A 56,083-nucleotide genomic window follows, 5' to 3' on the forward strand; every position below is an offset into this window, starting at 1 on the left:
CGGCCTTGTACAGGAAGCCGCCTTCGGCAAACGTGATCGCCGCGGCGTTTTCCATCGCGCCATACAGGAAGTCCGGCACCAGGAGCTGGTCGTATTTCTCGAACTGGTAAGGAATGCCGAAGTAGTTCTCGAAGAAGCCGATGCCGCTCTTGGTGTAGCGGAACCAGTCGGCTGGGGTGACTTGCGCCGCCACCGACTGGCGCGCGAACAGGCGCATCGGGTACTTGCCGCTCTTGTCTTCCCACACCTTGTAAGGGCCCGCGTGCAGCGAGAAGTTGTAGGGGCTGAGCTTCTTCGTTTTCGGGAAGGTCCAGCGCTTGCCGCCGGCCGCGTCCATCACACCCGACTCGCGGGTGGTCGTGACCACCTGCCAGTCGCTCGGGGCATTGACGGTGACGGTGTAGGTGGCCTTCAGGTCGGGCTGGTCGAACACCGCGAACATCTGGTGCGCGGCGGCCGGCTCGAAGTGGGAATAGGTGTAGACGCGGCCGTCGACCGGGTCGACCATGCGGTGCAGGCCTTCGCCATTGGTGCTGTGCAGGCGCTCGTAGCTGACGGTGACGCTGTTGCGGCCCTTGACCAGGTCTTGCGGCGCCAGCGTGATGAACCACTTGTTGTACTGCGGCGTGACCTGCTTGCCGTTGACGGTGAGCGACTTGACGGTAGCCTTGTCCAGGTCGAGCGTGACGGCCGAAGCGGTGTCGGTCAGGTCGAAGGTGACGGTGGTGGTGCCGGCGAAGCTTTCCTTGCCGGTGAGGGTGAAGTCCAGCACGTAGTCCACGTTCGACACGCGCGCGGAACGCGCCATGGCATCGACCTGCGACAGGTAGGCATTCTCGGCGCGGGCCGGGGCCGGTGCTGCGCTGGCGGTGTTGAAGGCAAGGGCGGAAGCGATGGCGAGCGCCATCGTGCGTGGTGCGAAGTTGTTCACTACAGTCTCCTGGACAGCGCAGGCTAGGTGCGCATTAAAAATAATCGCGCAAGAATAGCATGGGAGGGCTGTCGTTTACACCACATGCATATCCGTTTGCAGGATGCTTGCGTGGTGAATGGAGAGTTTGGCAGCGTTTGCCGGACTTGGGGCCCGGCGCAGGCCGGGACCCAAGTCGGAAATGCAGCGCGAGCTTACGCCAGCGCCGGATAGTCGATGTAGCCCTCCGGCCCCGACCCATAGAACAGCTCCGGCTTGGCCGCATTGAGCGGCGCATCGGCCTTGAAGCGCTTGGGCAGATCCGGATTGGCGATGAACCACACGCCGAACGCCACCGCATCGGCTTCACCGGAAGCGATCAGGGCCTGCGCGCTTTCCTTGGTCAGCTTTTCGTTGGCGATGTACACGCCGCCGAATTCCTTCTTGAGCTGTGCGCGCAGGCTGTCGTCGCCGATCGCTTCGCGTGCGCAGATGAAGGCGATGCCGCGCTTGCCGAGCTCGCGCGCGACGTAGCCGAAGGTGCCGGCCGGGTTGGAGTCGCCCATGTCGTGCGCGTCGCGGCGCGGGGCCAGGTGCATGCCGACCCGGTCGGCGCCCCAGACCTCGATGCAGGCGTCGGTCACTTCCAGCATCAGGCGTGCGCGGTTCTCGACCGAGCCGCCGTACTGGTCGGTACGCTGGTTGGTGGAGTCCTGCAGGAACTGGTCGAGCAGGTAGCCGTTGGCGCCATGGATTTCCACGCCGTCGAAGCCGGCCAGCTTGGCGTTCTCGGCGCCCTTGCGGTAGGCCGCGACGATGCCCGGGATCTCGGACAGCTCGAGCGCGCGCGGGGCAGGGTAGTCGCGCATCGGGCGCAGCAGGCTGACATGGCCCTTCGCGGCGATCGCGGAGGGCGCCACCGGCAGCTGGCCATCGAGGAAATGCGGGTCCGAGATGCGGCCCACGTGCCACAGCTGCAGGAAGATGCGCCCGCCCGCCTGGTGCACGGCGTCGGTGACGATCTTCCAGCCTGCGACCTGCTCGTCGGACCAGATGCCCGGGGTGTCGGCGTAGCCCACGCCCATCGGCGTGACGGCGGTGGCTTCCGACAGGATCAGGCCGGCGGAAGCGCGCTGCACATAGTATTCGGCCATCATCGCGTTCGGCACGCGGTCGCCGCCGATGGCGCGGGCGCGCGTCAGGGGCGCCATGATGATGCGGTTCGGCAGTTCGAGTGCGCCAACGCGCAGTGGATCAAACATGGTCGTCATTGAAATACTCCTACAATCCGTCATTCAGTTGGCCGAGGAAGGCCTGGATGGTTTCCTCGTTACGCTGGAAGAAGATGAACTGGCCGACGCGCCGCGTGCTCACCAGCCCGGCGCGCTGCAGCGTCGCCAGGTGGGCCGATACCGTCGATTGCGACAGGCCCGTCTGCTTGTCGATCAGCTTGCAGCACACGCCGAAGTCGAGCGGATGCTCCTGCTCGGCGAAATGCCGGTGCGGATCCTTGAGCCACTGCAGGATCTGGCGCCGTACCGGGTTGGCCAGGGCCTTGTGGATCGCGTCGATGTCCATGATTTCTTCCTTGTATCGGGTTCTTTCGATCCGAATATCGTCATCTTACGATATTCGCGAAATCCTTGCTGGCCACCGGCCGTTTTGCGGAGCAGGGCATGGCCGTGCCCGGTGATATACTCGGCGCCCTTCGACACAGGGGCGCATACGCCGCGAAAGGGTAACGCATGAGCTGGTTCTATCTCTTCATTGCCGGGCTGCTGGAAGTGGCCTGGGCGGTCGGCCTCAAGTACACCGAGGGCTTCACCCGGCTGATGCCGTCGCTGTGGACCTTGCTGGCCATGCTGGGCAGTATCGGCATGCTCGGGCTGGCCCTGCGCCAGCTGCCGCTGGGCACCGCCTATGCGGTCTGGACCGGCATCGGCACCGTCGGCGTCGCCATCTTCGGCATCGTGATGCTGAACGAACCGGCCGGCGCCATGCGCCTCGGGGCCATTGCCCTGATCGTCACCGGCATCGTCATGCTCAAGTTCCTGTCGCCGGGCTGATCTCCAGCCCCTGCGCTCATTCGCGCCCGAACGACGGGTTCGGGCGGGTCAGGTAATACCACTCGGAGTTGGCGTTCGCCTTGGCATCCGGGAACAGGATGCGCCCGTCGAATTCCGCCGTGACCCGGGTGCCGTCGGCGCGCAGGCCGATCTCGTCGCCCTCGGCGACCGGGTCGAAACTGGCCCACTGGCGGGTGAAGCGGTCGCCGGCATCGAGCTTGTCGTGCACCACGACCATCGACAGCGCTTCCATGTCCTCGAACGGCACCGGCTCCGGATCCGGGGCCTCGATCAGTTTCAGGTGCGCGAGCGTGTTCATGATGGCCCGGAAGGCCACCTCCGGCGCCGCGGGGTCGTCGTGCTGGCCGCATTCGAGCGTCAATGCATAGCCGCCGGTGGTGCGCATGTATTCGGTGGTGCCTACGCCGTAGCGCAGCACGGTCTCGAGTTCGGCCGCATTGCCGCGGCTGCGGCGCTTGACGCCGTCGCCATAGGCCGCCAGCCAGCCATCGACAAAACGCTTCACGCCCAGGCGGCGCGCCCATGCCCGTTCTTTTCCTGCGTGCCTGAACGGCTGCAGCGGCCCGTCGTTGTCGAGCGGCCCGACCATCACGAATGGCTGGCCCCCGGTTGCATTGAACGAGTGCAGGTCGAGCAGCACGTCGTGCCGGGCCAGCAGGGGGCAGAGCCAGTTGGCGACGTGGTCTTCGAAGTCCTGCGGGTCCTCTTTCGGGAACAGGTTGCGGTTCAGGTTGCGGTCGCCGTTGCGGGTGTTCTGCTGATAGGCCTTCGGATTCACCACCGGCACAAAAGTGAGGCTGCCGGCCGCGATCTGCAGGCGGCCGCTGTCGATGTCGTCCATGACGCGCAGGATGGCCTGGGTGCCGCAGGTCTCGTTGCCATGGGTCGCGCCCATGATGATCACGCGCGGGCCGGGGCGCAGGCCGGTGTAGTTGACGGATTTGAACTGGTAGGTGCTGGAGGAAGTCATTGCGGTGGCATGCTCGGGATGTGGCAGGTGCCGGTATTCTAGCGGACAAAGCTGGCATGCGGCGGGGCGCCATGGCATGATCCGGCACTCTTGAATCCACTCCCACCCATGCACAGCGCCACTTCCACCCTTCGCGTCCACGGTCTCGACACCCTGCGCGCGCTCGCCGTCACCCTGGTCGTGCTGCACCACTACGTGCTGTTCGTCAGCGACGCCCCCACCTTCGGCTGGGTGGGCGAGATCGGCTGGGTCGGGGTCGACCTGTTCTTCGCGCTGTCGGGCTATTTGATCGGCAACCAGATCTTCGCGGCGATGAAGAGTCCGGGCGGCTTCTCGCTTCGCCGCTTCTACGCGCGCCGCCTGCTGCGCACGCTGCCGAACTACTGGGTGGTGCTGGCGCTGTACTTCCTGTGGCCGGGGTTTCGCGGCGCCGCGCCGCTGCTGCCGCTGTGGGAGTACCTGGCCTTCGTCCAGAATTTTGCGTTGGAGCCGGGCAGCGCGTTCTCGCACAGCTGGTCGCTGGCGATCGAGGAGCAGTTCTACATGCTGCTGCCGGCGCTGGCCCTGCTTGGGGCGGCCTGCAAGGGCTCGCTGCGGCTGGCCTGGGTGGCGATCGGGCTGGCCTTCATCGCAGGAATGCTCGTCCGCGCCGGCCTGTGGCAGGAGATGGCGGGCCAAGACCATAAGCTTTACTTCTATTTCAAGTACATTTATTACTCGAGCTTCTGCCGCTTCGACGAGTTGCTGGCTGGCGTGGCGCTGGCGCTGCTGCGCAATCATCATCCGGGAGCCTGGAGCGGACTGACGCGCCATGGCAACCGGATGGCGCTGGCCGGGCTGGCGGTGTGCGCGGCAGCGTTTGTGGGCTTCCTGGACGACCGCTACGGCCAGTTCGTGACCGTGTTCGGCTTTCCGCTGCTGGCGCTGGGGTTTTCGCTGCTGATCGTCGCCAGCGTGGCGAAAGGTTCGCTATTGCGCCGCCTGCGCGTGCCGGGGGCGGGGCCGCTGGCGCTGTGGTCCTACGCCATCTACCTGCTGCACAAGCAGGTCTGCGTGCTGGGGGCGAAGTGGATGGCCGGGCAGGGGTTCGGTGCGGAGCACCCGGCGACCATCGTGGCAATGCTTGCCTTGTCGGTGCTGACGGGATGGCTGCTGTACAAGCTGGTGGAAACGCCGTTCATGCTGCTGCGCGAGCGCTATGTGCCGAGCAATGCGGCAAAAGCGGTTTCGCGGCAACCCACGGTCTAGTTGAACGCGTGGGCAAGGACTTGCCCACCCTACGAGCAGTCGTCTACTTGTAGGGTGGGCAGATTCTGCCTACGCGTTTAACAAGTGGCTAATTCGTCGCGGCTCAATTCAAGCCCCTGCCTCGATCACCCCGAAGGCCGCCGGTGCGTCGGCCAGGAACGCCAGCAGGGCATTGGCCTGCACCTGCGGCTCGAACCGTGCGGTGTCCAGGATCGCCTGCCGCAAGCCCGGCACCGTCTCCACCGTATGCGGACTCCGGTAAGCCGCCGCCAGCAGCTGGGCCAGGTCCAGCGGCGCACCATGGCCGCGCCTCAGGCGCTGCTCGATGATCGCCAGCAGCGCGCGCTGCATGCGCGGGGTGGGATTCAGGATTTCGCCGAACACGAGCGGGGTGTTGGCAATCGCCTCGCACAGCGTGCGCTCGATCGCATCGGGCTTCATGTCCGACGGGATGTCGAAATAGGCCTTGTTCCAGCGCGTGCGGGCATAAGCGTGGCCCGGCGGGAAAGCGTCGACCGTCTCCAGGCCCAGCGCGCGGCTGGCGCGGGAAAGCAAGTCGGATACGGTATCGATCAGCGGCATGATGGGAAGCAGTGCGAATACGTCATGCCGGCAGTGTAGCGCAAGCGCCCAGGCTGCGTGCAAGGCAGCCTGGGCGCCGGGATTTACGCGAAGCGTCCGGCGCGGAAGTCGTCGAAGGCCTGGTGCAGCTGCTCCGTGGTGTTCATCACGAAGGGCCCGTGCTGGGCGATCGGCTCGTTCAGCGGCCGGCCGGCCAGCAGGATCAGGCGCGTCGCCTCAAGCGCCTTGATGCGCACGCCGTCGGCGCCCGCGGCATTGTCCAGGATCGCCATGCGCGTCTTGCCGACTGCCTTGCCGTCGACGACAACCTCGCCGCGGTAGACATAGAAGAAGGCGTTATGCCCCTGCGGGATCGGTTGCTCGAAGGTGACGCCGGCCGGGATCTCCAGGTCGAGGTAGAGCGGCTGCGTCGCATCGCGCTGCACGGCGCCTGCCACGCCCCGGGTTTCGCCCGCGATCACCTGCACCGTCACGCCATCGTCGCCGGTAAAGCGCGGGATCTGGTCGGCCGGGATGTCGCGGTACCACGGCGCCGTCATCTTGTCCCTGGCCGGCAGGTTGAGCCAGAGCTGGAAGCCTTCCATCAGGCCTTCGCTCTGTTCCGGCATCTCGGAGTGGATCACGCCGCGGCCCGCGGTCATCCACTGCACGCCGCCGTCGGTCACCAGGCCTTCGTTGCCGGCGCTGTCGCGGTGGCGCATGCTGCCGTTGAGCATATAGGTGACGGTCTCGAACCCGCGGTGCGGGTGCTCCGGGAAGCCGGCGATGTAGTCGCCCGCCTTGTCGCTGCCGAAGGCGTCGAGCATCAGGAAGGGATCGAGGCGGCGCTGCAGCACGCCGGTCAGCACGCGGTTGATCTTCACGCCCGCGCCGTCCATCACGAACTGGCCGTTGACCAGTCGTTCGACGCCGCGCGACCTGGCGATCGTGGCGACAGTGGTTTGCTCGGTCATGCTGTTCTCCTGTGATTGATCCGTGGTCTGCACCGCCCCGGGGCGGTCCTTATGCCAGCGCCGCTTCGACGGCTTCGTTGGCCGCCTGCTGGCCTTTGGCCGCCGCTTCCGGCCCCATGCTCATGCCTGCCGAATAGATAAAGGTGTGGTCGCTCAGGCCCAGGAAGTTCAGCAGCATGCGGATGTGCGGCACCTGCGGGTCGGCGTCGACCGGATACATGCCGCCGCGGGCGGTGGCGACATACACCTTCTTCCCCTTGAGCAGGCCTTCCGGACCGGTCTCGGTGTAGCGGAAGGTCACGCCCGAACGGGCGATCGCATCGAACCAGCCCTTGAGCTGGGCCGGCATGCCGAAGTTGTACATCGGGGCGCCGATCACGATCACGTTGGCGGCCTGCGCTTCCGCGATCAGGGCGTCGTCCAGGGCCACGCGGGCCGCCTGCTCGGTCGAGCGCTGGTCGGCCGGGGTGAACAGGGCGCCGACGGCCGCGCCATCCAGCAGCGGGTGCGGCTGGGCGCCGAAGTCGCGCCGCACCACGGTCGCATCCGGGTGGGCGGCGACGAGCTTGTCGACGACGAGATTGGTCACGCGGGTGGATTCCGAATCGTTGCCGCGTACGCTGGAGGTGATCTGCAGGATGTTCATGGTGGTCCCTTTGTTTGAAAAGTGAAGCGATGGGACTACTCTAACGGTTCCATAAACGATCCGGAAGGCAGTAGAATGGATAACATTATCCTGCTGATGGAACAATCATGGATGTCGAACCGAATGACCTGCTGCTGTTCGCCCGCATCGTCGAAGCGGGCAGCTTCAGCCGCGCCGCCGAGCGCGTGCAGCAGCCCAAATCGACCGTCTCGCGCCGCATCGCGCTGCTCGAGCAAAAGCTGGGAGAGCGCCTGCTACAGCGCACCACGCGCAAGCTGATGGTGACCGAATTCGGCGCCATCCTGCTCGAACACGCCCGCAAGGTGCTCGAGGAAGTGGAGGCGGCCGGCGCCCTGGCCCAGCACCGGCAGGGCCAGCCCAGCGGCAAGCTGCGCATGTCGGTGCCGGGCGACTTCGCCAACAGCGGGCTGCACGAGGTGATCGCGCGCTATATCGCGCGCTATCCGGCGGTCTCGGTGGAGATGGACTTGTCGCCGCGCCGGGTTGACCTGATCGCCGAGAATTTCGACATCGCGATCCGCATGGGCGATCTGCCGGACGATGCCTCGCTTAACGCGCGGCCGATCAATGTCGAGTATTTCGGCCTGTTCGCCGCCCCGTCCTACCTGGCGCGCCACGGCCTGCCCGAGCACCCCGACGACCTGGCCCGGCACGACCTGCTTTGCCTGCTCAGCCGCTACGGCGGCGCCGCGCCCTGGGTGCTCTCGCGCGGGAAAGTGCGGCTCGAGCGCCAGTGCGACGCCAGGCTGACCGCCAATTCGCCCGAACTGCTGGCGCGCATCGCCGCGCGCGGCGCCGGCATCGCCGCCAGCTCCCAGACCTTTGCCGGCCCCTTCGTGCAGACGGGCGAGCTGGTACGGGTGCTGCCGGAATGGGACTTGCCGGTGGCCAGCGGCTGGGCCGTGTTCCCGGGACGCCGGCTGATGCCGGCCAAGACGCGGGCCTTCCTCGACCTGATGGAAGAGGAGTGCCGCAGCCGCGGACACCGCCCGGAGGGTGCTTAACGCGGGTGCTGGCCCATGAGCTCGCCCAGGCGCACCGAGCGCTCCGGCGCCCATTCGCCGTTGAAGGCGATCGCGCCCTTCTTGAACAGCATCACGACGGTCGAGCCGAGCAGGAAGCGGCCCATCTCTTCGCCTTTCGTCAAGCTGACCTGGCCCGGTTCGTAATGCCATTCGCAGATGCGGGTCATGCGCGGCGGGTTCACCACGCCGTGCCAGGCGGTGGCCATGCTGCCGACGATGGTCGCGCCCACCAGGGTCATCACGAAGGGGCCATGTTCGTCGGAGTCGAACACGCAGACCACGCGCTCGTTGCGGGCGAACAGGCCCGGCACGCCGCGCGCCGTGGTCGGGTTCACCGAGAACAGCTTGCCCGGCACATAGATCATGCGCGTAAGGCGGCCGTCGCAAGGCATGTGGATGCGGTGGTAGTCCTTCGGGCTCAGGTAGAGGTTGGCGAAGTGGCCGTGCTGGAAGTGGGCCGCCAGCGTTTCGTCGCCGCCGACCAGTTCCGCCGACGTAAACTTGTGGCCCTTGGCCTGGAAGATGTGGTGGTCGTCGATGTCGCCGAACTGGCTGATGGCGCCGTCCACCGGGCAGACGAAGTCGGCCTGCGCCAGCGGGCGCGCGTCCGGGCGCAGGGGGCGGGTGAAGAATTCGTTGAAGCTGCTGTAGCTCGCGATGTCCGGATTCGCGGCCTCGTCCATGTTCACGCCATACTTGCCCACGAACCAGCGGATCAGGCGGGTCGTCATGGCGCCGCCCCTGGCGCCGGCGACGCGGCCGGCGAAATTGGTCAGCGCCGTCTTCGGCATCACATACTGGGGCAAGACTTTTAAGCGGGACACTTTGATGGGCCTCTGAATATTGGTTCGATGCTGAATTATAACGGCGATAACGTAGGGGAATAACATGTTTCTCGCCGCATAAGAATTCACCAAGCTGCGCGGGCGTGCGCCGTCCCGAAACGATCCCGCCACGGCATGCGCAGTGCATTGGCGCTCCATGCATACACGATTTTCAGCGACAATGGGAATTGCTTCTGGGACAATGTCCGCCCCTGTACCCGAGAAGCACAACCATGACCCGTATTGACACGATCCGCCTGGGCGCGCTTGCCGCCGCCGTCAGCCTTTGCCTGCCCGTCCTGGCGCAGGAAGCGAAAACGACGCCGCCCAAGGCCGCGCCGGTCAAGGCGGAGGAGGGCAAGAAGATCGAGCGGGTGGAAGTCAAGGGCACGGCCGACAGCTACGACCCCCGCCGCGACGACACCGCCACCAAGATCGTCGTCACCAGCGAAGAGATCACCAAATACGGCGACACCAGCGCCCTGGACGTGCTCAAGCGCGTGCCCGGCATTACCGTCAACAGCGCCAACGGCCGCGGCGGCGAGATCCGCATGCGGGGGCTGGGCAGCGGCTATACGCAGATCCTGGTGAACGGCGAACGCGCGCCGGCCGGCTTTTCGATGGAGTCGCTGGCGCCCGATTCGATCGAGCGCATCGAAGTGCTGCGCGCGGCCAGCGCCGAGTTCTCGACGCAGTCGGTGGCCGGCACCATCAACATCATCCTCAAGCGCACCGTCAAGAACCGCCTGCGCGAACTCAAGCTCGCCATGCAGGGCTCGAAGAACGGCTTCGGGCCCAACGCCAACCTGCAGATGTCGGACCGCGACGGCAGCTTCTCGTATTCGTTCACGGCCAATGCGATGCAGGACCGCTTCGACTTCGACGCGGCGGGCGTCGAGACCACCGTTGCCCCGGACGGCAGGGTCACCGAACTGCAAACCCTGGGACTGCCGCAGAAGGGCCGCTTCAGCGGCCTGAACCTGAACCCGCGCCTGAACTGGACCCTGGGCGAAGACAACAACCTGACCTGGCAGACCTGGGTCAACGCCAACCGCTTCCGCAACCGCTTCCGCGAGATCACCACCACCGTGATCGGCGCGCCGCCGCCGTTCCCGGACGAATTCAACGCCGTCGACAACGCAGGCAACCAGCTGCGTTCGGACCTGTCGTGGGCGCGCAAGTTCGCTTCCGGCGCCAAGCTGGACCTGAAGCTGGGCGTGTCGGTGGGCGAGGTCGAGAGCGTGATGCTGCGCTCGGCGACCAATGGAACCAACCCGATCCTGGACAAGCATATCCGCGCCGAAGGCGAGGACCGCGGCGTCAACTCCACCGGCAAATATGCCCAGACCCTCGGTAAAGGCCACGCCTTCACGGCGGGCTGGGACGGCGGCGTGGACACCCGCGACGATGCGCGCATCGAGCGTGATGCGCTGCGCAGCGCGCCGCCGCTGCCCGAGGAAAGCTCGGAAGCGCGGGTCGAGCGCCTGGCCCTGTTCGCGCAGGACGAATGGAACATCACGCCCGCCTGGTCGATGTACCTGGGCGCGCGCTGGGAAGGCATCCGCACGGCGGTCGAGGGCAATGCGTTCGGGTCCGTGCGCGCCAGCTCCAGCGTGTGGAGCCCGATCATGCAAACCCTGTACAAGATTCCCGGTAAAAAGGGCGACCAGCTGCGCCTGGCGCTGACCCGCACCTACAAGGCGCCCGGCGTGGGCAACCTGAGCCCGCGCCGCCAGACCAGCGAGAACAACAGCTCGACCCAGCCCGACTACCAGGGCAACCCCAACCTCAAGCCCGAACTGGCCTTCGGCATCGACGCGGCCTGGGAGCATTACTGGGCCGAAGGCGCGCTCCTGTCAGTCAGCGCCTCCTCGCGGCGGATCAGCGACTTCACCCGCTTCCTGACCTATTTCGACGGCCAGCGCTGGATCACCACGCCGTCCAACCAGGACAGCGCCGTCACCCGTTCGCTGGAAGTGGAGACCAAGTTCCCGCTGAAAGCGGTGATGAAGGACGCGCCGGCGGTGGACCTGCGCGCCAGCATCAGCCGCAACTGGTCGCGCGTCGAATCGGTGCCGGGCCCGGACAACCGCCTCGACCAGCAGACGCCCCTGAGCCTGACCCTGGGCGTGGACTACAAGGCCGGCGCCCTGAGCACGGGCGGCAGCTTCGCCTACCGCAGCGGCGGCCCGGTACGGGTGTCGCTGAACCAGCGCGCTTACTTCCGCCCGCGGCGCGACCTGGACCTGTACGCGCTGTGGAAGTTCGACGCACAACGGCAGCTGCGCCTGGCCCTGTCCAACGTGATGGGGCAGGACTTCCTGGCCGAGAACACGTACATGGACGACGTCGTCGGCGCCCAGACCCGCAGCTTCCTGTATCCGGGGCCGGTGCGCGTGCGCGCGACCTACGAGCTGAAGTTCTAATTTACGGCGGTGCAGGCAGGGATTTGGCCCGCGCGCCGCCTTCTCTTTTATCTAGAACCTCAAATTGCTATGTCATAGCAATAAAATATACCGTATCCGGTTTACATATTACTCAGTACTGGCATATAGTCATTCGCACAAGCCGAATAACTATTTCTGGAGACTGGTATATGACACCCTTGCGCCCGCGCTGCCTCGTTCTGATTCTCGCCGGGCTGTCTGCCCCGGCGTTCGCCCAGCAATCCGCCAGCGACGGCGCCGTGCCGCAAGTGGAGGTCAAGGGAAGCAGCGAGACCTACGACCCGCGCCGCGACGACACGGCTGCGCGCATCGTCGTCGGCCGCGAGGAGATCGTCCGCTATGGCGACACCAGCGTGCTCGACGTGTTCAAGCGCATTCCCGGCGTGACCGTCACTACCGGCACCGGGCGCGCTACCCAGGTGCGGATGCGCGGCCTGGGTGCGGGCTACACCCAGATCCTGGTGGACGGGGAGCGCACGCCCGCCGGCTTCACCCTCGACAACCTCTCGCCCGACACCATCGAGCGCATCGAAGTGCTGCGCGTGGCGAGCGCCGAATTCTCGACCGCGGCGGTGGCCGGCACCATCAACATCGTGCTGCGCAAGAAGATCACCAAGCGCGAGCGCGGCGCCAAGCTGGGCTACCTGCTCTCGAGCGACTTCCGCGGGCCGACCTTCAGCACCCAGCTGGCAGAGCGCGGCGAGAAGTCGTCCTGGTCGTTCACCGCCAGCGGCAACCACGATTCCCTGGCGCGCGAATGGAGCGGCCTTGAAGAAAACACCCGGCCGGACGGCATCGTGGACATGCGCCGCACGACCTTCGCGCCGGAGCGCGGCCACATGAACCGGCTCAATCTCGGCCCGAGCCTGAACTGGACCCTGGACAACGGCGACAAGCTGGCCTGGGAAACGGTCTTCAATAGCAGCAGCTTCCGCAACAACCCGCAGCCCCGCGTCACGACCCTGATCGGCCGCCCGCCGCCGACCCCCGACCTGCAGCTCTTCGGCGAATTCGACGACCGCATGATCAAGTCCGACCTGCGCTGGAGCCGCGAGCTGGCCACCGGCGCGAAGCTCGATGCGAAGCTGGGCCTGGAATGGTCCTCGCGCAAAATGTTCATCCGGCGCCTGGGACGGGACGGCGCGGGCCTGCCGGAGTCGGATGGTTCCACGCTGCTCGATACCCACACCAGGGGCGCGAATTCGACCGGCAAGGCGACGCGCAGCCTGGCAGGCGGCCATGCGCTGTCGCTCGGCTGGGACGTCGGCGTGAACACGAGTTCCGATGTGCGCATCGAGCGCGACCGCATCCGCCTGCTGGCGCCCGGACTGCCGCTCGGCACGTCCCTGGACGAGCATTTCCGCGCCACCGCCACCCGCGCGGCCTTCTACGTGCAGGACGAGTGGACCGTCACGCCGCAATGGTCGGTCTACCTCGGCAGCCGCTGGGAAGGCGGGCGCACGCGCGTCTCGGGCACCGGCTTCGAGTCCACCCGCATCAAGGCCGCGGTCCTGAGCCCGATCCTGCAGACCCTGTACAAGTTCGCCGCTGCCGATGGCAAGAAAAGCGGCGACCAGCTGCGCCTGGCCCTGAGCCGCACCTACAAGGCGCCCGGCCTGTACAGCCTCGTGCCGCGCCGTTCGGCCTGGGAAAACAACAGCGCCACCGAGGCCGACTTTGTCGGCAATCCGAACCTGAAGCCGGAGATGGCCTGGGGTTTTGATGCGGCCTGGGAGCATTACTGGGCCGAGGGCGCGATGGTCTCGGTGAGCGGCTCGGTCAGGCGCATCGACGACTACATCAGCAACCGGATCTATTTCGACGGCCTGCGCTGGATCTTCTTGCCGGTGAACGACGACCGCGCGATGCTGCGCAGCCTGGAAGTCGAGACCAAGTTCCCGCTCAAGGCCTTGTACCCGGGAGCGCCGGCCATCGACCTGCGCGCGAGCGTGAGCCGCAACTGGTCCCGGGTCGAGTCGGTGCCGGGCCCGAACAACCGCATGGAGCAGCAGGCGCCGCTCACCGCCAATGCGGGCCTGGACTACAAGTCCGGCGCGCTGGCGCTGGGGGCGAGCGTCGCGCACCGCCGGGGCGGGCCGATCCGCACCGCGGTGAACCGCGGCTTCTACAACTACGCCCGTACCGACCTGGACGCCTATGCGCTGTGGACGGTCAACCCGAAGCTGCAGTGGCGCGTGGCCCTGTCCAACCTGCTCGGCGAGGACGGCGGCTTCGAGGTGTCGTATGCCGACCCGGTGCGCGGCCTGGAAAAGCGCAGCTGGGCCTATCCGGGCGGCGTCAAGCTGCGCACCACGCTGGAAATGAAGTTCTGAGCCTTACGCCGGGCGATCGACCGGCGCTTCCTTTTCCTGCGGGATGTCCTGCGCGCCGGCGTGGACGTGGTGCTTGCGGAAGTAATGCCAGGCAACAAAGATCGCCATCGCCTGCAGCGCGGCGCACAGCAGGAAGTGGGTGCCGAGGCGCCAGTCGTTCCGGGGCAGGTCGCTGACGCCGGCCAGGATCGCGGTGCCGATCAGCGGGGTGACGATCACGCCGATGCTGCTGATCGATTGCAAGGACCCCATGAGCTCACCCTGCTGGTTGGCAGGCGTGGTCTTGGAGATGATCGCCTGCAGCGCCGGCCCGGCGGCGAAGGCCAGCACATTGCACAGGATGATCGCGTACATCATCCAGCCCTGGGTGGCCAGGCCATAGCCGAGGAAGGCCAGCGACCCGGAGGCGATGCCCAGCAGCGACAGGCGCACTTCGCCGAAGCGCCGGATCAGCACCGCCAGCAGGCCCGCCTGCACCACCGCCGACACCAGCCCCACGCAGAACATGGCGATGCCATTGTCGCGCGGGGTCCAGCCGAAGCGGAAGGTGGTGTAGAGGACCCAGGTCGATTGCAGCATCATCTGGCCGAAGGTCACCAGCGAGAACACGACGACCAGGCCGCGGATGTCCTGGCGCCGCAGCAGGCGCAGCAGGGCCGCGAGCGGGTTCAGGCGCGACCAGGCGAAGGGCGCGCGCTCGCCTGGCGGCAGCGATTCGGGCACGAAGAAGTAGCCGTAGACCAGGTTGGCCGCGCCCAGCAGGGCCGCGACGTAGAAGGGCAGGTGCAGGTTGCTGTCGCCCAGCAGGCCGCCCAGCATGGGGCCGCAGATGAATCCCAGGCCGAAGGCGGCGCCGATCTTGCCGAAGCTCTTGGCGCGGTTTTCCTTGGTCGAGATATCCGAGGCATAGGCCGCGGCCACCGACATGCTGGCCGAGGACATGCCGCCGATGATGCGGCCGACGAACAGCCAGGCCAGGCTGGGCGCCCAGGCCGTGATCAGGAAGTTCAGGCACATGCCGCCCATCGAATACAGCAGCACGGGGCGGCGCCCGACCCGGTCGCTGAGTGCGCCCAGCGCCGGCATGAACAGGAACTGCAGCACGCCGAAGGTCGCCGCCAGCACCCCGAACCACAGCGCATGATCTTCCTTGGCGGTGACGAACTGCCCGACCAGCAACGGCATGACCGGGACGATCAGTCCGATGCCGAGCATGTCGATGAAGATGCAGACCAGGACGAAATTGAGCTTGCCGTTGCTGGACGTCTGAAGCGCGGTGGTGCTGGTCATGCGAGCCTCGGGCTGGGGTCAGGCCCCAATCTTAGCATCGGCGTTGACATTCAGGAATCTTTTACATGCTCCGCTGCCACACCCCATTCGGCGGCGAAGGCGCTGCGGAAGGATTCCAGCAGGCCCAGGCGTTCCCGGCCGAGCGCGCGCCCGGCCTCGGTCTGCATCTTGCCGGGCAGGGTCGCCAGCTTGGCCGGGATATGGTCGAGAGAATAGGCGCGGTCGTCCAGCGCGCGGCCAGCGGCCAGCGGGTCGGCTGGATGGGCCAGGGCGCTGCCCATGCGCCCGGCCGTATAGAACATGCGCGCCAGGCCCACGGCCCCGAGGGCGTCGAGCCGGTCGGCATCCTGCACGATCCTGGCCTCCAGCGACTCGGCGGGGATATTCGCCGAAAAGCTGTGCGCCTCGATCGCATGCGCCACCGCGTCCAGCCGCTCGGGCGGGAAGTTCAGAAAGGCGAGCTGGTGGCGCGCCAGCCTTGCCGAGCGGCGCGAGGCCTGGTCGCGCTCCGGATCGTCCTTCGGTAGATTGACCAGGTCGTGCAGGTAGCAGGCCGCCATCACGACCAGGGCGTCCGCCTCCGGATGGCGTTCGAGCAGCACTTGCGCCGTGCGCCAGACGCGCTCGAGGTGGTTGGCGTCGTGGGCGCCGTCGCCTCCGCTGCCGCCGGCGGCCAGGGCGGCCAGGCGCGGGCGCCAGGTGGCCAGGTCGGTGTGCGGTTCAGGTGGCGTGGTCGAGGCTGGGTGCATGCGGTTCTTCGGTAGGCAAGGCGAGGGCGGCGCGCTGCGACAGGGCGTCGGCGCGGGTGTTCTTGTGGCGCGGGATCCAGCGCAGGGTGGCGCCCGGCAGGCGGGCGAGCAGGGCGCGCGCTTGCGCGCGGTAATCGGCCAGGCTCGGGGCGCCGGCGCAGTCGGGGCTGTTCAGGTCGTCGATCACCACCTGGCTGTCGCCATGGATCGCCGGCGCGACCGCGCCATGCGCCACCGCCGCGTCCAGCAGCGCGATCAGCGCCAGGTATTCGGCTTCGCTGCTGTTGCCATGGCCGCAAGCATGCGACAGTTCTGCCAGCACGCCGCCGGGACCTTCGAGCACGGCGCCGATGCTGCAGCGGCCGGGATTGGGGTGGGCGGAGCCGTCGAACCAGGCGCGCCAGGCCGGGGCGGCGGCGGGCCCGTGGCGGCGCGATGCGGAGGCGGCGGCGCGGGCCCTACGCACCGCCGCCTGCACCAGGCTGCGCTCGCGCAGATCGGCGCGCGTCCTTAGCAAATGCGCAAGGCCGGCCGTGCCGGCGCGCAGGGTCAGGGTGGTGCGCAGTGCTTCGGGGTGGGGAATGCCGGTGCGCTCGGCCAGCTTGCGGCTGGCGGCCAGTTCGCCCTTGGAGGCGGCGGCAAGAAGGCTGGTGAAGTCGGCATCGGGGTCGGTCATGGGCAGGAGCATAGCAAAAGGCGCTGTCACCGCAAACTGTAGAAATTGAACTGCCGAGTTCTAGACCGGTCCAACGATGATCGGATCGATTCTCGGGTGCGGCATGAACGGAGCCGGTTTTAGCAGTTTGCTGAGGAAACTGCCTGCCCTGACGCGACGCCAGCGAGGGCAGTTGCTGGACGCCTTGCGCCCGGCAATCGGATTCGATCGCGTCTGCGCGACCATTGCCCGAGCAAAACCAGGGCCCTGTTGTCCACACTGCAAAACCGAGCGCCCTTACCGGCATGGATTCGACCGGGGCCTCCAGCGTTATCGCTGCCGGGCTTGCCGCAAAACCTTCAGTGCGCTGAGCGGTACGCCCTTGTCGCGCCTGCGTCATCGCGCCAAGTGGCTCGATTACCTTGAAAAGATGCTGGATACGAAGAGCGTACGCGCGGCAGCGAAGGCGGTGGACGTGCACCGCAACACCAGCTTTCGCTGGCGCCACCGGTTTCTATCGCTGACCAAGCATGACCGGGTCGAGCGCCTGGCCGGCATCGCGGAAGCCGACGAGATGTTTCTCCTGGAGTCGCAAAAGGGTTCGCGCACCCTCGATCGGCCTGCCCGGCGGCGCGGCGGCGTCGCCTCCACCCGCGGCATCACCCATGAACACGTCTGCATCCTGGTGGCGCGTGACCGCACCGGGCAAACCCTCGATTTCGTGACCGGCCGCGCGGCAGTCACCAAAGTGCAACTGCACCACCACCTCGGCCCCAGGCTCGACAAGGACGTGCTGCTCGTGACCGACGGGCATCCGGCCTATGGGGCTTTTGCGCGCGAGGCGGGCATTGCCCACGCTTTCGTGAACCTGCGTCTTGGCGAGCGGGTGCGTGGCATCGTCCATGTGCAGAACGTCAATGGCTACCACCAGCGCTTGCGCCAATGGCTGGCCCGCTTTTATGGCGTTGCCTCTCGCTACTTGCCCAACTACCTGGGCTGGCGTTGGGCGCTCGACGGGGAACGCATTACTTCACCGGAGAGGCTGCTGCGAGCAGCGCTGGGCATCTTCCACATGTAACGGGTACAGCGCCTAGCAAAAAGGCGCCCGAGGGCGCCTTTTTCCATTCCGGACCCGCAGCAGCGCGGATTAACGGCGGTACGGATTGTTGGGATTGTCGTCCCGGCGGTTACGCACGCCGTCGCCGTCGCGATCGCGGTCGTACTCGTTGCGGATGCCGTCGTTGTCGAGGTCGCGGTCGTAGCGGTTCGGCACGCCGTCCCGGTCGGTGTCGCGGTAGCCGCGGCGGTCATGGCGGTAGCCGTCGCGGTAGCCGTCGCGGCCGTCGCGCCAGCCGTCGCGGCCATCGCGGTAGCCACCCGCATACACCGGCTGGTAGCCGTGGCGCTCGAAGCGGTCGGGCACGCCGTCGCGGTCGCGGTCACGGCCGCCATGCTGGCTCCAGCGCGCAGGTTCCATGTACCAGCGGCCCTGGCGTTCGCGCCAGGTCGGCGGCGCATACACATAGCCCGGACGGGCGACGATGTAATGGCCCGGCACCCAGTGGTGGCGGTGACCGCGCCATTCCCAGTAGCCAGGCGCCCAGACGTGGCCGTGGCGTGCGACGGGAATGCGTTCGTACATCGGTGCCGGCGGGGCCGAGCCGATATACAGTTGGAAATCGGTTTGCGCCAGGGCCGGCAGCGGCGCGAAGGCGGCGCCAATGGCGATCAGGGCTGCAAGGGTAAGAGTGCGTTTCATGTCGGTCTCCAGATCCAAAATGGATGACCCACTATATCGCCGGCGGTGATGGAAAGGGAGGCTTGAAGCAGATGCTTACATCTGAAACAGATGTGGGTGGCAATTACCGGGGACGCTGATACAAATGGCTGGGCTGGAAGGCGCCCGCTGTCGCCTTCAAGCGACAGCGGGCAGGCCTGCGGCACTCATCCACGGCTCCCTGCGGCCTGTTTTTCTTCGTCAGTGAGGCGTTTGGCGGTCACGGTGACCACGGCCGCTTTGTCGCCGCTGGCGACGAGGGCGGTATCGGCGCTGTAGTTGCGGGCCTGGGCTTGCGGGATGCTGTCGAGCAGATAGCTGCCGGAGACGGCCAGGCAGATCGCGGCGACAAAGACGGCTTCCATATGCTTCATGACGTTCATGGTATTTCTCCTTCGGGTGGGTTGTCGACGGCTTGTCGATGTGTGCACTGTAGGCCAGGCCTTTTCGTGGCGCGAGCCGATTGCGACGAGACGCGGAAAACGCGGAACAAGCGGTCGAAAAGCCCGCGCGAACGCGCGCGCCAGGCGCGCAATGGCCGGGCTTTCAGCCACCCCCCGCTAGGCCTGGTCGATGCAGCCCATCGGTGTGGCTGCGCCAGCGAGCGGACCCTCGATGACAGCCACTTTCAGCCAACTAGCCGGACAGATCGCCAGTACCCGCACCGCCTGGCGCCGCGCGCGCAACCTGCGTGCCGGCGCCCGTTCGGCCGCGCCGCGCGTGCGGCTGAACCTGTGGCTGGTGTCAGCCGGCGCAGCGGTGCTGCTGTGCGGTTTCGTGCTGGCGCAGGCGGCGCGCTCGCTTGCGCACACGGCCGGCGGCGCCGCGCCGGAAGGGGCCTCGGCGCTGGCCGGGTACCAGCCGTTGCTGGGGGGTGTCACCATCCGGGTGCCGAACGAGCCCGGTATCGCGATCACCCACCATGGCGGCGCAGCCGTGGTGGTCGCCTCCGGCATGCAGGCGCAGGCGCCGAGCCGGATCGACCTGTGCACCCAGCTGGCCGACCGTGGCCGGCCGCAACTGCTGCCGCTGCGGATCGGCTATCCCTTCAGCGAAGCGCTGGGCGCAGGCGCTTCCGCGCGCAACTACCTGCTTGCCGCGCCGGGATCGACCATGCCGCGCGTGACGCTGCGCGGCGATACGCGCGGCGCCTTGCGCCTGGACTGGCAGGCGGGTGCGGGCAAGGCGGCCTGGATCAGCGACGCCGGCGAGGGCAGGGCGGTGCGCGCGGCGAGCGGCCAGGGCCAGCTCGGCCAGGCCGGCTGGCTGGTGTGGAAAGAGGGCGCGCTGCGCTTCACGCGCCGTCCGGGCCGGGCGTGCGCGCAGGCGGGCGAGCTGCTCGTGCAGCGCTATGCGCCTGGCGCGTCCGGGACGGCGCTGGTGCAGGCCTTCGGGGCGGATGCCGCCTTGCCCGCCCTGCGCCTGGCCCCGGGCGACTATCGGGTGCCGGCCGCGGCGCCGCGTGCGCTGGAAGATGCGCTGCTGTTCGCACGCCTGCGGGAGCAGGGACTCATCCGTCTCGGCCCTACGGGCCTGGCCGAACTGGCGCCGCGCGACCTGGCCGCCTGGCAGGGCGCACAGCTTGAAGCGCGCGCGCCGCTGCCGGGCTGGGAAGGCTTGCGGCTGGACGACGCGGGGCGCAGGCTGCTCGAGCGCCTGTACTACCGCGCCGACGGCGCCTTCGTGCGCGAGCAGGTGCGGGTCTTCAACAGCGAGCGCCGCCTGCTGGCCTGGCGGGTCCGCCCCGGCCAGAGCGCCCAGTGGCAGGCCAGCGTCGGCGGCACTCCGGTGGCGCAGCTCGATGCGCTGCCGGTGGCCGCCATGCGCCTGTTCGCCCGCCCGCCGGAAGGCTGGGCGCCGTGGCGGAGGGTAGCGGCATGGGACGATGGCGGCGCCGGCGGCACGGCCGTGCTGGCGCTGGACGCTGCCGGCCCGGTCGAGCTGCTGCTGGCCGGCCGGGTGCGCGGGGTGGCGGGCGCCACGGCCACCATCCGCGGCGAATGCGATGGCCGCGCCTGCGCCGACCGCGCGGCGGTGCAGCGTGTGAACCTGGCGCCGCAACCGGGCGCGCGCCGCATCGTGCTGGAAGTCGAGCCGCTCGACCTGGCAGCGCTCTCGGGCAATGCCGACGCGGCCTACCGCCACCTGCGCGCCGTCGGCGGCGAACTGGTGTGGCGCGCCTTGCCGGTCGGCGATACCGCCGCACGCGCCGCCACGGCCGAGGTGCGGCTGGCCGACCGCCATGGCGCAGCGCTGTTTGCCGACGGCCTGGCCAGCAGCGCAGCGCAGGCGGCAGGACTGGGCACGCTGCTGGGCGTGCACCGCGAGCATGCCGCCAGCGTGTCCGGCATGCTGGCGCGCATTCCCGGTCCGGCGCACACGGCCCGCCTCACGCTCGACCTGCGCCTGCAGGCGGCCAGCCAGGCGGCGCTGGACTGCATTGGCCTGCGCCAGGGGCGTTGGGACGGCCGGCAGTGTGCCGGCGCGGCCGCAGCCCCGGTCGGACGCCAGGCCGGGCTGGTCCTGCTCGATGCCGGTAATGGCGACGTGCTGGCCGCCGCCGGCGCCGGCGCCGGCAGCGTCACGGCCGCGCGCTGGCCGGAAGTGCGCGACTTCGACCGCGCCGACCCGGCGCGCAGCCCGCTGCGCCTGCCGGCTTTCCAGCACGACGGCGGCGCGCACCGGGCGCCCGGCTCGACCTTCAAGGTGGTCAGCGCGCTCGGGCTGGAACAGGCGGCGCGCCAGGACAGGCGCATCGAGCGCCTGCTCGGCGGCATGCCGCTGTCCGATATCGACCGCCTGGCACGCGACGAGGGCTACGGATTCAGCACCGGGGCGCCGAGCTACCCGCAAGGCGGCGGCGCGCGCATCACCAATTTCCGCGAGCAGCTGGCAGGCAGCCGCGCGGTGCAAGGGCAGCTTGGGCTGGCGCAGGCCATGACCCACAGCGTCAATACCTGGTTCGCCTGGACCGCCGAGCTGGGCGACCGCAGCCTGGGCGACGGGGCGCAGGGCGGGGCGCCCGGCGTGCGCGAGCTCGAGCCGGGTGCGCTCGATGCCGTGCGCCCTGTGGCCGGCATGGCGCGCAAGCTCGGCTTCGGCGAACCGCTGCGCCTGGACGGCGGCCTGCTGCCGCCGGATTTTCGCTGGTCAAGCTGGGACGCCCTGCAGGGCAGCGCCTCGATGCTGGACCCGATCCAGACCCGCCACGAAGTGCGCCAGATGGCCATCGGGCTGCGCATGCAGGCCACGCCGCTGCAGATGGCGCTGGTGGCCGCCGCGGTCGGGCAGGGCCGGCTGGTAGCGCCACGCCTGCTGTTGGAGCTCGACGGGCGCGAAGCCGACAACCGGCCCGGAGCGGAGCTGGGGGTGCGGCTGGATCGCATCCGCGCCGGCATGAAGGGCGTGGTCGACGGCGGCACGGCGGCCGGCGCCTTCCGTGGCAAGGAGTTCGACGGGCTGCGGCGCGGCCTGTTCGGCAAGACCGGCACCGCGCCCACCGGCGAGGACGGCAGGGCGACGGTGTGGTTCATGGGCTGGATCGAGCCCGGCACGCTGCCCGGCCAGACCCGGCGCCTGGCCTTTGCGGCTTTTGTCAGCGAATCGAACCTGACCGGCGGCGCCCATGCCGCCCCGATCGTTGCAGCGCTCCTGCGTGCGATGCAGGCCCGGTCCCCCGAACAGAAGCCGGATTAGCCTTTTGCTGCGCGCCTCGGATATATGTTTGTATGGCATCATCTGTTGACAATCCGCCCCCTTGCGGATCGCCATTGAGGATGAGGAAAGCATGCGTTTGCCGGGAACCCGGTACCAGGAACACGGTTGGGAGCAGGTCCGCAAGTTGCTCGGGCAGTGCTCGCTGGCGGCCTTCGCCCGCCTCGATCCTGCGCTGCTGTGCGAGCCCGGCGCCGATGACGCCCTGGCGCTGTATGTCGAAACGGTCGCTGCCTTGCTGGGCAGGAGCGGCAGCCGCGGCGCGGCGCCCGGCAACAGCTACGGCGACAGCGCGCGCGAACTGGCCTTGACGCTGGTCTACGAACTGCAGGCCCGTCCGGCCGACTGGGCCGCCTTGTGCGCGGCGGTGCGCGCCGAGCATGTGCGCATCGGCGCCTTCTGGTCCGCGCCCGGCGGCGAGGCGCTGCTGCGCAAGAAATTCAACGACCTGTACGCCGTCCTGCGCGACAAGGTCGACAGCGACAACTACCAGGCCGCCTGCGGCCGTCCCTGCAGCCCCAACCGCATGTACGCCTACCGGATGCTCGACACCGCCTACGGCGAGCTGGCGCGCCTGTTCGCAGCTTGGCGCGAGCACCGTGAGCAGGTCGGCGCCATCCTCGGCCGCGCGCTCGACGCCGAACCGATCGAAGCGCGCCAGCTGCGTTCCATTGCCGGCTGCCGTCCGGAGTGGATCATGCGCTGGAGCGAAACCCTCGAAGGTTTCACGGGGGCGCCGGGGCCGCTGCACACCCGCTCCAAGCGCTTCGCCAGCCTCAAGACGAGCCCGGAGAAGATCGGCGCCATGCTGCGCGAGATCGGCGAATACGAAGCCCTGTCGGCCAACGCCGACCGCGACTGGCAGCAGGACGCCCACGACGCCACCGCCTGGCTGGACGACTACTGGCGGGTGCTGGGCGAATCGGAAGCGGGCGGCACGCCGGGGCCGGACCAGCTGCTGGAAGCGCGCCAGGATGAACTCGACCTTGCCGCACTGGACGAAGACGCGCTTGACGCGCCGCTGGAGGCGCCCATGCTGCTGGACGCGGAACTGGCGCAACGCGTTTCACTGCCCCCCAGCTATCTTCAGATGGCAGCGGCGGCCCAGGAAGCAGGCAGCTGGGCAACGCAGGTGATGGTGCAGGATTCGCTGCCGGTACGGCTGGCGGTCTACGCCAGGCTGCTCGGGCTGTTCGACGACAGCTATCCGGCCGAATGGCTCGATCCGCACACGGGCGAATTGCCGACGATGCAGCAGCTGGCGCTGCTCGACGGCGTCTCGCTGCCGACCCTGCGCAAACGGCGCGAGGCCGCCATCGCCCGGCTGGGCGCGGCGGCAGGCAACCAGGAGAGACGATGACTATGACAGGATTGGACCGCAAGCTGCAGGCGCAGCTGCTGGCCGGGGCCAGGATCGAGGGCGACCGCCTGGTGCTGGCCGACGCCGTGCTGCGCGCGGCGCTTGACGGCAGCCGCCCCTTGAGCGCGGGCGAACGCGCCGCGTTGCAGGCCTCGCCCTTGACCACACGCCGGCTGCAGGTGCTGGCCGACGAACGGCGTGCAGCGGCAGCACCGGCGCGGTGGCGCGGCAGCGCCGGCATGCTGCGCGCTGCCGACGGCGGCGCGCCGCTCGACGCCATGGTCACGGACGACGGCGCCTGGCGCCTGCATTTCGTCCAGGACCGGGTGATCCTGCAGCTCGACCCCGAATCGCCTTTGGCCACGACGCTGCTGCGTGGCGGCCAGCGCCTGCGCGTGCTCGACGGCGCCGGCGCACTGGTGCTGCAGGGGCAGCTCGACAGCGATGGCGAATGCGAAGGCCCCTGGCCCTTCGAGCAGGCGCCGGCGCGGCATTTTCAGCAGCACGGCGCGCGTTTTTCCGTGGAGCCGGCCGGGAACTGAGATGCTGAACCTCTTTACACGGCCCTTCCGCCAGCCGCCCCCGGACCTCGCCGGCCTGGGGGCGGACTGCATCGCGCTGCCGCTGGGCAAGGGCTGCACGGTGCCGGAGGGCTGCTTTGCGGTCCTGGCCAATGGTGACGGCCATACCCGGCGCCTGAGCGAAGGCGCGCGCGTCGCCATCCTGGACGGCGAAACCGCCTGGTGCGTCCACCCCGGCCTCTATGGCTGCGACCTGACGCCATTCGCGGCCGCGCCGGAAATCGGCCTGCGGGTGCGCTTTGCCATCGACAGCGCCGATCCGCGCGAAGCCCAGCAGCGCTTCGACCTGTTCCTGGCCAGCGAAGGCGGGGCAAGGGTGGAACGCGATGCATTCGTGGCGGACCTGCAGGCAGCACTGCAGCGCGAGCTGGCCCAGGGCAACCTGGACCTGCCGCCCTGCACCAGTTTCGAAGAGTGGAATACCTTCCGCACCGGGTTCAACCAGCTGCTGTATACCCGGTACGGGGTGATGGTGGACGACTGCGTGCCGGTCGACCTGGGCGCCTCGCGCGACCTGGCGGCCCTGCTGGCGGCGCGCCTGGCGCTGCAGCCTGTGCCGGGCATGGCGGCGCCCCTGCAGGAAGCGTTCGACGCAGCCAAGGAAGACGCAGGCGCGCTGCGCCGCCTGTTCCTGGAGCTGCCCGGCATCATGTGCGGTCTGCGCCTGGCCGTGCTGCCGGCCGACTGCGCGAGCTTCCGCCGCCACCAGGAGCTGCTGCGCCGGCTCGACCTGGCCAGCCTGTCGGTGGGGACCATGCCGGCCCTGGCACTTGCCGCACCCAACCAGCGGCTCGCGCCCAGCGAACAGCTGCGCCGTGCGCGCGCCAGCCGCCGTGCGGCGAGCGCGCTCGACGAGGCCTGGTCCCTGCTGGCGCGCATGCAGCGTTGCGAGGGCGCGCAGGTAGCGGTGCTGCTGGACGAAGCCGACCGCATCGTTTCCAACCTCGAATGCGATTGCGCCGCGCGCCGTGCGCTGAGCGAGGAGCAGGCATGAATGCGCCATGCGTTACCTGCCGCAGCATCGCGCCGGACGGTTCCCTCCTGAACATCACCGCTACCGTGCGCCCGCGCAGCGGGCGCGCCGACGTCAAATGCAGCGTGCCCGATGCGCCGGACCTGGCGCAGCGCATGCAGCAGGTGGTGCGCCTGGCGCGCCATACCGAGCCGCGTTTCGACAGCCGCGAGCAGGTGGTCCTGAGCCTGGACCGCGCCCCTGCGCCCGGGAACCGCGACTGGGAGCTGGCCGCCGTGCTGGCCGACCGCATCGTGCGCGGGGTGTGGACGCCGCAGCGGCCGGTGGTGGCGAACGGCTGGTCCGACGCCTGGCACCTGGGCCGCATCGAGGGCAACGGCTTGCGCGCCGTGCCGGTGGGCGTGCTGGCCGGCGGCGAAGGCTTGCCGCACCTGGGCGCCCTGGGCGGCCACCCGAATCCTGCCGGCGCGGTCTCGACGGCGCGCGCCTGGTTCCCGCTCTACAGCGGCGGCGCGGACGACGCCCTGTGCTGGGTGGAGGTGAGCGTGCGGCCTGCGCCGCATGCCGGGGACGATGAAGCAAGCATCGCGGCGCCCGGCGTGGACGCGGCGCAGCAGGCGCGCCTGCGCGCGGTGCTGATGGGTGCGCGCCATCACGACGGACGCGGCGCCGGCCAGTGGCGCACCACGGTGCGCTTCGGCGAAGAACGCTTCCAGGGCGGCTCCTTCGAGCTGGCCCTGGTCATGGCCGACCGCATGGCGCGCGGCCGCGAATTCCTGCCGCGCGGCCGCGTGCTGGCGACGGGACAGTCGGCCAGCTGGCATGCCGGCCGGGTCGAGACGGTGGACGGCCTGGGGCCGAAATGCGCGCTGCTGCTGCGCGAAGCCGCGCCGGGCGACCGGATCCTGGTGCCGCGCGCCTGGGAGCCCGACTTGCCCCCCGGCTGGCGCGACGCCCTGCGCGAACGCGGTGCGTCGGTCGCTTGCGTGGACCGGATCGGCATCATCTGACATCCCCGGCTCCCCTGTTAGAATCGATTGAAGCTTGAGTTGCATGCAATGAAATGGAGTCGGATATGTTCGAGATGTTCGGAGTGAAAGGCGCCAGCTGCCCGCGCTGCGAGAAGAAGCAGGGCGGCGACGCGCGCTATTGCGCCGGCTGCGGCATGATCCTGGGCGCCCCGCGCAACGCGCCGGTGTTGCGCGAGAACCGCTGGGTGGCCGGGCCGGACGAACTGGCCGTGTTCTTCGGCGTGCGCGAACTCTCGGGCGTGTTCGTCAAGACCCTGCGGGTGCCGGCCACGGCCCGCGCCTTCATCCTGCAGGGCGACAAGACCACCGAAGTGCCGCAGGGCGAATACGAGATCGAAGGCTTTTTCACGCGCCTGAACCACCTGCTGCGCGACCAGCACGCCGAAATCCTGGTCACCCGCACCGGCGCGCTGCCGGTCGAATTCCGGTTCGACGACGTGCTCACCAGCGAGCAGCTGGCCGTCAGCGCCCGCTTGACGGTCAGCCTGCGCATCGAGAACGTGCCGGCCTTTGCCCGCCACTTCATGACCATGCCCGGCACCATCGGTAGCCGGGAACTGGCCGAGCTCCTGGCCGCGCCGGTGCGCCAGCTGGCCGAGGAATTCGTCGGCGCGCGCTCGATCCGCGACATGGCGGGCAACCGCGAACTGCGCGAGCAGCTCGACGAGCGCCTGCAGGGCGGCCTGAAACTGCTGCTGCTCGAGTACGGCCTGGCGGTGGTGAAGGTCGATACGGTCGAACTGCGGCACGACAAATACGACGCCAACCGCGCCAAGGTCGGCAGCCTGTGGCTGGCGGCCGACGAGCGCCATGTGCAGGTCGAGCACCGCAAGCACCTCGACGACCTGTACGACGCCGAGGAATGGCAGCGCCTGCGCCGCAGCGAGCAGCAGGCGCGCGTGCGCCAGCGCGAGGCCGAGCTGCGCCAGGACGACGCCATCGCGCGCGCCGAGCGCTCGCTGACCGGCGCCGGACGCGCCCATGCCGTGCGCGCGCGCCAGATCGAGCTGTACGCGCGCATCCTGGAGTCTGGTACGCGCAAGCAGGCGCTCGAGCGCGGCGCCGGCGAAGTGCTGGCCGAACTCGAGCACGAGATGGGCAAGAAGAGCGCCGCGCGCCTGGACGAAACGCAGGAGTGGAAGCACCTGCGCGCGCTGGCCCAGGTGCGTATGCGCGCCGAGCTCGAGGTGGCGCAGCAGGAAGCCCAGCAGGCGCGCCAGGTCGCGCGCCAGCGCTTCTCGCAAGCCTTGCTGCAGCAGCAGATCCGCAACAAGATCGAGCAGGCCGTCCTGATCGAGGACGCGGCGCGCAGGCAGGCCGAACTCGTGCGCCTGCGCGCCAGCGAGGAAGACGCGGCCCGGCGCGCGCGCGAGATCGACGAGGAAGAACACGCTGCCCGCCACCAGAGCCTGCTGCTGGCCAACGCCGCGCGCCGGCGCGAAGCCGAGCGCCTGCAGGAGTGGCAAGACGAGCAGGTGCGCCAGCAGGTCGAGGCCACCCGCACCGCGCTGCAGCAGGACAAGCTGCAGCGCACGATCGAGCTCGATGCGCGGCAGGCGCGCGAACAGCAGGCGGTGCAGCTCGAGGCCGAGGAACGCCGCCACGCGCTGCACTTGCAGGAGGGCGAGGCCCAGGCGCAGCGCGAATTGCGCCGCATGGATGCCTTTGCTGCGATGGACGACACGGCCAAGCTGGCGCTGGCCGCCGCGCCCAATGCCGCGGCGCTCAACGACTTCATGAAAACCCGCGTGCATGCCGGCATGGACGCCGGCCAGCTGGCGGCATTGGCCGGCGTGGTGGGCGCCGGCCAGCTCACGCCGGCCGAAGCGCTCGAGCTCGTGAAGCAGGAGCAGGCGCGCCGCGAGCTGGAAGTGGACAAGGACCGCCGCCACCAGGTCGAGCTGCTGGCCACGCAGGCCCGGTTCGGCGCGGGCATCGTGCAGGCCGCGCGGCAGTGCGCCCATGGCCATCCGGCGCGCGAGGGCGACCGCTTCTGCGCGTCCTGCGGCGCACCGGTTGCAAGCTGACGGAAGCAATGCAGACAGCCATCGACAAGATCCGCGAACTGCGTGCGCTGCACGAGGACGGGTTGCTCAGCCGGCAGGAGTTCGACCAGCGCAAGAACGCCATCCTCGATGCGGTCTACGCGCCGGCGCCGATGGCCGACGATGCGCCGGCGGCGGGCGAGGCCGCACAGGCCATCCGCCCCGGCACCGAGATCGGCCTGATGGCGGGCCAGGAACTCGGTCCCCAGAACCGGCGCTACCGGCTGGAGCGCCTGATCGCCCAGGGCGGCATGGGCCAGGTATGGCAGGCCACCGACCTGGCCACCCATGCGGAGCTGGGCCACAGCGCCCAGGTGGCGCTGAAGATCCTGCCGCCCCAGCTGACCCAGTCGGCGCTGCACGCCAAGCTCCTGATCCAGGAAGCCACGCGCGCGCGCCGCCTGGCGCACGAGCACATCGTGCGCGTCTACGAATGGGCCCAGGACCCGGCAACCGGCAGCTTTTTCCTGATCATGGAATGCCTCGAGGGCGAGGACCTCGACGGCCTGCTGGCGCGCGAAGGACGCCTGCCGTTCGAGCGCGTGCTGGCGCTGCTCGATCCGGTAGCCGCCGCCCTCGACTATGCCTGGGACAAGCATGGCCTGGTCCACCGCGACATCAAGCCGGGCAATGTGTTCGTCACCAGACGGGGCGAGGTGAAACTGCTCGACTTCGGCATTGCGGCGCGCGCACGCGCGGGCGGTGCGGCAAGCGCGCCGCTGGACGCTCCCGCCAGTTCCGGCACCGCCGGCTACCGCGCGCCGGAAGCGGGCAGGCTGGAGGCCCAGCCGGCGCCAAGCCTCGACGTTTACGCGGTATCGATAATGATCTACCAGATGCTCGACGGCGCGCTGCCGCGCGACCCCGGCCTGGCCCCGCTCGCCCTCAAGCCGCACCAGTGGGAAGTGCTGCGGCGCGGCTTCGCGCGCGATCCGGCGGCCCGGCCGGCGAGCGTGCGCGCCTTGCTCGAGGCCTTGCGCGGCGCCGTGGGGCCCACGCCGGAGGAGATCGCGGCCACTGAGGCGGCCGCGCGCGCGCAAGCCGAGCAGCGCGAGCGCGAACTGGCGGTGCGGCGCCAGTTCGAGGAGCAGGCCAGGCTGGCGGCGCGCGCCGAGATCGACCGCCAGCGCCGCGAGCAGCAGCGCATCGAGCGCGCCGCCGCGGAAGCGGCGCGCGCCGCGCGCAAGGAGGCGCTGCGCCGGCAGCTGCTGGCCAGGCGCGAGGAAGAAGCGGCCAAGACCCGGCTGGCGCAGGAGGCGGCGCAGCACAAGGTATCGCAGGCGCGCGCCGCGGCGAGCTACCTGGCCGAGCAGCAGCGCGTGCGCGAGCTGCAGGCGGCGCGCACGGCCGACGACCTGGCAAGGCTCATGCCGGCGCAGGAAACCTCGGTGCCGGACGGCGAGGGCGTGCTGCGCGATGCGTTCGTCGAGGGCGACGGATGCGGCCCGGCGCTGGTGCTGATCCCGACCGGCCGCTTCCAGATGGGCTCCCACGAGCACGAGCGGCGCATTGCGATGGAGGCCGGGGCGCAGGAAAAATGGCTGGAGCGCGAAACCCCGCAGCGCTGGGTCGGCATCGAGCGTCCCTTCGCCATGGGCCGCTACCCGGTGACGGTGGGCGAGTGGCGGGTGTTCGTGCAGGCGACGAACTGGCAACCCAGGGGCGAGGTGCACTGGGACGCCCCGGGCTTTGCCCAGACCGATGCGCATCCGGTGGTCGGGGTGAGCTGGGACGACGCGCGGGCCTACCTGGCCTGGCTGGGCGAAGCCACGGGCATGGCCTACCGCCTGCCGAGCGAAGCGGAATGGGAATACGCCTGCCGCGCCGGCACCAAGACCGCCTTCAGCTTCGGCGACACGATCAGCCCGGAGCTGGCCAACTACGACGGCCGCTTCAGCTACAACGGCGGGCCGCTGGGCGCCTACCGGCGCGGCACCACGCCTGCCGGCATGTTCCCGCCCAACCCCTGGGGGCTGTACGACATGCATGGCAATGTCTGGGAATGGGTGCAGGACGCGCTGCACGCCAGCTACGAAGGCGCGCCGCTCGACGGCAGTGCCTGGGAGAGCGGTGGCGACCCGTCGCGCCGCATCCTGCGCGGCGGTTCCTGGCTGTACAACCCGAGTTACCTGCGCTCGGCGCTGCGCAACGCCTTTTCCAGCGCGCTGGCCAACGACATCGTCGGTTTCCGGGTGGTGCGCGAGCTGGCCTGAAGGATGGTAGAGTAACAAGATCAATAACCACTCCGGGAGACCCGCCATGGCCATCGCGCACCTGCTCAAATCGCACGACAAGGATCTCGGCGGCGGCTTCACGGTCAGGCGCCTGCTGCCGGCGGCCGCGCGCCAGTCGGTCGGGCCCTTCCTGTTCTTCGACCACATGGGGCCGGTGGAAGCCCAGCCGGGCGCGCGCCACGACGTGCGCCCGCATCCGCACATCGGGCTGGCCACCGTGACCTACCTGTTCGAAGGCGCCATCATGCACCGCGACAGCCTGGGCACCGAGCAGCGCATCGAGCCGGGCGCGGTCAACTGGATGACCGGCGGCAGCGGCATCGTCCATTCCGAACGCACGCCGGACGACCTGCTGCAGAAGGTGCGCCGCACCCATGGGCTGCAGCTGTGGGCGGCGCTGCCGCGCGAGCACGAAGAGGCCCCGGCCGCGTTCTCGCACACGCCGGCCGACCAGATTCCGGAAGTCGAATTCGAAGGCGCCACCGTGCGCGTGCTGGTGGGCACGGCCTTCGGCAAGACCTCGCCGGTGCCGACCTTCAGCCGGACGCTCTACCTCGACGTGCAGCTGGCCCCGGGTGCATCGATCGACCTGGACGGCCTGCCGGAAGAGAGCGCAGTCTACGCCCCGATCGGCGCGATCGACGTCGACGGCGAAGCTATTCCTCCCAACACCATGGCGATGGTCGAGCCGGGACTGCCGGTGCGGGTGTCGTCCAGCGCCGGGGCACGCTTCGTGCTGGTCGGCGGCGCGCCGCTGGACGGACGGCGCTACATCTTCTGGAACTTCGTCTCGTCCAGCCGCGAGCGCATCGAGCAGGCGGCGCGCGACTGGGAAGCGGGCGCCTTCACGCCGGTGCCGGGCGACGACGAGCGCATTCCGCTGCCGGCCTGGCCGGCGGCCTGGCGCCACGAGGATGGCGGCAGCCAGTCGGCTAAATCCTAGGCAATTGACGCCAGGCTAACGGGCGCACGCCCCACGCGGACGGAGTAAACTGGGTGTCCCGAACCGGGTTTTTATGCCACGCACACGAAAGGATGCGCCATGAAAATTCCAGAGCACCTTCAGATCCCCGTCCTCGTATTTGCCCTGCAGGCGGCACTGCTGGCCGGCGTGTCGCTGATCTTCCTGGTGCTGCGCCCGCCAGGGGCCTGAGCACCAGGCAGGGTCAAGCGTCCAGCCAGGCCGGCAGGGCGCGACGGCGCTCGCCACCGCGCACCATCTCAGCGCGCGCTTCCGGATACGGCTGCGCTGCGAAGCGGCGTTGCGGCCCGATGCCGCGCAGCCGTTCCAGGGCGGTGCCGGGGGCCAGCGGTGTGTCCTGTCCCGATACCGGGTCGCGGTGCCAGAAACCGCCGTCGCGGTGGAACAGCAGCGGCAGCGCCGCGGCGCGCGGCTGGGTGGAAAAGCCCGTCTTGCCCGGATCGGTATCCGGCGCCAGGATATAAAACGCTTCCGCCGCGGCGCCCGCATCGACGCGGTGCAGGATCACGCCATGTGGCAGCAGGGCCGTCACTTCGAGCTCGGCCACATCGCGGATGCTGGCCGTGAGCGCGATGCGCATGCCCAGGCGCAGGGGTACCGGTGCGTGCTTGCCGGGCCAGACGCCGTCGAGCAGCAGGCCGTAGCGCGACACGTCTTCGATCTCGAAACCGTGGCGGCTCTGCCGAATCACCGCATGGCGGCCGGACAGGCGGCGCGTCAGGCCGCCGCGCTCGATGCCGTGTTCGCCGTGATGCGCCAGCAGCAGGTCGGCCTGCGGCGCGGATTCCTCGAACCGTCCCAGCACGCAGTCGTCCAGCGCGAACAGGCGCAGGTGGCGCTGGGCCGCCGAATCGGGCTCGGCATGCACGAGGCAGGCGGAGACGGCCGGGCAGGGATGGTCTTGCGCGGCGTTCGGCACGTCGATCTCGATCAGGTCCTCATCCCAGGCGATGGTGGAAAAGCCGAGGTCGATCTTGCCGCTGTCCTCGCCCAGGTTCACCTGTGCGATCGAGGCATTGCGGGCGGTAACGTCGATGTCGACCCGTCCGCCGCCCGGCGCCTGCACCCGCGCGATGCCGGCGTCGTCGGCCGTCACGCGCACGTTCTTGCAGGTAGCGAGGAAGGCCTGGTGGATCTCGCCCAGGCTGGCGTCCTGGCGCGGCACCAGGATCACCGGGCTGCAGGTCCAGGTGCGGCTGGCGTCCGGGCGCTGCGGGTGGCGGCTGTGCAGTTCGATCTCGACCCGGTACTGGCCATGCTCCAAGCCGCGCGAGGAGAATTCGAGAAAGACCGGGCGCCAGTCGCCGCGCGAGGTGCGCTGGAAAACATGGTGGTCGCCCTCGCGCAGGCGCAGGCCGGTATGCACCAGCATGCGTACCTCGGGCGCGCAATCCATCGGCATGCCGCGCAGCTCGAGCTTGATGGCCTGGCGGCCGCCCGCGGCGCGCGGGTCGAAGCCGCTGATGTGCAGTTGCGGGCGCTGCAGCTGGGCCTGGGCCGGCTGTGGTGCGAAGCTGCTCGCCGCGACCGGGCCGCGACCGGCGCGCAGGGCGCTGATGGCATCGAAACTCGAAGGCAGGCCGGCCGCGACCGTCGGCACCCTCGGCACCGTGACCGCAGGCGCATCGGCCGGCTGCACATGCCCGTGCGCGCACACGCCGTCGCCGGGCATGACCCAGACGGTGCAGTGCGGATGGTCGGGATGACGGCAGCGGTTCATGGCGCAAACAAGGCTTTGGGCGGGTTAATCGGTCAAGCTGCAAGTTTATGCGCTTTTGGAAGCCAGCGGCGCGCCTCAATCATTGATTAGCAACATTATTTTCTATCAGGAATTTTTCAAGTCCCGGCCTCGGCCGGCAGGGCCGTCTCTTCCAGGTGGTGGGCCAGTGGACGCAGCACCAGCGCCGTCAGGTTGTCCGGCTGCAGGCCCTCGGGCGGCGACTCGACCAGCGCATCGAACAGGCGCGCGACCATGGCCGCGGCAGTCGGGGCGCCTGCCATGAGGGAAGGCCAGCGGTCAACAAAAGCGTCGGGCGCGGAGCAGGACCAGAATCCATCGGTCGCCAGCAGGTAGGCGGCATCCGGGCGCAGGCCGAGCACGCGCCGGTCCGGCAGCTGGCGCAGCCAGGACGGCAGCATGGGCGGCGTCAATTCAACCAGCGGGTCGGACAGCCGGGACGGATGGCTGAAGGTGTTCCCAAGGATGAATGCCTGGGCGATCTGCGGCGAATGCCCGCCGTGCACCTGCCGGCGCCAGGCCGGCTCGTCGATGCTCCCGCCCATGGCGGCCGCCGTGGCCGGCACGTGGTCGACGGTCAAGGGGAGGGCGCGTTCAGGACCGATCTCGTACAGGCGCGAGTCGCCCACGTGGTACAGCAGGGGCTGGCCGCCGGCGGGCAGTTCCAAGAGGGTCAAGGTGGTGCCGGGCCGCGCACCCGGTTCGCCCGCGAACTGGCGCTGCAGCCTGGCGTGCAGCGCGTCGAGGTGGCCGGAGAGTTCGGCCACGGTGCGGCAGGGCGGCAGCGCCAGCAGGCCGGCGGCCACCGCTTCGGCCGCCTCGCGTCCATGGCCGTGCCCGCCCATCCCGTCCAGCACCGCCAGGCGGCCGTGGCCCGCGGGCCAGCCGGCCAGCTGCATGCGGCGCGGCGCCTGCCCGAGCAGCTGCCAGGCGCCGCCGGCAAAGTCGATGACGACGAAATTGTCCTGGTTTTCCGCGCGCTGGGCCAGGCCGATGCCGCGCAGGCTGGCGACGGCGACGTCGAAGCGCGGCGCGAACTGAAAGGCGGACAGCAGGTCAAGCAGGGCAGGCGGCATGGTTCGGATGGAAATCGTGGCGATCCTGCCACTTTACACCTGAACAAGAAGCGGCGAAGCCCCGATCAGATGGGGTTTTTCCGGTTTCCGGTGGCCAGGATGAGCGCATTGGCCAGCACGCAGGCCCCGGCCGCGCCGAGGGCGGCCTGCACGCCCCAGTAGTCGGCGACCTGGCCCCAGAACACGCTGCCCACCACATAGCCGCCGGACATCACGAACAGGTAGATCGACAGCGTGCGGGCGCGCACCTCGGCCGGGAAGGACAGCTGGGCCGCCGCGTTCAGGGTCGAGACCGTGGCCGACCAGGCCATGCCGCCGCAGACGATCAGCGGCACCAGCAGCGCGAGCGAGCGGCTGCTGGCCATCGCCACCAGCATCAGGCCGTATACCAGCAGGGCGCCGACCAGCACGCCGGTCTTGTCGATGCGCGAGCGCACCTGCGGCAGGAAGAAGGCCGCGATCACCGCGCCGCCGCCCAGGCAACCCATCAGGAGGCCATAGGTGCTCGACTGCCGCCCCAGCACGTCGCGCACGAATACCGGCAGCAGGCTGGCGAAGGCGATGGTGGCGAAGAACACCGAGCAGACATTGCGCAGGATGCGGCGGTAGCGCGCGCAGCCGAAGGCGGTGCACATGCCGAGCCGGAAGCGCTGGGTGAAGCGCTCGCGCACGGCAGGCTGGGGCGTGCGCTCCTGCCACCAGGCCCAATACACCCCGAGCAGGCCGGCAAACGACAGCGCATTGGCCAGGAACAGGGCGCTGGCGCCGATCCAGCCGAATAGCAAGCCGCCCAGGGCCGGGCCGATGATGGCCGACAGGTTGTAGGAGAGATTGTTCAGGGTGGCGGCCGCTTCCACTTCGTCGGGCTCGACCAGGCCCGACATCGCGGCCTGCCAGGCCGGCCAGACGAAGGCCGTGCCGATGCCGACGCAAAACGTGATCGCCAATACCGCGCGGCTCGACACCAGGCCGGTCGTGACCAGCACCGCCATGGCGGTGGCGCACAAGGCCATGTACAAATTACAGAAGAACAAGAACTTCGGGCGGTGCACACTGTCCGCCACCACGCCTGCCAGCAGGGCGAACAGGAAGATCGGCACATAGGTGGCCGTCTGTACCAGCGAAGTGATCGAGGCCGACTGCGACATCGAGGCCACCAGCCAGGCCGAGGCAAAGGTCTGGATCCAGGTGCCCAGGTTCGATACCATGTTCGCCAGCCAGATGTTGCGGTAACGCCGGTGCCGCAGCGGCCGGGTCAGGGCAACTTTACGGCGGGTGGTGGGGGGAGCGAGCGCGGCGCCGGTAGCGGGGTTGGACATGGTCAGCACAGTGTAGAAGGCTTCCGTGCTGGAGGTCAATAAAATTGCCTTTAAGAAAGTCTTTAATATGATATTGTGGCGTTCCCAAAACATCTTGTATTGACGGCCATGCTGATTCGACCGTTGGCGGTTACGGACATTCCAGCCGTGGCTGCCTTGCTGCGCGAGCTTGCGCGCGAATTCATCGTCCACGAATCCACCGCTGAAGGGGCCTCCACCTTCCTCACGGAGAACGACGAGATGGGCGTGCGCGGCTTTTTATCGCGCGGCCATGTCTACCATGTGGCCGTCATCGACGGGGAACTGGCCGGTTTCGTGGCCGTGCGCGACCGCAGCCACCTGTTCCACCTGTTCGTCGGCAAGCGCTGGCACCGGCGCGGCGTGGCGCGCGCCCTGTGGGAGGCGGCGTACGAGGCTGCGGTGTGCGCCGGCGGCGACGGCGCCTTCACCGTCAACTCCTCGAATTTCGCGGTGCCGGTCTATGAACGCTTCGGCTTCGTCCGGGTCGGCCCGACCCAGTGCGCCAAGGGCCTGTATTTCAACCCGATGCGCCTTTGGTCACTGGACGACTGAGGCTTCCTGGCGCCGCCGCAGCCACAGGCTGCTGGTCCAGCCTTCCCGTGGTTCTCCATCGATCTCGGCGCTGACCCGCCACCAGTCGCCCTCGACCTGGCCGGTAGCCCTGACCTGGGCGCCGGCCGGGACCACCCCCAGGCGCGGCGCATGCACCCCCGCCGCCGCCCGCAGGTTCAGGTCGTCGCGCACGCGGTAGCGTTCGCCGGCAACCGGCGTTTCCACGTCTGCTCCAAGCCCCGGCAGCGCCGCGGCATGCACGCTCGCCGGCTTGAGCAGGCCATGCAGCGCCGCCCCGAGCAGGGCCGTGCCGCACACCAGCACTGCCAGCGCCCGCGCATTGGGCCGGCGCCACCAGGCGCGCGGGGTCAGCCAGGCCGCCAGGCACAGCGAGAGCAGCAGGCCGCCGAGATAGGCGGCAATCATGATCGAGGATGGCATGGCGGGGTTCACGCGTCGAAGCGCAGCACGTAGTGACCGGCGACCACGTGGTGGCCGGGCGGGACCAGGTAGGGCTGCTCGCTGGTGGCGACATCGACCTGCGCGACCAGGCGCAGCGCGGCATCGAGGTGGAACAGGGCCTGGGTCTCGGACAGGCGCACGATGCGCATGCCGTCGCTCGCCGCTTCCCAGCTGAAGGCATTGCGCGACAGGCCGAGGCGGTCAGCGCTGGCGGCGCCCTTGCCATCGTGCTGGCGCAGGAATTGCGGCCCATCGAGCACGCGCAGGCCGGCCAATGCGGGCATGCCGCGCCCGAACACGAGCCGGGTGCCGGCGGCGGCCGGCTGGCTGGGTCCTTCGGTGAGACCGAGCAGGGCGCAATACCGGTCCGCCATCTGCGGCGCCACCGCGTGCAGCTGCACGCTGCCGCCATCGAAAGGCGCGAAGCGCGATGGAACCGTGACGCGCTGGCGCCCGGCCGCGGTGATGGCATGCACCTCGTCGGCTTCGTCGACGGCGAAGCGCATCACATTGTCCTTGCCAGGCGCGGCCGGGGCCAGGGTCGCGCCCAGGCCGATGTCGAGGCCTTGCGCTCCGGTGTCGCGGTAGCGGCTCAGGCGCGGCAGGGCCAGGGCGGCCAGCGTGATGCGGTGGCGCGCCACCGGTGCATAGGTGGCGTCGTTTTCCGGCGCGACCGTGGCGGCAGGCGGGCCGTCATCGATCGGCATCGCGGTCAGGTCGCTTTCCGGCGCGTCGGGTACGGCGGCGCGTGCCTTCCACACCGCCGGGGCGCGCAAGGGCGCGGCGCTTTCCGGCCTGGCCGGGGCGCCGGCCGCGCGGCTGACCCGCAGCAGCAGGCGCTGGCCGGCGGTGTCGCCGGTGCCGCGCTTGCTGCGCACGACGTAATAGCCGTTGGCCTCGTCGAACCGGCACTCCAGCGCATCTTTCGGACGCACCTGCACCTCGATCGGTGCATCGGCGCCGTCGTTGATCAGGAGGATGCCGCCTTCCAGGCCGAAGGGCCAGCCGGGCACGCCGAAGGTGGCATTGGCGGCGTCCTGGCCGACCACGGTCAGGCGCTGGTTCGGGTAGACCGCGCACACCGGCTGCCAGATGGCGCTGTCGCGCGAGGCGGACACGGTATACAGCACCTGCTCGCCGGGCGCCGGCAGGTAGACCGCGTGGCCGAACTTGACCTTGACTTCGCCCTGGTTCACTTCGTCGGCGCCGACCACGTGGTAGCGCACTTCGTCGCCCCCCAGCAGGTCGCCGAAATCCTTCTGGTGCAGGGCCGCCAGCGAAGCGGCCAGGTCGCGCACGCGCGCGCCGCGGGTCAGGTGGCGGTCGTCGTCGACCTCGTCCTGGGGCAGCATGAGCGTCACGTGCGAAAAGCAGCGGGTGGCGGCGCGCCCGCGCTGCTCGCGCGGCGAGCGCTCCAGCAGGTCGCGCAGCAAGGGACGGCGCGAGAACAGCGCCAGGCCAGGGGCCTGCCAGAGCGCCTCGGCATTGAACACATCGCTGACCCTGGCTAGGACTTCGTGTTGGACGTAGACCGGCATGATTGACTCTCCTCGAAAGATTGAACGCTCGCCATGCCGAACGCTAGCAGGGGGCAGATGAAAAACAGCAGGTGCGAGCCGCCGGCGGACAGGAAACTCATCGGCTGCCCCATGATCGGGAACAGCGCCAGGTTGGTGCCCCACGACAGCAGGAAGTGCCCGGCCAGAAAAGCCGCGCCGCCGCACAGGGCGAAGCACTGGAAGCGCCCGAGCCAGGCGCGCCGGAAGTCGCCCGCCGCCACCGCCCCCTGCCAGGCGGTCGCGGCCGCATGCAGCAGCGCGCCCAGGAAGGCCGCCTGCAGCACCCACACCAGCAGGGCTCCCAGCAGCCCGTGGCGGTTGAGCAGGAAAGAGGGCGCGAAATCGTCCTGCACGGCGGGGATGCGCAAGGCTTCACCGGCGGCCTGGCCGAGCGAGGCGACGCCGAGCAGGCCGTCGCTGCCGAGCCAGCCGCCGTCGGCCACGGCGCGCGCGCCAGTCAAGATCTGCTGGCCGGTGTGCGGGTGGGCGGTGGGGTCGGACCAGACCTGGAAGCGCTCGGTATAGAAGCCGGCGCCGCCCAGGCTGGGAGCCGCCTGTTGCAGCAGGGCCGCTCCCAGCAGCACGGCGACGCACAGCCCCCCGACGCTCGCTGCAGCGCGCCGGCGCCCGCTCGCCAGGCACCAGGCCAGGCCGGACACTGCGGCCCAGACCAGCAGCAGGATCAGGGGCGAGTAGTCGTCGACCTGGACCAGGGCCACTGCCAGCAGCAGCACGAACAGCAGGGCCGGCGCGATCATGCGCAGCCAGCTGCGCCAGGCCTGCCGTCCGGGCGCGGCGCCCCCGGTGGCCAGGGCAAGGCAATGGGCGCTCAGGGCAGCCAGGGCCAGCTTGGCGAATTCCACCGGCTGCATCTCGAACACGCCGGTCTCGTTGCCGAAGGCGACCTGCAGCACCAGGCCCGCCAGCGCCATCACTGCCAGCGCCACCAGCAGCGACTCGGTGGCCGGGCGCGACACGCTGTTGCGGGCCAGGCCTTGCAGCAGCAGCAGGCCAAGCGGCAGGCCAAGCGCCAGCAGCACGCAGCTGTTTTCCACATGGCGCAGCCAGGCCGTGTCGCGCGCGCCCAGGCCCAGTTCGAGCTGCACCAGCAGGCCGGCGCCAAGCAGCAACAGGGCGACGGCGCCCAGCACCGGCACCCGGCGCGGCCACAGAAGCGCATGCCAGAGTGCGGCCCAGGCCAGCAGCAGGGCCCAGCCCGTGCCCGGCGCGGCGCCCGTCCTCTGCATCACCAGCGCCAGCACGGCGAAGGCGACAATGGCCACGCCGGCGGCCACCCGCGCAAGCGGAACGGGGCCGCGCAGCGGGCCGGCCAGGCGCCAGGCGGCCACGCCGAGGAGCAGTGTGGCCACCAGGGCCGCGCCCCATGCAAGGGCCGGAGGCGTGGCGAGCTGCCACAGCGCGCGCTGCTTCCAGCTCCAGCCTACGTGGGAAGGCAATTCGGTCTTGGGTTCGGCGTACAGCTCGACCTGGGCCGATGGGCGCAGGTGCAAGGCGCCGGCCTCGATCGACAAGGCCCAGGCGGTGCGGCCGACCGCGAGGCTGGAGACGCCTTCCAGCCGGTGCTCGCGCTGGGCCGCATCGCGCCACCTGCCTGCTTCCCGCACCAGTACCGGCTGCGAGCCGCGTATGGTCAAGGCGATGCCGCCGCCGTCGCGGGCGAGCGTGACCTTGCCGGCATCCAGTCCGGGGACGGCGAGCCGGTTGCCGCAATGGAGGTTGCCGCCGAAGACGAGGGGGCGTTCGAAACCGAGGCTGTCCGGCGTGATCCGGTTCCAGTAGGTGGCCAGGTGGGCCGCGGCGCCCGCCTCCGGGCAGGCCGGCTGCACCGCGCCGTCGCGCAGCAGCAGGGCGCCATCGTAGGTCCAGGTATGGCCGGCGCCGCGCAGCTGTGCGCGTCCGTCGCCCGCGCTGGCGACTTCGAACAGCGCCGCACCGATGTGCAGGCCCTGGCCCGCGGCCAGCAGCGTGGTGCCGGTATGGCGGCGTTGCTCGCCCTGGCGCAGCACCGCCCCCTGGCCCGGATTGGCATTACGCAGCCACCATCCGCCGCGGGCGTCGCGCCGTACCGTGAACTGGTGGGTTCCGGCGCGCGGAGCGGCCAGCTCGGCGCGGCCCAGCTGGACCGATGCGCCGGGTTCAAGCGTCACCGCGATCGCGGCGGGCAGCCAGCGCTGGGGCGTGAGCAGCAGGGCCGCGAGCTGCAGCGCACACACGGTGCCGAGGGCCAGCGCGGCCCAGGCCAGGCGCGCCTTCATGCGGCCCTCCGTAGTGGAGCGCGGTCCATCCCGTCGCGCACCGCGCCGAGCAGGCGGCTGATCTCGAGCGCATGCCGCGGGCGTGCGTCTGCCGCGGGCGCCAGCAGGGCGCGCAGCAGCGTGGCCGCCTGCACCTGGGCGCCTTCGAAGCAGCCGGCAAAGCGCGCCGCTTCGTCGGGCTGCAGCACCGGCGGCAAGCCGCCGTGCTGTGCGCGCAGGATGGCGGCGCCCTCGCGACCGTGCGCCGCGTAGGCCTGGGAGCAGGCGGCGCCATAGGCCAGCACCTGGCCGCACGCCAGGTAGTACAGCAGGGCGCCGAGCGCGAAATAGTCGCTGCGGGCCTCGCTCGCATACAGGCCGCCGGCCTGCGGGAAGAACTGCTCGGGCGCCTGCCAGCTGGCGGTGCCGGCATAGGGCTGCAACGGCGCGCCTTGCTGCGCGCGGCTGGTGCCGAAGTCGGCCAGCTTCAGGCTGCGGGTGCGGCGCTCGACCAGCAGGTTGGCGGGCTTGAGGTCGAGGTAGCGGAAGCCCGCTGCATGGACCTTGGCCAGGGCCTGGTTGACCTGGGCGGCCCAGTCGAGGGCTTGTGCGGGAGCGGTGCGCCGGCCGGCGGCCTGTTCGGCCGCGAGCAGGCTGGCCAGGTCGCCGTCGAGCAGTTCCAGGGCCATCGCCGGCAGGCCTTCGTGCTCTCCGCTGTCGAGCAGGCGCACGATGTGGCGGCCATCCCAGGGGGCGAGGCGGGACAGGAAGCGCGTTTCGTTCAGAGCGCTCTCGGTCCAGTGCCCGCGCAAGGAAACGGGCGCGCGGCCCATCTGCTCGCGGTTGACCAGCTTGATGGCCGCGCAGCCGCCGCCCGGCGCCTCGGCGCGCCAGACCAGGCCATAGGCCGAACCGCCCAGCTGCCCGCACAAGCGGTACTGGCCGCGCGCCAGGGAAACGATGCTGCCTTGCTGGTTCATGCTGCCTCCGCAACCGGCGCCGTGCGCCCTCGGGACACGCTAGCGGGGGGAGGTGGAAAGCGGAAAAGCGATGGGCGAAAAAAAACCGCGCAGTGCGCGGTTTTTGGATCAGCGGCCGTAGCGGCCGTCGCGGTCCCAGTCGCGGTGGCCGCGGCGGCCATCGCGATCCCAGTCACGGCGGTCGTAACGGTCATGGCGGTCCCAGTCGCGGCGGTGCTCGACGTAGACGGCACGCGGTTGCACATACACCGGGCGTGGCTCGACATAGACAGGGCGCGGCTGCACGTAGACCGGACGCGGCTGGTAGTAGCCGCCCGAGCTGTAGCCGACCGACGCATAGCCGCGGTTGTCGTAGTAGCCACGGTTGTCGTAATAACCACGGTTGTCGTAATAGCCGCGATCGTTATGACGCGACACCGAATTGCCCAGGGCCGCACCGATCACGCCACCCACCAGGGCGCCGCCGGAACCGCCGGCGCTGTGGCCGATGGCTGCGCCGACGACGGCGCCAAGGGCAGTATTCACGCCACGGTCATCCGCCATAGCAGGCGAAACGGCAACCGCGGCCAGCACCACCGCACCAAAGCATTTAGATTTCCACATGGCTTTTTCCTTTTACTGCCTCAGCGGGGATCAGGATGATCATGACGACGCCAGGCATAGGTGAACTATAGAGCCAGGCTCGGGCGCCGCCACCTTCTAATACAGATTATTACAAGTGGACATGGGCCGTAACATGCGAAAACGCTCTCTTGCAGCGGGGCCGGGCCGCCCCATCTAACAATTGTTACCGATTAACCCTGCCCGGGCCCTCCTGTGAACCGATCCTTCGCCACCATTCTTTCCCTGCTCGTGCTGCTGCAGGTCTATATCGGCATGCGCCTGCTGCCGCACCTAGCGCTGGGCGTGCCGGGCACGAGCGTAGCGATACTGCTGCTGGTGCTGTTGACCGTGCTGGTGCCGGTCGGGCTGATGTCGGCGTCGATGCGCCGGCGCCGCTGGTCCGAGGCGCTCGCCTGGGCCGGGCTGCTGTCGATGGGGTTCTTTTCCTCGCTGCTGGTGATCACGCTCGCGCGCGACCTGGTGCTGCTCGCGCTGCGCCTGGCCGGCAAGCTCACGCCCGGCATCATCCACGGCAGCGCCGTGGCCGTGCCGCTGCTGGCGCTGGGCGTCACCGTTTTGGGCTTCGTCAATGCGCGGCGCCTTGCGCGGGTGGTGCGGGTGGACGTGCCGATCGCCGGCCTGCCGGCCGCGCTGCACGGCTATGCGATCGCCCAGGTGTCCGACATCCACGTTGGCCCGACCATCCGGCGTCCCTACCTGGAAGCGATCGTGGAGCGCGTCAACAAGCTCGGCGCCGACGCGATCGCCATCACCGGCGACCTGGTCGACGGCAGCGTGCACCGGCTGGCCCCCATACCCAGCCGCTGGCGCGGCTGCGCGCCCCGGACGGGGTGTTCTTCGTCACCGGCAACCATGAGTATTACTCGGGCGCGGACGAATGGATCGCCGAGGTGCGGCGCCTCGGCATCACGGTGCTGATGAACCAGCACGTGATCCGCCGCCGCCAGGACGCCGGCCTGATGATCGCCGGGGTGGCCGACTACGGCGCCCACCAGTTCGACCCGCGGCACCGGAGCGATGCGCGCGCGGCCGCCGCGGGCGCCCCGGCCGACGTGCAGGTGCGGGTGCTGCTGGCGCACCAGCCGCGCAGCGCGCCCGGGGCGGCCAGGGCGGGTTTCCACCTGCAATTGTCGGGCCACACCCACGGCGGCCAGTTCTTCCCGTGGAACCTGTTCGTGCCGCTGCAGCAGCCCTTTGTCGCCGGACTGCACCGGGTGCGCGACATGTGGGTCTACGTCAGCCGCGGCACCGGCTATTGGGGGCCGCCCAAGCGCTTCGGCGCGCCTTCGGAGATCACGCTGCTGCGCCTCGTCGCCGGTCCGGCAGTGGTGTAAAGACGGCAATATTGCGCAGCGAAACCGGGCGGGATGCGCTAAGCTTGGATTCTTTGCCCCTATCCAAGGATTCCACGCATGAACCGCCGCATCCGCAGTGTCCCTGTCCTGACCATCCTCGCCGCCGCCTTGCTCGTACCCTCCGCCTGGGCAGCCAGCCCCGGCATTGACCCGGCAGCGCTGGCCAAGATTCGCGATACGGCCATGGCCAGCGACTACGCGTGGGAACGCACGGCGGACATGACCGACCTGATCGGCCCGCGCCTGTCCGGTTCGGCCGGTGCGGCCGCGGCCGTGACCCAGGTGGCGGAGGCCATGCGCAAGCTCGGCGCGATGGTCACGCTGCAGCCGATCAAGGTGCCGCACTGGGTGCGCGGCCTGGAAACGGGCGAGCTGGTCGAGTACAAGGGGCGCCCGGCCGGCATCAGCCAGCGCGTGGTGGTGACCGCGCTCGGCGGCTCGGGCGCGACGCCGGCGGGCGGCTTGACCGCGCCGGTGGTGGTGGTCGGGAGTTTCGACGAACTCAAGGCACGCGGCGCCGAGGTGAAGGGCAAGATCGTGCTGTTCGACGTGGCCTTCGACCAGCACATGGCCGACCGCGGCCTGGCCGGGCAGGCCTATGGCCAGGCCTCGGCCTACCGCCGCGACGGCCCGCGCCTGGCGGCGGAGCTCGGGGCGGCCGCGGCGCTGGTGCGCTCGGTCGGCGGCGCCAGCTACCGCCTGCCGCACACCGGCGGCACCGGGCTGGTCGATGGCGCGCGCATCCCGGCCGCGGCCGTGACCGCGGAAGACGCCATGCTGATGAGCCGGCTGGCCAAGCGTGGCCCGGTCAGCATGCGCCTGCTGCTGACCCCGCAAACCTTGCCCGACGCCGACAGCTTCAACGTGATCGCCGACCTGCCGGGCACGGACAAGCCCGACGAGATCGTGATCGTCTCGGGCCACCTCGATTCGTGGGACCTGGCCACCGGCGCGCACGACGATGCCGCGGGCGTGGCCAGTGCGATGGCCGTGCTGGAAACGCTGAAGAAACTCGATTACCGCCCGCGCCGCACGATCCGCATGATCGCCTGGATGAACGAAGAAAACGGCACCCGCGGCGCGCGCGGCTACCTGGCGGCCGAGCAGGCCAATGTCGACAAGCACGTCGCCGCCATCGAGAGCGACAACGGCGCCGGCCGTCCCTTCGGGCTGCGCGCCAGCGTGCCGGCTGCGTCGAACAAGCTGTTCGCGCCGCTGCAGGCTGCCCTGCTGCCGATCGGCGCGGGCGTGTTCCAGCGCCAGGATGCGCTCTCGACCGGCGACTTGTCCGGCCTGGAGCGCGCAGGCGTGCCGAGCTTCGCGCCGCTGCTGGACACCTCGAGCTACTTCGACTATCACCACACCCCGGCCGACACGCTGGACAAGGTCGACCCGGACCATCTGCGCCGGCATGTGGCGCTGATGGCCGCGACGACCTGGTTCCTGGCGAATATCGAGCAGCCGATCGGCCGCGCGAACGTCCCCGGCGTGAACTGAACGCGGCGCCGGCAAGCGTGCCGCCTCAAGGCACGGGGATGCGCCGCACCGCCCGCGCGTGGCCCCGGTAGGGACGCCCGTAGATGGTCTGGATGCCGCTGGCGAAATTCTGGCCCCAGACCAGTTGCGAACGCGTTTCGTGCGGCTCGCTGGACCAGTACCAGTTGCGCTCGAAGGCTTCGCGCTGGTTGGCGAACAGCAGCGCCAGCTCGCGCCGCGTCGGCAGCGCGCCGCCGTGGCCGGCGGCCCAGTCGGCCGCCGTTGGCCAGCTGACGTCGGCAGCTTCGCCCGGCAGCAGGATCAGGTGATAGTCAAGGTCGTCCTTGCCCAGGATCAAACCCGCATAGGCCTCGCCGTCTTGCAGCATGGCCCGCACTTGCATGAACTCGCCCATATAACATTTCCTCGTGGTTGGTAGCGTTCCATTAAGACCGTGCGGATCGGCCTTTGGTTGCGTCCACTGTTCGATCTGGCTCATACAAGCGCTTAATTTCAATGAGGAAAATTACCTTGCCGCTTATCATGCCGGGCAAGTTTTTCGGACGAAGTTGAACTTAGGCAGTTTCCTGCGCTCAAAGCTACTCACTCACTTGATGACGCGAGGAACTTTCATGAAACTACGCCACGCTGCTAGCTCCAGCGTTAATACCTTGCTGTGCTGTGCCGCGGCCGTCCTGATGACGGCCTGCGGCGGCGAGATCCACGACAAACCTGCCATCGAGCAAACCGCGACCGCAGCCGAGGTGACGAGCGTGGCCGGTGGCGATGCGCCCGAGCTGGCTGCGCTTGATCCGGTGGAAGCAACGCCGGCCGAAGCGGCGCCCGTGCCGGCTCCGGAAGCCGCTCCCGCTCCAGTGGCTGCCAGCGCGGGCAAGCAGCTGGTGACCGCAGCGCAGCCGGCGGCTGCCGTAGCAGCGGCAGCCGTTCCGGCAGCAGGCACCGCGCCGGCCGGCGCCAACCAGGCCGCCGCGCCGGCTGCCGCCGTCAAGCTCACCGGTTACGAGGCCCCGGCGGACACGCCGTCCGCAGCGGGCCTTCCTGCAGCGCCCGCAAGCGCAGCGGCGACCCCGGCGGCGCCAGCCGTGCCGTCGACGGTCGATCCGGAGACCGGCATGCCGACCGCCGGCGTGGCCACGCCTGCGAGCGCGCACTGAAGAAACGTGCCGTCCCAAGGCATGGAATCCCGGGGCGCACAAAAGGAAACCGCAGCCGGCAAGCTGCGGTTTTTTTTACAACTGGAAAAATTTTTTAGTCAGGCAGCGGCAACGCCATCTGCGGATCCTGCGAACCGGCGCGGTTGACCGCGGTGGTGACCTTGTACCAGTCGAACGCGTCCGGGGGCAGGGCGGCGCGGCGCGCCAGGTCGAGCGCTTCTTCCGGGGTGCGCGATGGATCGAGCCAGAGCTCGGCATCGGCCGCATCGAGCACCACCGGGCGCCGGTCGTGGATGTCGAGCATGCCGTCAGCCGTGTCGTCGGTGACCAGCACGAAGCCCGCCTCGGCCCGGTTCTCGGAGAAGCCGCCGAAATTGGCCAGCGCCAGCAGGAACAGCGGCGCGCGGTCCTTGCGGTGGATGTGCCAGGGCTGCTTCGCGCCTTTCTCGCCGGTCCATTCGTACCAGCCCTCGGCCGGCACGATCGCGCGGCCGGACTTGAGCAGCGGCTTCCAGTAGCGATTGGTCAGCTTGTCCATGCGCGCATTGACGACGATCGGCACCTTGCCCTCGGCCCACTTGGCGCGGTAGCTCCAGAACACGTCGTCGACACGGTGCTCGCCGTCCTGCACATGCATCACGGGCCGGTAGCTGCCGGGGGAAACGTTCCAGGCAGGCGCCGCCTCGCTGTCATAGACTGCGTCGGCCCAGCCGAATACGCTGGCGTAGTAACGAGCCGTCTGGCTCTGGTCAAATCGTCCACACATGCAGGCATGGTACCGCAGCGCTTCGCGGCATGCGGCACGCTAGCGCCGGTGCGATCCGATCGGGCGCGCAGTGGTATGCTCGTGGCTGAATTGATAACGGGGAGAAAACGGTATGGCAACTGGCTGGTGGAGCGTCTTGAAGACCGTGCCGTGGAGCGAAGTGATCAATGCGGCGCCCCAGGTGGCGACCGGCGCGCGCAGGCTGTGGGATACGGTGGCGCGCAAGTCGGGCGGTGCGCAGGGCATGGCCCCTGGCCCGGTCATGGACATGGAACCCGAGGAGAACCTGTTCGGCACCCTGGTGCTGCGCGTCGAGAAAAACGAATCGACCCTGGCCGACCTGCGCAACCAGATGCTGCAGGCGTCCGAGATCATCGCCAACCTGGCCGACCAGAACGCCCAGCTGATCGCCAAGATGGAGCTGGCGCGCAGCCGGCTCTTGTGGCTGGGCGTGGCGACCGGGGTCACGGGCGTGTTCGCCCTGGTGGCGCTGGCGCTGGTGCTCGGGCGCACCTAGAGGACTGGCATGAAAGTCGTGCTGATCCTTGCCACACTGTTCGTACTGGTGTCGATGCTGCTCAATGCGGCCCGCCGGCGCGGCAAGCTCAGCGACGACGCCAACCGCGCCGTCGTCGGGCTGGCCTCGTCGATGCGGATCTTCGTCTACGGGCTGCTGTTTTTCGTAGCGATCGCGTGCCTGGCGGTGGCCTGGCACAGTTTGTAGACGCGCGGGCGCATTGCTCGCAAGGATATTGCACCGTACGTGTGCGATTAGGCTGACAAATTCGTAAGCCACATCGGAGCTTGAGAGCGGGACGGTCGTCCCTATCTCTATTCCATCCTCTTTTGGATAGTTTACCTCTCCGTGTGTCTCCAGCTCAGTTCAGACTGAGTTATTTCCCGCTGCCCTTGAAAAGGGTGGCGGATTTTTTTCGTCGTTCAAGCAGAGCCTGGGCGCGGGCTTGCTTATTCCGGGCTCAACTATTAACACCCTGCCTGCCGCCCGTAGTACAATCCCGCCCGGCGCGGGCATGGCGAAATTGGTAGACGCATCAGACTTAAAATCTGCCGCCGTGAGGCGTGCCGGTTCGATTCCGGCTGCCCGCACCACCACCTCTTCTCTTCCTTCTTCGCCGATTCCGGCGACCCCTCCAGCTCATCGATTGGCCCTCCAGCCCGTATGGTGTAGCATGCCGGACGGCGCAGCATGTTGGCGGCGCCGCAGCACGAGGACACCAATTGAACATCACACTGAACGACGACCTGCGCGCCTTTGTCGACCCGCTGACCCCCATCGAATACGCCGCGCTCGAGCGCAGCCTGCTGGCCGAAGGGTGCCGCGACGCGCTGGTGCTGTGGGGCGAGACCCTGATCGACGGGCATAACCGCTACGAGATCTGCCGCAAGCACGGCATCGAATTCCGCACCGTCCAGAACAACAGCTTCGCTTCGATCGACGACGTGATGCTCTGGATGATCGACAACCACCTGGCGCGGCGCAGCGTGTCGGACTTCCAGCGCGGCGTGCTGGCGCTCAAGAAGAAGGAAATCGTCACCGCCCGCATGGCCGAACAGCTCGCTTCGAGCCCGCCGCAGCCGGAAGCGGACGACCTGGAATCGCGCCCGCCGCCGCCGTGGAATACCCGCGAGGAAGTGGCCAAGGCCGCGCGCGTGTCGAGCAATACCATCAGCCAGATCGAACGCATCCAGAAGGCCGCGACGCCGCAGCTGCGCGAAGCCGTGCGCGCCGGCACCATTTCGATCAATGCCGCCGCCAACGTGGCCCAGCTGCCGGAAGCAATGCAGATCGCCGCCGTGGCCGGCGGCCGCAAGGAATTGCAGCAGGCCGCGCGCCAGGTGCGCGAGCAGAAGATGGCGACCCGCCCGAAGAAGGAAACCGTGGCGCTCGATCCGGCCGACCAGATGGCGGCGCTCAAGGCCGAAGTCGCTTCCTTGAAAGACCGTGTCGCCACTTTGCTGACCGAGAATGAAGTGCTCAAGCAGCGCCTGGTGCACGCCGGCCTGGCCTGACTAGAAGAAGATTCGCAGGATCCCACTACAGGAGACAACGCATGCCCGCATCCCGCCTGATCGTCCCGGCCGTCCTCGGTTTCGCCGTCCTGGGCGCTACGCTGCCGGCGAGCGCCGCCCCCGCTACCAGCCCGGCAGCCAGGCCGGCCCACAGCGCCGAACTGGCGCGCTGGAAGAAGACGGCGGCGCGAGTGACGATCATGCGCGACAAATGGGGCATCCCGCATGTGTTCGGCAAGCGCGACGCCGACGCCGTCTTCGGCCTGCTGTATGCCCAGGCCGAGGACGACTTCAACCGGGTCGAGCTCAATTACATCAATGCGATGGGGCGCCTGGCCGAGGTCGAGGGCGAACCGGCGCTCTGGCGCGACCTGCGCATGAAGATGTACATCACGCCCGCCGACATGCAGGCCAAGTATGCGGCCAGCCCGGCCTGGCTCAAGGAACTGATGGTGGGCTTTGCCGACGGCCTGAACTACTACCTGCATACCCACCCTGAAGTAAAACCGAAGCTGATCACCCGCTTCGAGCCCTGGATGGCGCTGAGCTTCAGCGAAGGCAGCATCGGCGGCGACATCGAATCGATCGACCTGAAGGACCTGGAGCGCTTCTACGGCAAGCGCCCGCAGCCGGCGCTCGCCGCGGCCGGCCGCAACCTGGATGCGGAGCCGCGCGGCTCGAACGGCTTTGCCATCGCCCCGAAGCTGTCGGCCTCGGGCAAGGCGCTGCTGCTGATCAATCCCCACACCTCGTTCTATTTCCGCCCGGAAGTGCACATGGTCAGCGAACAGGGCCTGAACGCCTACGGCGCCGTGACCTGGGGCCAGTTCTTCATCTACCAGGGCTTCAACGAGAAGACCGGCTGGATGCATACTTCGGGCGGTGGCGATGTCATCGACGAATACCTGGAAACCGTCGTGGAACGCGACGGCAAGTTCTTCTACAGGTACGACGGGCAGGAGCGGCCGGTGCAGGCCAGGACGATCGCGCTGCCCTACAAGACCCCGGGCGGCGCCATGGCGAGCAAGCAGGTGACCGCCTATTTCACCCACCATGGCCCGGTGGTGCGGGAAGAGGGCGGCAAATGGATGTCCGTCAGGATGATGGACGAGCCGCTCAAGGCGCTGACCCAGTCCTATACCCGGACCAAGGCGCGCGACTACCAGTCCTTCTACAAGGCGATGGAGCTGCGCACCAATTCCTCGAACAACACGGTGTATGCGGACGCTCAGGGCAATATCGCCTACTTCCACGGCAATTTCATCCCGAAGCGCGACCCGCGCTTCGACTGGAACAAGCCGGTCGACGGCAGCACCTCCGCGACCGAATGGATGGGGCTGCACGCGATTCCCGAGACGATTACCCTGTTTAACCCGGCGAGCGGCTATATCTCGAACACCAACAATTGGCCGTTCAGCTCTTCGGGCGCGAGCAGCCCGCGGCGCCAGGATTACCCGGCCTACATGTGGTCGCTGCCCGAGAACGCCCGCGGGCGCCACGCCGAGCGCGTGCTCAGGAACGCCAAGGGGTTTACGCTGGACAGCCTGATCGCGGCGGCCTACGACAGCCACCTGACCGCCTTCGAACCGCTGGTGCCGCAAGTACTGAAGGACTACGAGGAGCTGCCGGCGGGCGACCCGCGCAAGGCCGCGCTCGGCGCCCAGGTCGCCGCGCTGCGCGGCTGGGACCTGCGCTTCGGCGTCGCCTCGGTGCCGACCTCGCTCGCAATCTACTGGGGCCAGGACATGGTCGCCCAGCATGCGACGCGTGCCCGCGCCGCCGGGGTGCCGACCGTCGATTTCATTACCACCAGCCTGAATGCGGAAGAGCGCCTGGCCGCGCTGCAGCGCGCCTCGAACAAGCTCACGGCCGACTTCGGCACCTGGCAGACCCCATGGGGCGAGATCAACCGCTTCCAGCGCATCAGCGGCGAGGTCGACCAGCAGTACGACGACAGCAAGCCGAGCTGGCCGGTGGCTTTCGCGTCGGCCAACTGGGGTTCGCTGGCCTCGTTCGGCATGGTGGCCAAACAAAAGACCAAGCGTATCTACGGCGACCGCGGCAACAGTTTCGTCGCGGTCGTCGAGTTCGGCCCGCGCGTGCGCGCCAGGAGCATCCTGGCCGGCGGCAACAGCAACAATCCAGCCTCGAAGCATTTCGCCGACCAGGCCGAGATGTACAGCCGCGGCGAATTCAAGGACGTGCTCTTCTACAAGGAAGACATCGAGAAGCAGCTCGAACGGAAATATCACCCGGGGCAATAAGATGCGCATGAGCGAGCGGCACAAGATGCTGGCCGGGGAGCCCTATCACGCGGGGGACCCGGAACTGGTGGGCGAGCAGGCGGCCAATGCGGCCTGGCTGGCCCGCTACAATGCCGCGCTCGGCGCACCCGTGGCCGTCTGGCGCACCCTGCTGGCCGAACGCCTGGCAGCGGTGGGCGAGGGCAGCATCGTGCGCCCGCCATTTCATTGCGACTACGGCTGGAACATTCGCTTGGGCAGCCGGGTATTCGTCAATTTCAATTGCATCATGCTCGACGTGGCCAGCATTACCATCGGCGACGACACCCGCATCGGCCCGGCCGTGCAGATCTATACCGCCGAGCATCCGCTGGACGCGCCGCTGCGCCGCAGTGGGGTGGAATCCGGGCGGCCGGTCCTTATCGGCAGCAATGTCTGGATCGGCGGCGGCGCCATCATCTTGCCGGGCGTGACGATCGGCGACGACGCCGTGATCGGTGCGGGCAGCGTGGTGACCCACGACGTCCCGTGTGGCGCGACCGTTTCCGGCAACCCGGCGCGCGTGGCGACTAGCTGACGCTTCTTTTAGCCAGCTCAAGATGCTGGAAAAACAAGATTAGCAACACTGCAACTCCCTGGAGATTGAAGTCTACTGGACCCGGCAGGACCGCCGTTTCCAATCGATTCCCTTTCCCCGGAGTGCAATGATGACCACCCGCTTCAAGCAACTGACCCTGGCCGCGCTGCTGTGCTGCGCCGCGACCGCCCATGCCCAGATCGCCGTCTACACCGACTATGGCGCCTTCCAGGCGGCCACCGGCGCCGCCGGCACCGATACGTATGACGACCTGGCGGTGCAGGGCTACCCATCGTCGCTGAGCCGCAGCGCAGGCGCCTTCGGCTATACCGTGTCGGCTGGCCAGGGCCTGTACGGCGCGGGCGGGGAGGGTGGCGACGGCTGGCTGTCGACCAATTCCGGCTACGACCGGCTGGTCTTCAGCAACTTTTCGTCCGGGGTCCACGCACTCGGCGGCGAGTTTTTCGGCAGCAACGTGGGTGGGCAATTTATCCCCGGCACGACCATCATCCTGACCGCGCTGGACGGCACCGCGGTTACCTATGTCTTGCCGGACAGCGAGACCGGCAGTTTCGTCGGCTTCGTCTCGACCTCGCCCCTGAATTCCCTGGTGGTCGGCACCTTCGGTGAAGGCTATTGGCCTACCGCCAACAACCTGACCCTGGCCGCGGCGGTGCCCGAGCCCGGCACCTACGCCATGATGCTGGGCGGCCTGGGCGGCCTGGGCGTACTGGGCCTCCTGACGCGCCGCCGCCGCGGCTGATCCTCCCCCGGATGCTGGTGCTGCAGCTTGTTGGCTTGCTATAATCCGACGTTACCAGCGGCAATTTTTCACCAGTATTCGGGGCAGGCGTGGCTAAACTTTATTTCAGGTATTCGGCGATGAACGCCGGTAAATCGACTGCGCTGTTGCAGGTCGCGCATAACTACGAAGAGCAGGGGCAGGCGGTCAAGCTCTACACGGCAGCGATCGACAACCGCTACGGCGTCGGCCTGATCACCTCGCGCCTGGGTCCGCAGCGCGAGGTCGATACCTTCGAGCGCGATACCGATTTCCTGGCCGCCGCCCAGCCGGTCTCCTGCATCCTGGTGGACGAAGCCCAGTTCCTGACCACCTTGCAGGTGCAGCAGCTGCACCAGGTGGCCCAGGTGCGCGGCATCCCCGTGATCTGCTATGGCTTGCGCAGCGACTTCCGCGGCGAGCCTTTCCCGGGCTCGGCCTACCTGCTGGCGCTGGCCGACGACATCGAGGAAATCAAGAACATCTGCAGCTGCGGCAAGAAAGCGACCATGAACATCCGCGTCGATGCCGAGGGCGGCCGCATCCGCGAAGGCGAGCAGGTCAGTATTGGCGGCAACGAAAGCTACCGCCAGGCCTGCGGCCGCTGCTTCTACGCGCGCTAGGCCGCGATGCCGCCGGCAGTGAGCTGCGCCGCATGGCTGCCGGTTTCCGCCTGTGCGAGCGGCGGCATCCTCGACATGCTGCTCTACCTGCTGCCGTCAGCCGCGCTGGCGCTGCTGCTGTGGATTGCTTCCGGCGCCCATCCCTTCTTCTTCGTTTTCACCGCGGCCGGCACGCTGTGCCACGAGCTGGCCCATTTCTCGGTGGGCCTGCTCACCAATGCCGAGCCCGTGGGCCTGAGCGTGCTGCCGCGCCGCATCAAGCGTCCCGGCAAGGGCCACAACTGGGAACTCGGTTCGGTGACCTTTGCCAACCTGCGCTGGTATAACGCGGCGCCGAGCGCGCTGGCGCCCCTGCTGGTGCTGGGCCTGCCGTTTGCCGTGGCCTGGTGGCGCACCCGGCCTGGCTGGCACTTCGAACCGGTCGACCTGCTGCTGGCCGTGTTCCTGGCGCCGCAGTTCCTGTCGTTCTGGCCTTCTCCGGTGGACTGGCGGCTGGCGGCGCGCTCCTGGCCCTGGATTCCGGTGATCCTGGTTGCCGTCCTGGCCATGAAATACGGCGCCGGCCTGGTTGGGCTTGTCAAAGGGTGAACACCTGGCTTATGCCAGCCTTAAGAATGCCCCGCAAATGCACGCAAGCTGGCTCTGCACGCTTGCAGCTTCCTGTAGAATGGGCTGGAAGGGCGACCTGACCGGCATGCCTTGCCGGACGCGCCAAAGGCACCAACCGTTTCGGAGAAACGACGAATGAAAAAGCACCATCTGATCATGGCCGCAGTGGCCTTCGCCATGTCGGCCCATGTGGTCACCGCGCAGCCGGAAAAAACCGCCTCCGTCCAGCCGACCCGGATCGGCGGCGCAACCCAGATGAAACCGCTCGCCGAGCAGACCCAGGCAGCCGTCTGGGCGTCGCGCGTGCTGGGCCGCTACCACTACAAGGCGATGCCGCTGGACGACGCGATGTCGCAGAAGATCTTCGACAACTACTTCGAGACGCTGGACAGCGAAAAACTCTACTTCACGCAGACCGACGTCGACCAGTTCGCCCCGATGCGCACCAAGATGGACGACGCCATCAACAACGAGAACCTCACGGTTCCGTTCGCCATCTACAACCTCTACCAGCAGCGCTTCACCGAGCGCATGGCCTATGCGCGCCAGCTGCTCAAGACCACCCCCGACTTCACGCTCGACGAGACCCTCCAGCTCGACCGCGAGAAAGCGCCCTACGCCAAGTCCGAAGAAGAAATCCGCGACCTGTGGCGCAAGCGCGTCAAGAACGACTGGCTGCGCCTGAAGCTGGCGGGCAAGAACGACAAGGGCATCCGCGAGACGCTCGACAAGCGCTACGACAACTACGTCGGCCGCATCCGCAAGCTCAACAACGAAGACGTGTTCCAGATGTTCATGAACGCGTACGCCACCGCCATCGAGCCGCACACCAATTACCTGGGCCCGCGCTCGGCCGACAACTTCGACATCGCCATGCGCCTGTCGCTGGAAGGCATCGGCGCGGTGCTGCAGACGCGCGACGAATACACCATCATCCGCGAGATCGTGCCGGGCAGCCCGGCTGCGCTGTCGGGCAAGCTGAAGGTGGGCGACCGCATCACCGGCGTGGCCCAGGGCAACGGCGCCCTGACCGACGTGCTCGGCTGGCGCATCGACGACGTGGTGCAACTGGTACGCGGCGAGAAGGGCACCACGGTGCGCCTCGACGTGCTGCCGGCCGACGCCGGTCCCGACGCCAAGCCGGTGAGCGTGTCGATGGTGCGCAAGAAGATCAGTATGGAAGAGCAGGCCGCCAAGAAGTCGATCATCGAAGTCAAGGATGGCGGCGTGAAGCGCCGTGTCGGCGTGATCTCGCTGCCGACCTTCTACCTCGACTTCGAGGCGCGCCGCCGCGGCGACAAGGACTTCCGCAGCGCTACCCGCGACGTGTCCCGCATCCTGGGCGAACTCAAGAAAGACAAGGTCGACAACGTCCTGATCGACCTGCGCAACAACGGCGGCGGCTCGCTGACCGAAGCGATCGAGCTGACCGGCCTGTTCATCGACAAGGGCCCGGTGGTGCAGCAGCGCGACGCCCAGGGCCGCGTCGAAGTCGAATCCGATACCAGCGCCGGCCTGGCCTGGGACGGCCCGGTGGGCGTGCTGATCAACCGCGGCTCGGCCTCGGCATCGGAAATCTTCGCCGCGGCCATCCAGGATTACGGCCGCGGCCTCGTCATCGGCGAGCCGAGCTTCGGCAAGGGCACGGTCCAGACCCTGATCGACCTCGACCGCTTCTCGCCGGGCGAGAAAGTGCGCTACGGCGAGCTGAAGATGACCATCGCCCAGTTCTTCCGCATCAATGGCGGCACCACCCAGCTGCGCGGCGTGACGCCGGACATCAAGCTGCCGGTGCTGTCCGACTCCGACAGCTTCGGCGAGTCGTCCTATGACAATGCGCTGCCGTGGGTGGCCATCAAGCCGGCCAGCTTCGCCGCCGCCGGCGACCTGAAGGAACTGATCGCCCCGCTGCAGAAGCGCCACGAAGCGCGTATCGCCAAGGACAAGGAATTCCAGTTCCTGCAGGAAGACATTGCCGAGGTAATGAAGGTGCGCAAGGAAAACGCCATCTCGCTGAACGAAGCCGTGCGCCGCAAGGAGCGCGACGCCCAGGACGCCAGGGCCAAGCTGCGCGAAGCACGCCTGGCCGGCGGCAGCGGCAACGCGACCGACGAGCCTGCGCTCGGTCCGGCAGGCAAGGAAGCGCGCGGCAAGGTGCCGGCGCCGACCAAGCCTGCCAAGACCACCGTGGCCGTGCGTGGTTCGCCGCGCCAGGACGACGGCCTGCAGTTCGACGAGCGCGACCTGAAAGCCGAGCTGGCCGCGGAAAAGGCGGCCAAGGATGCCAAGGATATCCTGCTGCAAGAGGCTGCCAACATTCTGGCGGACGAAGTCGGCATGCTGCGCCTCGACTCCCGCATGGCGTCGCGCGCCATGCCTTACATGGCGTCGCCACGGGGTAACTGATCGCGGCGCCGGTTCTCC

Annotated in this window: 49 protein-coding genes, 1 tRNA gene and 1 pseudogene (1 of these 51 running past the window's edge); 28 read left to right on the top strand and 23 right to left on the bottom strand. The window is 68.7% G+C overall.

Annotation, left to right across the window (positions count from 1 at the left end; translation table 11 throughout):
- The 3 genes from pepN to AC3XQU_RS08405 all read right to left on the bottom strand — a co-directional run.
- Positions 1-931 carry the 5' portion of an aminopeptidase N gene (gene pepN / locus AC3XQU_RS08395; protein WP_489873702.1) on the bottom strand. Its footprint begins 1,715 nt before the window's first position, so the window shows 931 of its 2,646 coding nt (coding positions 1-931); the start codon lies at positions 929-931; the stop codon falls past the left edge of the window.
- A 194-nt stretch (positions 932-1,125) separates the two neighbouring features.
- Positions 1,126-2,181 (bottom strand): alkene reductase, encoded by a 1,056-nt coding sequence (locus AC3XQU_RS08400; protein ID WP_489873703.1) that lies wholly within the window; start codon positions 2,179-2,181, stop codon positions 1,126-1,128.
- Between the two features lie 10 nt (positions 2,182-2,191).
- A complete protein-coding gene (locus tag AC3XQU_RS08405) occupies positions 2,192-2,488 on the bottom strand; it encodes an ArsR/SmtB family transcription factor (protein WP_489873704.1) in 297 nt (98 codons plus the stop codon).
- Between the two features lie 167 nt (positions 2,489-2,655).
- Here AC3XQU_RS08405 and sugE point away from each other — a divergent pair, with 167 nt between their 5' ends.
- Complete coding sequence (sugE, locus tag AC3XQU_RS08410) at positions 2,656-2,976, top strand: quaternary ammonium compound efflux SMR transporter SugE (protein ID WP_489873705.1); 321 nt, start codon at positions 2,656-2,658, stop codon at positions 2,974-2,976.
- A 16-nt stretch (positions 2,977-2,992) separates the two neighbouring features.
- Here the strand turns inward: sugE and AC3XQU_RS08415 are convergent, their stop codons facing one another.
- Positions 2,993-3,967 carry a M14 family metallopeptidase gene (locus tag AC3XQU_RS08415; protein WP_489873706.1) on the bottom strand — a complete coding sequence of 325 codons (975 nt, stop codon included), beginning with the start codon at positions 3,965-3,967 and terminating at the stop codon, positions 2,993-2,995.
- Between the two features lie 108 nt (positions 3,968-4,075).
- Between AC3XQU_RS08415 and AC3XQU_RS08420 the strand changes: the two genes are divergently transcribed.
- Positions 4,076-5,215, top strand: a complete 1,140-nt coding sequence (locus tag AC3XQU_RS08420) for an acyltransferase family protein (protein WP_489873707.1) — start codon at positions 4,076-4,078, stop codon at positions 5,213-5,215.
- A 108-nt stretch (positions 5,216-5,323) separates the two neighbouring features.
- Here the strand turns inward: AC3XQU_RS08420 and AC3XQU_RS08425 are convergent, their stop codons facing one another.
- The 3 genes from AC3XQU_RS08425 to AC3XQU_RS08435 all read right to left on the bottom strand — a co-directional run bounded on the left by AC3XQU_RS08425 (position 5,324) and on the right by AC3XQU_RS08435 (position 7,396).
- Entirely contained in the window at positions 5,324-5,797 is a 474-nt protein-coding gene (locus AC3XQU_RS08425) for a hypothetical protein (protein ID WP_489873708.1), read from the bottom strand.
- An 83-nt stretch (positions 5,798-5,880) separates the two neighbouring features.
- On the bottom strand, positions 5,881-6,750 hold the full coding sequence (locus AC3XQU_RS08430) for a pirin family protein (RefSeq protein ID WP_489873709.1): 870 nt from the start codon (positions 6,748-6,750) through the stop codon (positions 5,881-5,883).
- Between the two features lie 49 nt (positions 6,751-6,799).
- Positions 6,800-7,396 carry an FMN-dependent NADH-azoreductase gene (locus AC3XQU_RS08435; protein WP_489873710.1) on the bottom strand — a complete coding sequence of 199 codons (597 nt, stop codon included), beginning with the start codon at positions 7,394-7,396 and terminating at the stop codon, positions 6,800-6,802.
- Positions 7,397-7,503: 107 nt separating this feature from the next.
- On the opposite strand from AC3XQU_RS08435, the gene AC3XQU_RS08440 reads away from it, so the two are divergent.
- Positions 7,504-8,421, top strand: a complete 918-nt coding sequence (locus tag AC3XQU_RS08440; RefSeq protein WP_489873711.1) for a LysR family transcriptional regulator — start codon at positions 7,504-7,506, stop codon at positions 8,419-8,421.
- Here AC3XQU_RS08440 and asd read toward each other — a convergent pair.
- Positions 8,418-9,248 (bottom strand): archaetidylserine decarboxylase, encoded by an 831-nt coding sequence (gene asd, locus AC3XQU_RS08445; RefSeq protein ID WP_489873909.1) that lies wholly within the window; start codon positions 9,246-9,248, stop codon positions 8,418-8,420. The genes AC3XQU_RS08440 and asd overlap by 4 nt on opposite strands.
- Positions 9,249-9,499: 251 nt before the next feature.
- Between asd and AC3XQU_RS08450 the strand changes: the two genes are divergently transcribed.
- Positions 9,500-11,692 (top strand): TonB-dependent receptor plug domain-containing protein, encoded by a 2,193-nt coding sequence (locus AC3XQU_RS08450; RefSeq protein ID WP_489873712.1) that lies wholly within the window; start codon positions 9,500-9,502, stop codon positions 11,690-11,692.
- 170 nt (positions 11,693-11,862) lie between these two features.
- Positions 11,863-14,046 carry a TonB-dependent receptor plug domain-containing protein gene (locus AC3XQU_RS08455; RefSeq protein WP_489873713.1) on the top strand — a complete coding sequence of 728 codons (2,184 nt, stop codon included), beginning with the start codon at positions 11,863-11,865 and terminating at the stop codon, positions 14,044-14,046.
- Between the two features lie 3 nt (positions 14,047-14,049).
- Here AC3XQU_RS08455 and AC3XQU_RS08460 read toward each other — a convergent pair whose 3' ends face one another.
- Genes AC3XQU_RS08460 through AC3XQU_RS08470 form a run of 3 tightly spaced genes read right to left on the bottom strand, consistent with a single transcriptional unit; the run spans position 14,050 to position 16,761 of the window.
- Positions 14,050-15,336 carry a TCR/Tet family MFS transporter gene (locus AC3XQU_RS08460; RefSeq protein ID WP_489873714.1) on the bottom strand — a complete coding sequence of 429 codons (1,287 nt, stop codon included), beginning with the start codon at positions 15,334-15,336 and terminating at the stop codon, positions 14,050-14,052.
- Positions 15,337-15,386: 50 nt separating this feature from the next.
- Positions 15,387-16,085 carry an HD domain-containing protein gene (locus AC3XQU_RS08465; protein WP_489873715.1) on the bottom strand — a complete coding sequence of 233 codons (699 nt, stop codon included), beginning with the start codon at positions 16,083-16,085 and terminating at the stop codon, positions 15,387-15,389.
- Complete coding sequence (locus AC3XQU_RS08470; protein WP_489873716.1) at positions 16,057-16,761, bottom strand: ribonuclease HI family protein; 705 nt, start codon at positions 16,759-16,761, stop codon at positions 16,057-16,059. Before AC3XQU_RS08470 ends, AC3XQU_RS08465 begins: the two co-directional genes overlap by 29 nt.
- A 103-nt stretch (positions 16,762-16,864) precedes the next feature.
- Here AC3XQU_RS08470 and AC3XQU_RS08475 point away from each other — a divergent pair, with 103 nt between their 5' ends.
- Positions 16,865-17,818, top strand: coding sequence for an IS1595 family transposase (locus AC3XQU_RS08475; protein WP_489873910.1), 954 nt, complete (start codon positions 16,865-16,867; stop codon positions 17,816-17,818).
- A 69-nt stretch (positions 17,819-17,887) separates the two neighbouring features.
- Here AC3XQU_RS08475 and AC3XQU_RS08480 read toward each other — a convergent pair whose 3' ends face one another.
- Complete coding sequence (locus AC3XQU_RS08480; RefSeq protein WP_489873717.1) at positions 17,888-18,499, bottom strand: YXWGXW repeat-containing protein; 612 nt, start codon at positions 18,497-18,499, stop codon at positions 17,888-17,890.
- A gap of 185 nt (positions 18,500-18,684) precedes the next feature.
- Positions 18,685-18,900 (bottom strand): hypothetical protein, encoded by a 216-nt coding sequence (locus AC3XQU_RS08485; protein ID WP_489873718.1) that lies wholly within the window; start codon positions 18,898-18,900, stop codon positions 18,685-18,687.
- 232 nt (positions 18,901-19,132) lie between these two features.
- Here AC3XQU_RS08485 and AC3XQU_RS08490 point away from each other — a divergent pair, with 232 nt between their 5' ends.
- The 8 genes from AC3XQU_RS08490 (at position 19,133) to AC3XQU_RS08525 (ending at position 31,398) form a co-directional block, all read left to right on the top strand.
- A complete protein-coding gene (locus AC3XQU_RS08490) occupies positions 19,133-22,213 on the top strand; it encodes a penicillin-binding transpeptidase domain-containing protein (RefSeq protein WP_489873719.1) in 3,081 nt (1,026 codons plus the stop codon).
- 91 nt (positions 22,214-22,304) lie between these two features.
- Positions 22,305-23,591: a hypothetical protein gene (locus tag AC3XQU_RS08495; RefSeq protein WP_489873720.1), complete on the top strand. Its 1,287-nt coding sequence runs from the start codon at positions 22,305-22,307 to the stop codon at positions 23,589-23,591.
- Positions 23,588-24,133, top strand: a complete 546-nt coding sequence (locus AC3XQU_RS08500; protein ID WP_489873721.1) for a hypothetical protein — start codon at positions 23,588-23,590, stop codon at positions 24,131-24,133. Before AC3XQU_RS08495 ends, AC3XQU_RS08500 begins: the two co-directional genes overlap by 4 nt.
- A 1-nt stretch (position 24,134) precedes the next feature.
- On the top strand, positions 24,135-25,166 hold the full coding sequence (locus AC3XQU_RS08505; protein ID WP_489873722.1) for a hypothetical protein: 1,032 nt from the start codon (positions 24,135-24,137) through the stop codon (positions 25,164-25,166).
- Positions 25,163-26,155: a hypothetical protein gene (locus AC3XQU_RS08510; protein WP_489873723.1), complete on the top strand. Its 993-nt coding sequence runs from the start codon at positions 25,163-25,165 to the stop codon at positions 26,153-26,155. Before AC3XQU_RS08505 ends, AC3XQU_RS08510 begins: the two co-directional genes overlap by 4 nt.
- Before the next feature lie 65 nt (positions 26,156-26,220).
- Positions 26,221-28,203: a coiled-coil domain-containing protein gene (locus AC3XQU_RS08515; protein ID WP_489873724.1), complete on the top strand. Its 1,983-nt coding sequence runs from the start codon at positions 26,221-26,223 to the stop codon at positions 28,201-28,203.
- An 8-nt stretch (positions 28,204-28,211) separates the two neighbouring features.
- A complete protein-coding gene (locus AC3XQU_RS08520) occupies positions 28,212-30,434 on the top strand; it encodes an SUMF1/EgtB/PvdO family nonheme iron enzyme (protein WP_489873725.1) in 2,223 nt (740 codons plus the stop codon).
- 46 nt (positions 30,435-30,480) lie between these two features.
- Entirely contained in the window at positions 30,481-31,398 is a 918-nt protein-coding gene (locus tag AC3XQU_RS08525; RefSeq protein ID WP_489873726.1) for a pirin family protein, read from the top strand.
- Positions 31,399-31,621: 223 nt separating this feature from the next.
- Here the strand turns inward: AC3XQU_RS08525 and AC3XQU_RS08530 are convergent, their stop codons facing one another.
- The 3 genes from AC3XQU_RS08530 to AC3XQU_RS08540 all read right to left on the bottom strand — a co-directional run bounded on the left by AC3XQU_RS08530 (position 31,622) and on the right by AC3XQU_RS08540 (position 35,609).
- The gene (locus AC3XQU_RS08530) at positions 31,622-33,157 is read right to left on the bottom strand and encodes an FHA domain-containing protein (protein WP_489873727.1); all 1,536 of its coding nucleotides are present in this window, start codon (positions 33,155-33,157) and stop codon (positions 31,622-31,624) included.
- A gap of 116 nt (positions 33,158-33,273) precedes the next feature.
- Positions 33,274-34,251, bottom strand: coding sequence for a PP2C family protein-serine/threonine phosphatase (locus AC3XQU_RS08535; RefSeq protein ID WP_489873728.1), 978 nt, complete (start codon positions 34,249-34,251; stop codon positions 33,274-33,276).
- Positions 34,252-34,316: 65 nt separating this feature from the next.
- A complete protein-coding gene (locus AC3XQU_RS08540) occupies positions 34,317-35,609 on the bottom strand; it encodes an MFS transporter (protein WP_489873729.1) in 1,293 nt (430 codons plus the stop codon).
- Between the two features lie 108 nt (positions 35,610-35,717).
- Between AC3XQU_RS08540 and AC3XQU_RS08545 the strand changes: the two genes are divergently transcribed.
- Complete coding sequence (locus tag AC3XQU_RS08545; protein WP_489873730.1) at positions 35,718-36,143, top strand: GNAT family N-acetyltransferase; 426 nt, start codon at positions 35,718-35,720, stop codon at positions 36,141-36,143.
- Here AC3XQU_RS08545 and AC3XQU_RS08550 read toward each other — a convergent pair.
- The 5 genes from AC3XQU_RS08550 to AC3XQU_RS08570 form a co-directional block, all read right to left on the bottom strand.
- Entirely contained in the window at positions 36,129-36,584 is a 456-nt protein-coding gene (locus AC3XQU_RS08550; protein ID WP_489873731.1) for an SH3 domain-containing protein, read from the bottom strand. The genes AC3XQU_RS08545 and AC3XQU_RS08550 overlap by 15 nt on opposite strands.
- An 8-nt stretch (positions 36,585-36,592) precedes the next feature.
- Complete coding sequence (locus AC3XQU_RS08555) at positions 36,593-38,143, bottom strand: hypothetical protein (protein WP_489873732.1); 1,551 nt, start codon at positions 38,141-38,143, stop codon at positions 36,593-36,595.
- On the bottom strand, positions 38,113-40,440 hold the full coding sequence (locus AC3XQU_RS08560; protein ID WP_489873733.1) for an FtsW/RodA/SpoVE family cell cycle protein: 2,328 nt from the start codon (positions 40,438-40,440) through the stop codon (positions 38,113-38,115). Before AC3XQU_RS08560 ends, AC3XQU_RS08555 begins: the two co-directional genes overlap by 31 nt.
- Positions 40,437-41,399, bottom strand: a complete 963-nt coding sequence (locus AC3XQU_RS08565) for a protein kinase domain-containing protein (RefSeq protein ID WP_489873734.1) — start codon at positions 41,397-41,399, stop codon at positions 40,437-40,439. Before AC3XQU_RS08565 ends, AC3XQU_RS08560 begins: the two co-directional genes overlap by 4 nt.
- Before the next feature lie 108 nt (positions 41,400-41,507).
- Entirely contained in the window at positions 41,508-42,002 is a 495-nt protein-coding gene (locus AC3XQU_RS08570; protein WP_489873735.1) for a PXPV repeat protein, read from the bottom strand.
- A gap of 273 nt (positions 42,003-42,275) precedes the next feature.
- On the opposite strand from AC3XQU_RS08570, the pseudogene AC3XQU_RS08575 reads away from it, so the two are divergent.
- Both AC3XQU_RS08575 and AC3XQU_RS08580 read left to right on the top strand, forming a co-directional pair.
- A pseudogene (locus AC3XQU_RS08575) lies at positions 42,276-43,357 on the top strand (metallophosphoesterase).
- A gap of 78 nt (positions 43,358-43,435) precedes the next feature.
- Positions 43,436-44,875: a M20/M25/M40 family metallo-hydrolase gene (locus AC3XQU_RS08580; RefSeq protein ID WP_489873736.1), complete on the top strand. Its 1,440-nt coding sequence runs from the start codon at positions 43,436-43,438 to the stop codon at positions 44,873-44,875.
- Between the two features lie 25 nt (positions 44,876-44,900).
- Here the strand turns inward: AC3XQU_RS08580 and AC3XQU_RS08585 are convergent, their stop codons facing one another.
- A complete protein-coding gene (locus AC3XQU_RS08585; protein ID WP_489873737.1) occupies positions 44,901-45,269 on the bottom strand; it encodes an Lcl C-terminal domain-containing protein in 369 nt (122 codons plus the stop codon).
- Between the two features lie 217 nt (positions 45,270-45,486).
- Here AC3XQU_RS08585 and AC3XQU_RS08590 point away from each other — a divergent pair, with 217 nt between their 5' ends.
- Complete coding sequence (locus AC3XQU_RS08590) at positions 45,487-46,029, top strand: hypothetical protein (protein WP_489873738.1); 543 nt, start codon at positions 45,487-45,489, stop codon at positions 46,027-46,029.
- Between the two features lie 94 nt (positions 46,030-46,123).
- Here AC3XQU_RS08590 and AC3XQU_RS08595 read toward each other — a convergent pair whose 3' ends face one another.
- Positions 46,124-46,795 carry an SOS response-associated peptidase gene (locus AC3XQU_RS08595; protein ID WP_489873739.1) on the bottom strand — a complete coding sequence of 224 codons (672 nt, stop codon included), beginning with the start codon at positions 46,793-46,795 and terminating at the stop codon, positions 46,124-46,126.
- A 112-nt stretch (positions 46,796-46,907) separates the two neighbouring features.
- Here AC3XQU_RS08595 and AC3XQU_RS08600 point away from each other — a divergent pair, with 112 nt between their 5' ends.
- From AC3XQU_RS08600 to AC3XQU_RS08645, 10 genes are all read left to right on the top strand, one after another.
- Positions 46,908-47,312, top strand: coding sequence for a hypothetical protein (locus AC3XQU_RS08600; RefSeq protein ID WP_489873740.1), 405 nt, complete (start codon positions 46,908-46,910; stop codon positions 47,310-47,312).
- A gap of 9 nt (positions 47,313-47,321) precedes the next feature.
- Positions 47,322-47,519: a hypothetical protein gene (locus AC3XQU_RS08605; RefSeq protein WP_489873741.1), complete on the top strand. Its 198-nt coding sequence runs from the start codon at positions 47,322-47,324 to the stop codon at positions 47,517-47,519.
- Between the two features lie 301 nt (positions 47,520-47,820).
- Positions 47,821-47,905 (top strand) — tRNA-Leu (locus AC3XQU_RS08610).
- Positions 47,906-48,034: 129 nt separating this feature from the next.
- Entirely contained in the window at positions 48,035-48,826 is a 792-nt protein-coding gene (locus tag AC3XQU_RS08615; RefSeq protein ID WP_489873742.1) for a hypothetical protein, read from the top strand.
- A gap of 41 nt (positions 48,827-48,867) precedes the next feature.
- A complete protein-coding gene (locus AC3XQU_RS08620; protein ID WP_489873743.1) occupies positions 48,868-51,090 on the top strand; it encodes a penicillin acylase family protein in 2,223 nt (740 codons plus the stop codon).
- A gap of 1 nt (position 51,091) precedes the next feature.
- The gene (locus AC3XQU_RS08625) at positions 51,092-51,646 is read left to right on the top strand and encodes a sugar O-acetyltransferase (RefSeq protein WP_489873744.1); all 555 of its coding nucleotides are present in this window, start codon (positions 51,092-51,094) and stop codon (positions 51,644-51,646) included.
- Between the two features lie 127 nt (positions 51,647-51,773).
- Complete coding sequence (locus AC3XQU_RS08630; protein WP_489873745.1) at positions 51,774-52,409, top strand: PEP-CTERM sorting domain-containing protein; 636 nt, start codon at positions 51,774-51,776, stop codon at positions 52,407-52,409.
- Positions 52,410-52,498: 89 nt separating this feature from the next.
- The gene (locus AC3XQU_RS08635) at positions 52,499-53,050 is read left to right on the top strand and encodes a thymidine kinase (protein ID WP_489873746.1); all 552 of its coding nucleotides are present in this window, start codon (positions 52,499-52,501) and stop codon (positions 53,048-53,050) included.
- An 18-nt stretch (positions 53,051-53,068) separates the two neighbouring features.
- Entirely contained in the window at positions 53,069-53,638 is a 570-nt protein-coding gene (locus tag AC3XQU_RS08640; RefSeq protein WP_489873747.1) for a hypothetical protein, read from the top strand.
- Between the two features lie 156 nt (positions 53,639-53,794).
- Positions 53,795-56,065: a carboxy terminal-processing peptidase gene (locus AC3XQU_RS08645; protein ID WP_489873748.1), complete on the top strand. Its 2,271-nt coding sequence runs from the start codon at positions 53,795-53,797 to the stop codon at positions 56,063-56,065.
- Positions 56,066-56,083 lie beyond the last annotated feature (18 nt).

Source organism: Telluria sp. AZSoR62 (genome assembly GCF_058111565.1).

Excerpts from the sequence above, each read along its gene's own strand:
- AC3XQU_RS08400 (WP_489873703.1), bottom strand. The coding sequence starts at position 2,181 with ATGACGACCATGTTTGATCCACTGCGCGTTGGCGCACTCGAACTGCCG.
- AC3XQU_RS08405 (WP_489873704.1), bottom strand. The coding sequence starts at position 2,488 with ATGGACATCGACGCGATCCACAAGGCCCTGGCCAACCCGGTACGGCGC.
- sugE (WP_489873705.1), top strand. The coding sequence starts at position 2,656 with ATGAGCTGGTTCTATCTCTTCATTGCCGGGCTGCTGGAAGTGGCCTGG.
- AC3XQU_RS08415 (WP_489873706.1), bottom strand. The coding sequence starts at position 3,967 with ATGACTTCCTCCAGCACCTACCAGTTCAAATCCGTCAACTACACCGGC.
- AC3XQU_RS08420 (WP_489873707.1), top strand. The coding sequence starts at position 4,076 with ATGCACAGCGCCACTTCCACCCTTCGCGTCCACGGTCTCGACACCCTG.
- AC3XQU_RS08425 (WP_489873708.1), bottom strand. The coding sequence starts at position 5,797 with ATGCCGCTGATCGATACCGTATCCGACTTGCTTTCCCGCGCCAGCCGC.
- AC3XQU_RS08430 (WP_489873709.1), bottom strand. The coding sequence starts at position 6,750 with ATGACCGAGCAAACCACTGTCGCCACGATCGCCAGGTCGCGCGGCGTC.
- AC3XQU_RS08435 (WP_489873710.1), bottom strand. The coding sequence starts at position 7,396 with ATGAACATCCTGCAGATCACCTCCAGCGTACGCGGCAACGATTCGGAA.
- AC3XQU_RS08440 (WP_489873711.1), top strand. The coding sequence starts at position 7,504 with ATGGATGTCGAACCGAATGACCTGCTGCTGTTCGCCCGCATCGTCGAA.
- AC3XQU_RS08450 (WP_489873712.1), top strand. The coding sequence starts at position 9,500 with ATGACCCGTATTGACACGATCCGCCTGGGCGCGCTTGCCGCCGCCGTC.
- AC3XQU_RS08455 (WP_489873713.1), top strand. The coding sequence starts at position 11,863 with ATGACACCCTTGCGCCCGCGCTGCCTCGTTCTGATTCTCGCCGGGCTG.
- AC3XQU_RS08460 (WP_489873714.1), bottom strand. The coding sequence starts at position 15,336 with ATGACCAGCACCACCGCGCTTCAGACGTCCAGCAACGGCAAGCTCAAT.
- AC3XQU_RS08465 (WP_489873715.1), bottom strand. The coding sequence starts at position 16,085 with ATGCACCCAGCCTCGACCACGCCACCTGAACCGCACACCGACCTGGCC.
- AC3XQU_RS08470 (WP_489873716.1), bottom strand. The coding sequence starts at position 16,761 with ATGACCGACCCCGATGCCGACTTCACCAGCCTTCTTGCCGCCGCCTCC.
- AC3XQU_RS08475 (WP_489873910.1), top strand. The coding sequence starts at position 16,865 with ATGAACGGAGCCGGTTTTAGCAGTTTGCTGAGGAAACTGCCTGCCCTG.
- AC3XQU_RS08480 (WP_489873717.1), bottom strand. The coding sequence starts at position 18,499 with ATGAAACGCACTCTTACCCTTGCAGCCCTGATCGCCATTGGCGCCGCC.
- AC3XQU_RS08485 (WP_489873718.1), bottom strand. The coding sequence starts at position 18,900 with ATGAACGTCATGAAGCATATGGAAGCCGTCTTTGTCGCCGCGATCTGC.
- AC3XQU_RS08490 (WP_489873719.1), top strand. The coding sequence starts at position 19,133 with ATGACAGCCACTTTCAGCCAACTAGCCGGACAGATCGCCAGTACCCGC.
- AC3XQU_RS08495 (WP_489873720.1), top strand. The coding sequence starts at position 22,305 with ATGCGTTTGCCGGGAACCCGGTACCAGGAACACGGTTGGGAGCAGGTC.
- AC3XQU_RS08500 (WP_489873721.1), top strand. The coding sequence starts at position 23,588 with ATGACTATGACAGGATTGGACCGCAAGCTGCAGGCGCAGCTGCTGGCC.
- AC3XQU_RS08505 (WP_489873722.1), top strand. The coding sequence starts at position 24,135 with ATGCTGAACCTCTTTACACGGCCCTTCCGCCAGCCGCCCCCGGACCTC.
- AC3XQU_RS08510 (WP_489873723.1), top strand. The coding sequence starts at position 25,163 with ATGAATGCGCCATGCGTTACCTGCCGCAGCATCGCGCCGGACGGTTCC.
- AC3XQU_RS08515 (WP_489873724.1), top strand. The coding sequence starts at position 26,221 with ATGTTCGAGATGTTCGGAGTGAAAGGCGCCAGCTGCCCGCGCTGCGAG.
- AC3XQU_RS08520 (WP_489873725.1), top strand. The coding sequence starts at position 28,212 with ATGCAGACAGCCATCGACAAGATCCGCGAACTGCGTGCGCTGCACGAG.
- AC3XQU_RS08525 (WP_489873726.1), top strand. The coding sequence starts at position 30,481 with ATGGCCATCGCGCACCTGCTCAAATCGCACGACAAGGATCTCGGCGGC.
- AC3XQU_RS08530 (WP_489873727.1), bottom strand. The coding sequence starts at position 33,157 with ATGAACCGCTGCCGTCATCCCGACCATCCGCACTGCACCGTCTGGGTC.
- AC3XQU_RS08535 (WP_489873728.1), bottom strand. The coding sequence starts at position 34,251 with ATGCCGCCTGCCCTGCTTGACCTGCTGTCCGCCTTTCAGTTCGCGCCG.
- AC3XQU_RS08550 (WP_489873731.1), bottom strand. The coding sequence starts at position 36,584 with ATGCCATCCTCGATCATGATTGCCGCCTATCTCGGCGGCCTGCTGCTC.
- AC3XQU_RS08555 (WP_489873732.1), bottom strand. The coding sequence starts at position 38,143 with ATGCCGGTCTACGTCCAACACGAAGTCCTAGCCAGGGTCAGCGATGTG.
- AC3XQU_RS08560 (WP_489873733.1), bottom strand. The coding sequence starts at position 40,440 with ATGAAGGCGCGCCTGGCCTGGGCCGCGCTGGCCCTCGGCACCGTGTGT.
- AC3XQU_RS08565 (WP_489873734.1), bottom strand. The coding sequence starts at position 41,399 with ATGAACCAGCAAGGCAGCATCGTTTCCCTGGCGCGCGGCCAGTACCGC.
- AC3XQU_RS08570 (WP_489873735.1), bottom strand. The coding sequence starts at position 42,002 with ATGTGGAAATCTAAATGCTTTGGTGCGGTGGTGCTGGCCGCGGTTGCC.
- AC3XQU_RS08580 (WP_489873736.1), top strand. The coding sequence starts at position 43,436 with ATGAACCGCCGCATCCGCAGTGTCCCTGTCCTGACCATCCTCGCCGCC.
- AC3XQU_RS08585 (WP_489873737.1), bottom strand. The coding sequence starts at position 45,269 with ATGGGCGAGTTCATGCAAGTGCGGGCCATGCTGCAAGACGGCGAGGCC.
- AC3XQU_RS08590 (WP_489873738.1), top strand. The coding sequence starts at position 45,487 with ATGAAACTACGCCACGCTGCTAGCTCCAGCGTTAATACCTTGCTGTGC.
- AC3XQU_RS08595 (WP_489873739.1), bottom strand. The coding sequence starts at position 46,795 with ATGTGTGGACGATTTGACCAGAGCCAGACGGCTCGTTACTACGCCAGC.
- AC3XQU_RS08600 (WP_489873740.1), top strand. The coding sequence starts at position 46,908 with ATGGCAACTGGCTGGTGGAGCGTCTTGAAGACCGTGCCGTGGAGCGAA.
- AC3XQU_RS08605 (WP_489873741.1), top strand. The coding sequence starts at position 47,322 with ATGAAAGTCGTGCTGATCCTTGCCACACTGTTCGTACTGGTGTCGATG.
- AC3XQU_RS08620 (WP_489873743.1), top strand. The coding sequence starts at position 48,868 with ATGCCCGCATCCCGCCTGATCGTCCCGGCCGTCCTCGGTTTCGCCGTC.
- AC3XQU_RS08625 (WP_489873744.1), top strand. The coding sequence starts at position 51,092 with ATGCGCATGAGCGAGCGGCACAAGATGCTGGCCGGGGAGCCCTATCAC.
- AC3XQU_RS08630 (WP_489873745.1), top strand. The coding sequence starts at position 51,774 with ATGATGACCACCCGCTTCAAGCAACTGACCCTGGCCGCGCTGCTGTGC.
- AC3XQU_RS08645 (WP_489873748.1), top strand. The coding sequence starts at position 53,795 with ATGAAAAAGCACCATCTGATCATGGCCGCAGTGGCCTTCGCCATGTCG.